At 73.1% G+C, this 57,671-nt stretch carries 48 protein-coding genes, 4 tRNA genes and 1 pseudogene (1 of these 53 running past the window's edge); 42 read left to right on the forward strand and 11 right to left on the reverse strand.

What is annotated here, in order from left to right; all coding sequences use genetic code 11:
• Window positions 1-43: 43 nt before the first annotated feature.
• From ACFWIC_RS22860 to ACFWIC_RS22870, 3 genes are all read right to left on the reverse strand, one after another.
• On the reverse strand, window positions 44-466 hold the full coding sequence (locus ACFWIC_RS22860; RefSeq protein WP_329881598.1) for a DUF742 domain-containing protein: 423 nt from the start codon (window positions 464-466) through the stop codon (window positions 44-46).
• Window positions 467-628: 162 nt separating this feature from the next.
• A complete protein-coding gene (locus ACFWIC_RS22865; RefSeq protein ID WP_043468791.1) occupies window positions 629-1,042 on the reverse strand; it encodes a roadblock/LC7 domain-containing protein in 414 nt (137 codons plus the stop codon).
• A gap of 10 nt (window positions 1,043-1,052) precedes the next feature.
• Entirely contained in the window at window positions 1,053-5,060 is a 4,008-nt protein-coding gene (locus tag ACFWIC_RS22870; protein ID WP_380519895.1) for a nitrate- and nitrite sensing domain-containing protein, read from the reverse strand.
• Between the two features lie 569 nt (window positions 5,061-5,629).
• On the opposite strand from ACFWIC_RS22870, the gene ACFWIC_RS22875 reads away from it, so the two are divergent.
• From ACFWIC_RS22875 to ACFWIC_RS22905, 7 genes are all read left to right on the forward strand, one after another.
• Entirely contained in the window at window positions 5,630-5,851 is a 222-nt protein-coding gene (locus tag ACFWIC_RS22875; RefSeq protein ID WP_329882844.1) for a hypothetical protein, read from the forward strand.
• A 243-nt stretch (window positions 5,852-6,094) separates the two neighbouring features.
• Window positions 6,095-6,895 carry a fumarylacetoacetate hydrolase family protein gene (locus ACFWIC_RS22880; RefSeq protein WP_329951659.1) on the forward strand — a complete coding sequence of 267 codons (801 nt, stop codon included), beginning with the start codon at window positions 6,095-6,097 and terminating at the stop codon, window positions 6,893-6,895.
• Complete coding sequence (gene gltX, locus ACFWIC_RS22885; protein ID WP_329951660.1) at window positions 6,888-8,387, forward strand: glutamate--tRNA ligase; 1,500 nt, start codon at window positions 6,888-6,890, stop codon at window positions 8,385-8,387. Before ACFWIC_RS22880 ends, gltX begins: the two co-directional genes overlap by 8 nt.
• Window positions 8,388-8,656: 269 nt before the next feature.
• Window positions 8,657-8,728: transfer RNA gene (locus ACFWIC_RS22890), tRNA-Gln, on the forward strand.
• A gap of 42 nt (window positions 8,729-8,770) precedes the next feature.
• A tRNA-Glu gene (locus ACFWIC_RS22895) sits at window positions 8,771-8,843 on the forward strand.
• Between the two features lie 26 nt (window positions 8,844-8,869).
• Window positions 8,870-8,945, forward strand: a tRNA-Glu gene (locus ACFWIC_RS22900).
• Window positions 8,946-8,990: 45 nt separating this feature from the next.
• Window positions 8,991-9,065: transfer RNA gene (locus ACFWIC_RS22905), tRNA-Gln, on the forward strand.
• Window positions 9,066-9,253: 188 nt separating this feature from the next.
• Here the strand turns inward: ACFWIC_RS22905 and ACFWIC_RS22910 are convergent.
• Entirely contained in the window at window positions 9,254-9,967 is a 714-nt protein-coding gene (locus tag ACFWIC_RS22910) for an IclR family transcriptional regulator (protein WP_329882847.1), read from the reverse strand.
• Window positions 9,968-10,198: 231 nt separating this feature from the next.
• On the opposite strand from ACFWIC_RS22910, the gene leuC reads away from it, so the two are divergent.
• From leuC to ACFWIC_RS22930, 4 genes are all read left to right on the forward strand, one after another.
• Window positions 10,199-11,638 carry a 3-isopropylmalate dehydratase large subunit gene (leuC, locus tag ACFWIC_RS22915; protein WP_329882848.1) on the forward strand — a complete coding sequence of 480 codons (1,440 nt, stop codon included), beginning with the start codon at window positions 10,199-10,201 and terminating at the stop codon, window positions 11,636-11,638.
• A 5-nt stretch (window positions 11,639-11,643) separates the two neighbouring features.
• Window positions 11,644-12,240, forward strand: coding sequence for a 3-isopropylmalate dehydratase small subunit (gene leuD / locus ACFWIC_RS22920; protein ID WP_329882849.1), 597 nt, complete (start codon window positions 11,644-11,646; stop codon window positions 12,238-12,240).
• Window positions 12,241-12,423: 183 nt separating this feature from the next.
• Window positions 12,424-12,771, forward strand: a complete 348-nt coding sequence (locus tag ACFWIC_RS22925; protein WP_380356926.1) for a hypothetical protein — start codon at window positions 12,424-12,426, stop codon at window positions 12,769-12,771.
• Between the two features lie 133 nt (window positions 12,772-12,904).
• A complete protein-coding gene (locus ACFWIC_RS22930; protein WP_329882850.1) occupies window positions 12,905-13,627 on the forward strand; it encodes an HU family DNA-binding protein in 723 nt (240 codons plus the stop codon).
• A gap of 434 nt (window positions 13,628-14,061) precedes the next feature.
• Here ACFWIC_RS22930 and cofC read toward each other — a convergent pair.
• A pseudogene (gene cofC, locus ACFWIC_RS22935) lies at window positions 14,062-14,733 on the reverse strand (2-phospho-L-lactate guanylyltransferase); the annotation flags it as partial.
• 214 nt (window positions 14,734-14,947) lie between these two features.
• Between cofC and ACFWIC_RS22940 the strand changes: the two are divergent.
• The 3 genes from ACFWIC_RS22940 (at window position 14,948) to ACFWIC_RS22950 (ending at window position 17,980) form a co-directional block, all read left to right on the forward strand.
• The gene (locus tag ACFWIC_RS22940) at window positions 14,948-15,778 is read left to right on the forward strand and encodes a lysophospholipid acyltransferase family protein (protein WP_329882851.1); all 831 of its coding nucleotides are present in this window, start codon (window positions 14,948-14,950) and stop codon (window positions 15,776-15,778) included.
• Entirely contained in the window at window positions 15,775-16,776 is a 1,002-nt protein-coding gene (locus tag ACFWIC_RS22945; RefSeq protein ID WP_329951661.1) for an NAD(P)H-dependent glycerol-3-phosphate dehydrogenase, read from the forward strand. Before ACFWIC_RS22940 ends, ACFWIC_RS22945 begins: the two co-directional genes overlap by 4 nt.
• Window positions 16,777-16,837: 61 nt before the next feature.
• A complete protein-coding gene (locus tag ACFWIC_RS22950) occupies window positions 16,838-17,980 on the forward strand; it encodes a D-alanine--D-alanine ligase family protein (RefSeq protein ID WP_329882853.1) in 1,143 nt (380 codons plus the stop codon).
• Window positions 17,981-18,055: 75 nt separating this feature from the next.
• On the opposite strand, the gene ACFWIC_RS22955 is transcribed toward ACFWIC_RS22950, so the two are convergent.
• On the reverse strand, window positions 18,056-18,568 hold the full coding sequence (locus ACFWIC_RS22955) for a DUF3515 family protein (RefSeq protein ID WP_380519896.1): 513 nt from the start codon (window positions 18,566-18,568) through the stop codon (window positions 18,056-18,058).
• 20 nt (window positions 18,569-18,588) lie between these two features.
• Entirely contained in the window at window positions 18,589-18,822 is a 234-nt protein-coding gene (locus ACFWIC_RS22960; RefSeq protein WP_329882855.1) for an Lrp/AsnC ligand binding domain-containing protein, read from the reverse strand.
• Window positions 18,823-19,041: 219 nt separating this feature from the next.
• On the opposite strand from ACFWIC_RS22960, the gene ACFWIC_RS22965 reads away from it, so the two are divergent.
• The 3 genes from ACFWIC_RS22965 (at window position 19,042) to thiD (ending at window position 22,225) form a co-directional block, all read left to right on the forward strand.
• The gene (locus ACFWIC_RS22965; RefSeq protein ID WP_329882856.1) at window positions 19,042-20,007 is read left to right on the forward strand and encodes a thiamine-phosphate kinase; all 966 of its coding nucleotides are present in this window, start codon (window positions 19,042-19,044) and stop codon (window positions 20,005-20,007) included.
• A gap of 319 nt (window positions 20,008-20,326) precedes the next feature.
• Window positions 20,327-21,352 carry a 6-phosphofructokinase gene (locus ACFWIC_RS22970; protein WP_329951663.1) on the forward strand — a complete coding sequence of 342 codons (1,026 nt, stop codon included), beginning with the start codon at window positions 20,327-20,329 and terminating at the stop codon, window positions 21,350-21,352.
• A 24-nt stretch (window positions 21,353-21,376) separates the two neighbouring features.
• Window positions 21,377-22,225 (forward strand): bifunctional hydroxymethylpyrimidine kinase/phosphomethylpyrimidine kinase, encoded by an 849-nt coding sequence (gene thiD, locus ACFWIC_RS22975; protein WP_380519897.1) that lies wholly within the window; start codon window positions 21,377-21,379, stop codon window positions 22,223-22,225.
• Window positions 22,226-22,364: 139 nt separating this feature from the next.
• On the opposite strand, the gene rpmB is transcribed toward thiD, so the two are convergent.
• Entirely contained in the window at window positions 22,365-22,550 is a 186-nt protein-coding gene (rpmB, locus tag ACFWIC_RS22980; protein ID WP_014138233.1) for a 50S ribosomal protein L28, read from the reverse strand.
• Window positions 22,551-22,833: 283 nt separating this feature from the next.
• Here rpmB and ACFWIC_RS22985 point away from each other — a divergent pair, with 283 nt between their 5' ends.
• From ACFWIC_RS22985 to mutM, 10 genes are all read left to right on the forward strand, one after another.
• Window positions 22,834-24,465 carry a DAK2 domain-containing protein gene (locus tag ACFWIC_RS22985; RefSeq protein WP_329951665.1) on the forward strand — a complete coding sequence of 544 codons (1,632 nt, stop codon included), beginning with the start codon at window positions 22,834-22,836 and terminating at the stop codon, window positions 24,463-24,465.
• A 108-nt stretch (window positions 24,466-24,573) separates the two neighbouring features.
• Window positions 24,574-26,814 carry an ATP-dependent DNA helicase RecG gene (gene recG / locus ACFWIC_RS22990; protein WP_329882860.1) on the forward strand — a complete coding sequence of 747 codons (2,241 nt, stop codon included), beginning with the start codon at window positions 24,574-24,576 and terminating at the stop codon, window positions 26,812-26,814.
• A gap of 104 nt (window positions 26,815-26,918) precedes the next feature.
• Window positions 26,919-27,443, forward strand: a complete 525-nt coding sequence (locus ACFWIC_RS22995; protein WP_329882861.1) for a hypothetical protein — start codon at window positions 26,919-26,921, stop codon at window positions 27,441-27,443.
• Window positions 27,444-27,596: 153 nt separating this feature from the next.
• Entirely contained in the window at window positions 27,597-28,181 is a 585-nt protein-coding gene (rsmD, locus tag ACFWIC_RS23000) for a 16S rRNA (guanine(966)-N(2))-methyltransferase RsmD (RefSeq protein ID WP_329882862.1), read from the forward strand.
• Window positions 28,182-28,232: 51 nt separating this feature from the next.
• Window positions 28,233-28,724 carry a pantetheine-phosphate adenylyltransferase gene (gene coaD / locus ACFWIC_RS23005; protein WP_329882863.1) on the forward strand — a complete coding sequence of 164 codons (492 nt, stop codon included), beginning with the start codon at window positions 28,233-28,235 and terminating at the stop codon, window positions 28,722-28,724.
• 227 nt (window positions 28,725-28,951) lie between these two features.
• A complete protein-coding gene (locus tag ACFWIC_RS23010; protein WP_329951667.1) occupies window positions 28,952-30,190 on the forward strand; it encodes a cell division initiation protein in 1,239 nt (412 codons plus the stop codon).
• A 141-nt stretch (window positions 30,191-30,331) separates the two neighbouring features.
• Window positions 30,332-30,976, forward strand: a complete 645-nt coding sequence (locus ACFWIC_RS23015) for a DUF177 domain-containing protein (protein ID WP_329882865.1) — start codon at window positions 30,332-30,334, stop codon at window positions 30,974-30,976.
• Window positions 30,977-30,978: 2 nt separating this feature from the next.
• The gene (gene rpmF, locus ACFWIC_RS23020; RefSeq protein ID WP_030056747.1) at window positions 30,979-31,152 is read left to right on the forward strand and encodes a 50S ribosomal protein L32; all 174 of its coding nucleotides are present in this window, start codon (window positions 30,979-30,981) and stop codon (window positions 31,150-31,152) included.
• A 20-nt stretch (window positions 31,153-31,172) separates the two neighbouring features.
• Window positions 31,173-31,961, forward strand: a complete 789-nt coding sequence (gene rnc / locus ACFWIC_RS23025; RefSeq protein WP_329882866.1) for a ribonuclease III — start codon at window positions 31,173-31,175, stop codon at window positions 31,959-31,961.
• Window positions 31,962-32,018: 57 nt separating this feature from the next.
• Window positions 32,019-32,897: a bifunctional DNA-formamidopyrimidine glycosylase/DNA-(apurinic or apyrimidinic site) lyase gene (gene mutM, locus ACFWIC_RS23030; RefSeq protein WP_380519898.1), complete on the forward strand. Its 879-nt coding sequence runs from the start codon at window positions 32,019-32,021 to the stop codon at window positions 32,895-32,897.
• A gap of 6 nt (window positions 32,898-32,903) precedes the next feature.
• Here the strand turns inward: mutM and ACFWIC_RS23035 are convergent, their stop codons facing one another.
• Window positions 32,904-33,824, reverse strand: coding sequence for a hypothetical protein (locus ACFWIC_RS23035; protein ID WP_380356909.1), 921 nt, complete (start codon window positions 33,822-33,824; stop codon window positions 32,904-32,906).
• Window positions 33,825-34,156: 332 nt separating this feature from the next.
• Here ACFWIC_RS23035 and ACFWIC_RS23040 point away from each other — a divergent pair, with 332 nt between their 5' ends.
• From ACFWIC_RS23040 to ftsY, 6 genes are all read left to right on the forward strand, one after another.
• A complete protein-coding gene (locus ACFWIC_RS23040) occupies window positions 34,157-35,542 on the forward strand; it encodes a hypothetical protein (protein ID WP_329951669.1) in 1,386 nt (461 codons plus the stop codon).
• Window positions 35,543-35,734: 192 nt separating this feature from the next.
• Complete coding sequence (locus tag ACFWIC_RS23045) at window positions 35,735-36,241, forward strand: helix-turn-helix domain-containing protein (RefSeq protein ID WP_329951670.1); 507 nt, start codon at window positions 35,735-35,737, stop codon at window positions 36,239-36,241.
• A gap of 35 nt (window positions 36,242-36,276) precedes the next feature.
• The gene (locus ACFWIC_RS23050; RefSeq protein ID WP_329951671.1) at window positions 36,277-36,576 is read left to right on the forward strand and encodes an acylphosphatase; all 300 of its coding nucleotides are present in this window, start codon (window positions 36,277-36,279) and stop codon (window positions 36,574-36,576) included.
• Between the two features lie 422 nt (window positions 36,577-36,998).
• Complete coding sequence (locus tag ACFWIC_RS23055; RefSeq protein ID WP_327681011.1) at window positions 36,999-37,202, forward strand: hypothetical protein; 204 nt, start codon at window positions 36,999-37,001, stop codon at window positions 37,200-37,202.
• Window positions 37,203-37,486: 284 nt separating this feature from the next.
• Entirely contained in the window at window positions 37,487-41,101 is a 3,615-nt protein-coding gene (gene smc, locus ACFWIC_RS23060; protein WP_380519899.1) for a chromosome segregation protein SMC, read from the forward strand.
• Window positions 41,102-41,147: 46 nt separating this feature from the next.
• Entirely contained in the window at window positions 41,148-42,353 is a 1,206-nt protein-coding gene (ftsY, locus tag ACFWIC_RS23065) for a signal recognition particle-docking protein FtsY (protein WP_380519900.1), read from the forward strand.
• A 179-nt stretch (window positions 42,354-42,532) separates the two neighbouring features.
• Here ftsY and ACFWIC_RS23070 read toward each other — a convergent pair whose 3' ends face one another.
• The gene (locus ACFWIC_RS23070; RefSeq protein ID WP_329882874.1) at window positions 42,533-43,207 is read right to left on the reverse strand and encodes a bifunctional DNA primase/polymerase; all 675 of its coding nucleotides are present in this window, start codon (window positions 43,205-43,207) and stop codon (window positions 42,533-42,535) included.
• Between the two features lie 579 nt (window positions 43,208-43,786).
• Between ACFWIC_RS23070 and ACFWIC_RS23075 the strand changes: the two genes are divergently transcribed.
• The 7 genes from ACFWIC_RS23075 to ftsH all read left to right on the forward strand — a co-directional run bounded on the left by ACFWIC_RS23075 (window position 43,787) and on the right by ftsH (window position 54,296).
• Complete coding sequence (locus ACFWIC_RS23075; protein ID WP_329882875.1) at window positions 43,787-45,241, forward strand: hypothetical protein; 1,455 nt, start codon at window positions 43,787-43,789, stop codon at window positions 45,239-45,241.
• Window positions 45,242-45,529: 288 nt separating this feature from the next.
• Window positions 45,530-46,912: an ammonium transporter gene (locus ACFWIC_RS23080; RefSeq protein ID WP_329951673.1), complete on the forward strand. Its 1,383-nt coding sequence runs from the start codon at window positions 45,530-45,532 to the stop codon at window positions 46,910-46,912.
• Complete coding sequence (locus ACFWIC_RS23085) at window positions 46,912-47,250, forward strand: P-II family nitrogen regulator (protein WP_327681022.1); 339 nt, start codon at window positions 46,912-46,914, stop codon at window positions 47,248-47,250. Before ACFWIC_RS23080 ends, ACFWIC_RS23085 begins: the two co-directional genes overlap by 1 nt.
• A gap of 120 nt (window positions 47,251-47,370) precedes the next feature.
• Window positions 47,371-49,872 carry a [protein-PII] uridylyltransferase gene (locus tag ACFWIC_RS23090; protein ID WP_380356896.1) on the forward strand — a complete coding sequence of 834 codons (2,502 nt, stop codon included), beginning with the start codon at window positions 47,371-47,373 and terminating at the stop codon, window positions 49,870-49,872.
• A gap of 198 nt (window positions 49,873-50,070) precedes the next feature.
• Window positions 50,071-51,636 (forward strand): signal recognition particle protein, encoded by a 1,566-nt coding sequence (gene ffh / locus ACFWIC_RS23095; protein WP_329951698.1) that lies wholly within the window; start codon window positions 50,071-50,073, stop codon window positions 51,634-51,636.
• 78 nt (window positions 51,637-51,714) lie between these two features.
• Window positions 51,715-52,245, forward strand: coding sequence for a GNAT family protein (locus ACFWIC_RS23100; RefSeq protein WP_329882878.1), 531 nt, complete (start codon window positions 51,715-51,717; stop codon window positions 52,243-52,245).
• Window positions 52,246-52,382: 137 nt separating this feature from the next.
• Complete coding sequence (ftsH, locus tag ACFWIC_RS23105; protein ID WP_380361207.1) at window positions 52,383-54,296, forward strand: ATP-dependent zinc metalloprotease FtsH; 1,914 nt, start codon at window positions 52,383-52,385, stop codon at window positions 54,294-54,296.
• Window positions 54,297-54,527: 231 nt separating this feature from the next.
• On the opposite strand, the gene ACFWIC_RS23110 is transcribed toward ftsH, so the two are convergent.
• A complete protein-coding gene (locus tag ACFWIC_RS23110) occupies window positions 54,528-55,355 on the reverse strand; it encodes a class I SAM-dependent methyltransferase (protein WP_380519901.1) in 828 nt (275 codons plus the stop codon).
• Window positions 55,356-55,550: 195 nt separating this feature from the next.
• Here ACFWIC_RS23110 and proS point away from each other — a divergent pair, with 195 nt between their 5' ends.
• Both proS and ACFWIC_RS23120 read left to right on the forward strand, forming a co-directional pair.
• Entirely contained in the window at window positions 55,551-56,963 is a 1,413-nt protein-coding gene (gene proS / locus ACFWIC_RS23115) for a proline--tRNA ligase (protein ID WP_380361206.1), read from the forward strand.
• Between the two features lie 514 nt (window positions 56,964-57,477).
• Window positions 57,478-57,671 carry the 5' end (the start) of a hypothetical protein gene (locus tag ACFWIC_RS23120; protein ID WP_327681034.1) on the forward strand. It continues 385 nt past the right edge of the window, so the window shows 194 of its 579 coding nt (coding positions 1-194); the start codon lies at window positions 57,478-57,480; its stop codon lies off the right edge, out of view.

Consider the following 57,671-nt stretch of genomic DNA (forward strand, 5'->3'; position numbering starts at 1 on the left):
GACGATCTTCGCGGAGGTGGTGGCGCGGGTGGGGGCGGCCGCGTTAGAGCTTGCGAAGTCCACTGAGGACCCTTTCGAGCAGCGTGACGTCGGGCGTTCCGCCCGACTCGCCCGCGGCGGCGGGCTGGTGGATGGCGACGAGGCCGGCCTCGGCCAGGTCGGCGACGAGGATGCGGGCGACACCGAGCGGGACGCCGGCCAGTGCGGAGATCTCCGCGATGGACTTGACCTCACGGCAGAGGTTCACGATCCGGGCGTGCTCGGGCAGCAGGCCGCCGGTGCGCTCGGCGGAGCCCGTCGTCGAGATCAGCGCCTCGATCGCGAGCTGGTACCGGGGCCGGGTGCGGCCTCCGGTCATCGCGTACGGGCGGACCAGCGGCTGCTGCTCGTAGCCGTCGGACTGCCCGCCGTAGCCGCTGCCGTACCCGCTGCCGTACGAGCCGGCGGGTGTCGAAGGCGGGGTCATGGGTCCTCCTTGTGCTGCAGCCTGGGGCAGCCGGTTCCAGCTGGGGTGGTTGCCAGCTGAGGCGAAATCAGCTGCCTGAGGGTAGCTGAGGGTGGAACGCCGGGTCCGGTCGGGTCGGACCCGGCGGGGAGGTGGGACGGGTGGGGTACCCGCTCAGTGCACTCAGTGCAGGAGACTGCCCTGGAGTTCTGCGCGGAGTGCGGGGGTGAGGACGGCGCCGGCCCGGTCGACGAGCAGGGCCATCTCGTATCCGACGAGACCGATGTCGGAGTCGGGGGCGGCCAGGACGGCGAGTGCCGAGCCGTCGCTGACGGCCATCAGGAAGAGGAAGCCCCGTTCCATCTCGACGACGGTCTGGTTGACCTCGCCGCCCTCGAAGATCCGGCTGGCGCCGGTGGTGAGGGAGGTGAGGCCGGAGGCGACGGCGGCGAGCTGGTCGGCGCGGTCGCGGGGGAACCCTTCGGACATGCACAGCAGGAGGCCGTCCGCGGAGACCACCACCGTGTGCGACACCCCGGGGGTGTTGTCCACGAAATTGGTGATCAGCCAGTTCAGGTTCTGTGCGGCCTGGCTCATCTGATTCAACTCAACGCTCCTGATGATCTGCGGCGTTGCCGTCGGTCCGGCCCCCGAAACTATCGAACCCGGGCTGCTGGGCACCATGGCGGAATCCGGCCTGATTGCCCTGGCCCTGGGCCTGGCCCTGAGGCTGGCCCGGGCCCTGGCCGGCGGCCTGCTCGGCGCCGACCCGGCGGCCCTGCTGGATACCGCGGCGAAGGTTGGTCAGACGGCCCCGCACCTCCTCGGGAGCGCGGGACACCTGAGGACCGGTCAGCGGGGACGACTCGGCGGTCCCGGAGACCAGGTTGGCCTGCGGGGTCCGCCGGGGGAGGCCCGACATGGTGACGCCGCTGGTCGAGGGCTCGCGGACCTGCTCGGCCCGCCGCCAGCGCTCGTCGTTGGCGGACGGACGCCACGGGGCGTCGTCGAGACCGTCCTGCGGACCCTGCGGAGCCTGGGCCTGAGCGTGCTGGGCCTGGGCGTGCTGGGCCTGGGCCTGCGGAGCAGGGCCCTGGGGAGCCTGGCCCTGCGGGGCCTCGGCGCGCGGCTGCGGCTGCTGCTGCTGGGCCTGGGCGGCCCGACGGGCCTGCGGAGCCGGGCGACCCGGTGCCTCGTCGAAGCCCGGCGCGGTGGTCCCGGGACGGCGCGGCTGGTACCCCCGCGGCCGGGACCCCGGCTGGCCCGGGCGGGCCTCCTCGCCGTACCGGGCCTGCTCGGCCGGGGCGCCGCCGTCGGACGGACCGGTGGGCAGGGCCATCGGCTCCGGACGGGCCGGCGGCTGCTGGGGCTGCTGCTGGGCGGCCTGCTCCGGACGGACCGGCTCCGGGAGTGCCGGGTTGGGCACGCTCGGAAGGACCGGCTCGACCAGGCCGAGGCCCAGCGGGTCGCGCGGGTCGATGTCACTGGCCTCGAACCGGGGGCGGGCGAACTGCTGGGTGCTCTCCAGCGACGCGGACTCGGCCGACGGCAGCGGCTGGGCGGCCTGCTGCTGCTGGATCTGCTGCGGCTGCTGGCGGGGCTGGCCCTGCTGCGGCGGGAGCTGCGGCTGGCGGCCCTGCGGCGGCGCACCCGCTCCGGGGCGCTGCGGACGACCCTGACCCGGGCCCTGCGGCCCCTGGGGACCCTGCGGACCCGGCCGGCCGGGGGCCTGTCGGCCCTGGCCCGGCTGGTTCTGGCCCTGCGGAGCCTGGCCCTGCGGGCCCTGACCCTGTCCCTGGCCCGGCCGCTGGCGCTGCGGGAGCCCGTCCTGCGGACGGTTGCCCGGGCGGGTGCCCTGCGGCGCACCGCCGGGTCGGCCGGGCTGGTCGGCCCAGCCGTGCTGCGGCTGTTCGGCGGTCCGGGCGGCCGGGCCGCCCTCGGCCCGCGGCCGCTCCTGACCGGGGCGCCGACCGGCACCGGGGCCGGCCTGCGGACCACCGGCCTGCGGAGCGCCGGCCTGCGGACCACCGGTCTGCTGGCCGCGGCGGGGCAGACCACCGGGGCCGCCCTGCGGCGCACCGCCGGGGCCGCCCTGGGCCGGGCCCTGCCGGCCCGGGGTGCGCTGCGGCAGGCCGCCCTGCTGGCCGGCGGCGGGCCGACCACCCTGCGGGTTCTGCGGGTTCTGCTGGCTCTGGGCGCCGGCCCGGCCGGCCGGGGCCGCCGGGGTCTCGCGCAGTGCCTGGCCGACCTGCCGGGTCGGCAGGCCGCCCTGACCGCCGGGACCGCCCTGACCGGCGGGGGTGTTCGGTCCGCCGGGACCGCCCTGGCCGAGCTGCGGCCGGTTCTGCGGGGTGCCGCCCGGCGCGCCCTGGCCGAGTGCGGCCGGGGCACCGCCCGGGCCGCCGGGCATCTGACGCTGCTGGCGCGGCGTCGGGGCGACCCCGCGCTGCTGCTTGGCCTGCGCCGGGCCGGGCCGGCCGGCGCCGCGGCGGTCGGCGGAGTTGGTGACGTCCACCGGGAGCATGACCAGCGCGGTGGTGCCGCCGGAGTCGCTGGGGCGGAGCTGGATCCGGATGCCGTGCCGCAGGGACAGGCGACCGACCACGAAGAGGCCCATGCGGCGGGAGACGGAGACGTCCACCGTCGGCGGGTTGGCGAGGCGCTCGTTGATCTCGGCGAGGTCGTCCGGGCTGAGGCCGATACCGGTGTCGTGGATCTCGACCAGCACCCGGCCGTCCGGCAGCGCGTGGCCGGTGACCCGGACGCGGGTCTGCGGGCTGGAGAACGAGGTGGCGTTCTCCAGCAGCTCGGCGAGCAGGTGGACGAGGTCGTTGACGACGCGGCCGGCGACCTCGGCGGACGGCACGGAGGCCAGTTCGATGCGCTCGTACTGCTCCACCTCGGAGGCGGCGGCGCGGAGCACGTCGACCAGCGGGACGGGGCGGGTCCAGCGGCGGCCCGGGTCCTCACCGGCGAGGACGAGGAGGTTTTCGCCGTTGCGGCGCATACGGGTCGCGAGGTGGTCCAGCTTGAAGAGGTTGGCCAGCTGGTCCGGGTCGGCCTCGCGGCTCTCCAGCTCGGAGATGAGCGACAGCTGGCGCTGGATGAGGCCCTGGCTGCGGCGCGACAGGTTGGTGAACATCGCGTTGATGTTGCCGCGGAGGAGGGCCTGCTCGGCGGCGAGGCGGACGGCCTCGCTGTGCACCATGTCGAAGGCGTGGGCCACGTGGCCGATCTCGTCCGCGGAGTCGACGGCGACCGGTTCGACGGTGACGTCGACGTCGTGCGGGTCGCTCTCGGAGAGCGTCTTGACCAGCTCCGGGAGCCGCCGCTCGGCGACGTCCTCGGCCGCGGCCTGCAGACGGGTCAGCGAGCGCACCATCGAGCGGGCGATCAGACCGGCGCCACCGAGGGCGACGAGCAGCACGAGCGCGACGGCGGCACCGATGATCAGGGCCTCGGTGTCGGCCTGGGACTGCAGCTCCTGGGCCTTGCCGTCGAGGTCCTCGATGAGCTTGGACTCGATGCGGCGCTCGGCGGAGATCTTGGCGGTGGACTGCTCGTACCAGTCCTTGAAGCTGACGGTCTCGCTCTGGTGGATACCGCTCTGCTGGAGGATCGAGCGCGCGTAGCGGTCGGCCGCGGCGACCACCGAGTTGTAGCTCAGCTGGCCGCGCAGGTTGTCCAGGTCGTGCGAGGTGTAGATGTTGTTGAAGCCGGTGAGCGCGTTGTCGTAGGACGAGCGCAGCCGGATACCGAAGGACTCGTCGCTCAGGCTGAGGTTGGGGCCGTCGGGGTTGGCGAGCGCGGCGCTGATCAGCGCACGCTGCTGCGACGTGGAGTTCTTGGCCAGCGAGAACTGCTGCAGGGCGCGGGTCGAGCGGACCAGCTCGCGGTTGTTGGAGGCGAGCGCGATGTCCTGGGTGATCGACAGCAGGTCGCGGATGATCACGTCGTAGGCGGTGATCGTGGCCTGGATGTTCTGGTTGTTCTGGTACGGCGTGCCACGGGCGTCGGAGACCGAGTTCAGGTCCTTGCGGATCTGGAAGAGCAGCGCCTTCCCGCCGGAGAGTTCGAGGTTCTCGAACTTGTCCGAGGACGCGGTGAAGGTGCGGCTGAGGTCGTCGGTGACCTTGCGGGCGGCGACGATGTCGTCGTCCAGCGGTGCGTTCGGCTTGGCGGTGATCGGGCCGGCGCTGATGTCCCGCTCGTTCTGCAGCGCGTTGGCGAGGTCGGTCGCCTTCTTGGCCAGATCGGAGAGGTTGGCCATCTGGGCCAGCTGCTGCGAGGTTTCGAGCGAGGTCTGGATGCGCAGGCCACCGAGGACCAGCGCGACCATGACCGGCAGCGCGAGCAGGGCGATCAGCTTGCTCCGGATTCGCCAGTTGCGCATGGCGAGCCGGCTCACGCCCTTGGCCCGTCGGCGGGTCAGCGTGGTGCGGAGCTTGTCCCGGGTCGACTTCCGGTCCGCCCCGTCCTCCTCCGGCCGGCCGATCACCTCGGGCGCCGGTTCGGCCGGGCCGCCGGGCGTTGCCGCCTGCTGGGGGGCTGTCGTGGGCTCACGCGACTCCGGGTCACCCGCGGCGCCGCTACCCCTTTTGAAACGTCCCTGCACTGGCGTCGCAACCTCTGGACCGGGCGTCCCGCCGCGTCGCCGCAGCCTGGACGGTGTGGAGTTTCCATCCGCACCCCGGCCGGTCCGGGAGAGCGGGTCACCGGGGTGGACTACTCCCTACCCACGGTCCGTGGCATTCCAGCACAGCCGGGGAATCCCAACAAGGGCCGCCAGGGCACACCGGGCGGTGCTACCCACTGCGCGCGGGTTCTCACTGACTGTGCGCCAACCGGACCGGAATACCGCCTTTTTCGGACACTCGTCAGATGCATGCCAAGCGGGTCCGAGATCAACAAGAGTCGTAGAGCTTCGGATATGCCCGATATATCCGGTATGCCGGTAAAAGCTGATGCGGCGATATGTCGGATATAAGAGAATTGCTTCTCAATTTGTGAGCAAAATCACAGGTGTATGTGTAGCTTTGGTCACGGTCGCTGTGGAAAGAGATCCGTAACCTGGCTGTCTCCGGAGCGCGGCCCCGAATCAGCCTGCCCGGAATCTCCCCGAACCACTCAGGCCGGTGCCGATCCCCGGGGATCGCCCGGCCACGACCTTGAGGTGCTGACGCGATGTCCCAGGCGAAGAACGCCACCCAGTCCACGCTCTCCAGCGGTTCCACGGCGAACCCGCGCCGGACGACGCTGGCCTCGGTCGAGGACTTCGGCAAGGTCCCGGGCGCCCGCAGGGCCGAGGACGTCGCGACCTACGCCACCGAGCTGCCGTCCTCCACCGCCAACCCGCGTCGCACCGTGCTGATGGTCGCGCCGCTGGTGAACGTCCCGCAGAGCTGAGCCGTTCCGCGGGACCGTGCTGTCCCGCGGGTGGCGAAGGGCGCCGCGACCGACCCCTCCGGGCGGTCGCGGCGCCCTTCGCCGTGCCGGGGCGCAACGTCTCCGAACAGGGGCAAAGCGGGCAGCGGGGGGCCCACGCGATAGCCTGGGCAGCGATCGAGCGGGTCCGGGCCCAGACGGGTTCGGCGCCCACCAGCGCCCGGGCGCGCCCGGGCGGCCGTCGAAGCGAGGGGTAGCCCAGCCGTGCGCATTGCCAGGTTTTCCGTCCGGGAAGGGAGCCCTGCCGCCGGCAGCGTCTCCTTCGGCGTGGTCGAGGGGGACCCGGCCCGGCCCGAGTCGCTGGTCGTCCACGCCCTGGCCGGCCACCCGTTCGGGCAGCCCCAGCCGACGGGCGAGAGCTACCGCTTCCAGGACGTCCGGCTGCTCAGCCCGATGCTGCCCAACAAGATCGTCGCGGTCGGCCGCAACTACGCCGCGCACGCCGCCGAACTGGGCAACGACGTCCCGGACGTCCCGCTGACCTTCTTCAAGCCGTCGACCGCGGTGATCGGCCCGACCGAGGCGATCGCCTACCCGCCGTTCTCCTCGGACGTCCAGTACGAGGCCGAACTCGCCGTGGTGATCGGCCGGATGTGCCGTGAGGTGCCGCTGGACCGGGTGCCCGAGGTGATCCTCGGCTACACCTGTGCCAACGACGTCACCGCGCGCGACGTCCAGCAGCGCGAGGGCCAGTGGGCCCGGGCCAAGGGCTTCGACACCTCCTGCCCGCTCGGCCCGTGGATCGAGACCGACCTCGACCCGGCCGACCTCGCCGTCACCTGCACCGTCAACGGCGAGCTGCGGCAGACCGGCCGCACCTCCCGGATGGTCCGCTCGGTCGCCGAGCTGATCGTCCACATCTCCGAGGCCATGACGCTGCTTCCCGGCGACGTCATCCTCACCGGCACACCCGCTGGGGTGGGCCCGCTCAACGTCGGCGACGAGGTCGCCGTCTCCATCGAAGGCATCGGCACTCTCACCAACAAGGTGATCAAGCGTGGCTAACACCGACCCCACCGTCCGGGTCCGCTTCTGTCCGTCCCCGACCGGCAACCCCCACGTGGGCCTGGTCCGCACCGCCCTCTTCAACTGGGCCTTCGCCCGCCACAACGGCGGCACGATGGTCTTCCGGATCGAGGACACCGACGCGGCCCGCGACTCCGAGGAGTCGTACGAGCAGCTCCTCGACGCCATGAAGTGGCTCGGTTTCGACTGGGACGAGGGCCCCGAGATCGGCGGCCCGCACGCGCCGTACCGCCAGTCGCAGCGGATGGACGTCTACGCCGATGTCGCCCGCCGCCTCCACGAGGCCGGTCACGCCTACTCCTGCTACTGCTCGACCGAGGAGCTGGACGCCCGCCGCGAGGCCGCCCGCGCGGCCGGCAAGCCGTCGGGCTACGACGGCCACTGCCGCGACCTGACGGACGACCAGGTCGCCGTCTACAAGCTGGAGAAGCGCGAGCCGATCCTGCGGTTCCGGATGCCGGACACCACCATCGTGTTCGACGACCTGGTCCGCGGCACGCTGAGCTTCGAGCCGGAGAACGTGCCCGACTACGGCATCGTCCGGGCCAACGGCGCACCGCTCTACACCCTGGTCAACCCGGTGGACGACGCGCTGATGGAGATCACCCACGTGCTCCGCGGCGAGGACCTGCTCTCCTCCACCCCGCGCCAGGTCGCGCTCTACGCGGCGCTCGCGGACATCGGCGTCGGCAACGGCACCACCCCGCGCTTCGGCCACCTGCCGTACGTGATGGGCGAGGGCAACAAGAAGCTCTCCAAGCGTGACCCGCAGGCCTCGCTCAACCTCTACCGCGAGCGCGGCTTCATCCCCGAGGGCCTGCTCAACTACCTGTCGCTGCTGGGCTGGTCGCTCTCCGCGGACGACGACATCTTCTCGGTCGAGCAGCTGGTCGAGGCGTTCGACGTCGCCGACGTCAACGCCAACCCGGCCCGCTTCGACCTCAAGAAGTGCGAGCACATCAACGCCGAGCACCTGCGCAGGCTCGCGCCGGAGGACTTCGTCCGCCGCCTCGTGCCGTACCTGCAGGCCCCGGGCCTGCTGCCGGCCGAGCCGACCGCCGAGCAGCTGGAGCTGCTGGCCAAGGTGGCGCCGCTCACCCAGGAGCGGATGGTCGTCCTCGGCGAGATCGTCACGATGGCCGGCTTCCTGTTCGTCGCCCCGGACGACTTCGCGGTCGACCCGGACGACGCGGCCAAGGTGCTGACCGCGGACGCCCGCCCGGTGCTGGAGGCCAGCGTCAAGGCGCTGGAGGCGCTGGAGGACTTCACGCCGGAGCCGATCCAGGCCGCGCTGCGCGAGGCGCTGGTGGAGGGCCTGGGCATCAAGCCCAAGTTCGCCTTCACCCCGCTGCGGGTCGCGGTCACCGGCCGGCGGGTCTCGCCGCCGCTCTTCGAGTCGATGGAGCTGCTCGGCCGGCCCGAGACGCTGCGCCGCCTGAACGCCGCTCTGGCCGCCGCCCCGGCGGCCTGACCGGGGCTCCGACCAGGACGCCGAGCAGGGCCCGCCCGGGTCCTGCTCGGCTCGCGGGCCGGGCCCGGCGCCGGGCCCGCGGCGCCCCCGGGCGTCACCGGGCGGCCTCCCGGCCGCCGCCTGGGGTTATCGATTTTGGAGCCAGGCCAGACGTCGGGTAATGTTCTTTCTGCGCCGCCCGGGAGGGAACGGACGGGGGAGTGAAACCCCGTCGGGAACCGAACGAGGGGCGCAACGCCCGAGAAGGCCCCGCAAGGGTCCAACTCTGGTGGGGTATGGTGTAATTGGCAGCACGAGTGATTCTGGTTCATTTAGTCTAGGTTCGAGTCCTGGTACCCCAGCGCAGTACAGCTCCACCGCAGTACCGTACAACAAGAGATCAAGCCCCCGTTGTGTAGCGGCCTAGCACGCTGCCCTCTCACGGCAGTAGCGCCGGTTCGAATCCGGTCGGGGGTACTGGTTCCGCAAGGGACCGCCAGGAAGCCCCCGTTGTGTAGCGGCCTAGCACGCTGCCCTCTCACGGCAGTAGCGCCGGTTCGAATCCGGTCGGGGGTACCAGAGCAGGAAGGCCGATGGGCTCACCCATCGGCTGAATTGCTTTGTTGGGGTATGGTGTAATTGGCAGCACGAGTGATTCTGGTTCATTTAGTCTAGGTTCGAGTCCTGGTACCCCAGCCAGAAAGTACGGCCCCGGTTCACGCCGGGGCTTTTCGCATTTCCGGCGGTCGTGCGGAATTGCGACGCCGGCCATTTCGAAGGGCCCGCTCACCAGGTGAGCGGGCCCTTTCGGATTCGTGGGGGATTTTCTGCGGGGGGCGGATACGGGGACGGGCGCGTGGGGGTGGGGGAGGGCCTGCGGGGGAGTTTCAGCTGCGGCGCAGCGCCTCGGTGAGGCGGTTGGCGGCTTCGATGATGGCCTGGGCGTGCAGTCGGCCCGGGTGGCGGGTCAGGCGCTCGATGGGGCCGGAGACCGAGACGGAGGCCACCACGCGATTGGAGGGGCCGCGGACCGGGGCGGAGACCGAGGCCACGCCGGGCTCCCGCTCGCCGATCGACTGGGCCCAGCCGCGCCGCCGCACGCCGCTGAGCGCGGTGGCGGTGAAGCGGGCGCCCTGGAGGCCGCGGTGGAGCCGCTCGGGCTCCTCCCAGGCGAGCAGGACCTGGGCGGCCGAGCCGGCCTTCATCGGCAGGGTGCTGCCGACCGGGACGGTGTCCCGCAGACCGGAGAGCCGCTCGGCGGCGGCGACGCAGATCCGCATCTCGCCCTGCCGACGGTAGAGCTGTGCGCTCTCGCCGGTGACGTCGCGCAGGTGGGTCAGGACCGGGCCCGCGGTGGCGAGCAGCCGGTCCTCGCCCGCCGCGGCGGAGAGTTCGGAGAGTCGGGGGCCGAGGATGAAGCGGCCCTGCATGTCCCTGGTGACCAGGCGGTGGTGTTCGAGTGCGACGGCGAGTCGGTGGGCCGTGGGGCGCGCCAGACCGGTGGCGGCGACCAGCCCCGCCAACGTGGCGGGGCCCGACTCCAGTGCGCTCAGCACCAGAGCGGCCTTGTCGAGAACGCCGACGCCGCTAGAGTTGTCCATGCCCTAAGACTGCAGTCTCAGTCCGCGAGACGCAAGTTCAATCTTCCGGGAAAAGCGCCACTCTGGATGCAGCAGCCCGGGAGACATCCAGGATGCGGCCCCGACCAGGTGTCCGCATGGTGGACAACGATCCGGTGTGCAGGTCGCGCGACGCGAGCCTCACAGGGCGGCGAAAGCTTCGACCTCGACGACACGAGAAGGCCGGCAACGCGGCCGGCTGGAGGGAACCCGATGGGACGGACACTCGCAGAGAAGGTCTGGGACGACCACGTCGTGCGGCGCGCGGAGGGCGAACCCGACCTGCTCTACATCGACCTTCACCTGCTGCACGAGGTGACCAGCCCGCAGGCCTTCGACGGCCTCCGGCTGGCCGGACGCACGGTCCGCCGCACCGACCTCACGATCGCGACCGAGGACCACAACACCCCGACCCTCGACATCGACAAGCCGATCGCCGACCCGGTCTCCCGGATCCAGCTGGAGACGCTGCGGCGCAACGCCGCCGAGTTCGGGGTCCGGATCCACTCGCTCGGCGACGTCGAGCAGGGCGTCGTGCACGTCGTCGGCCCTCAGCTGGGCCTGACCCAGCCCGGTACGACCGTGGTCTGTGGCGATTCCCACACCTCCACCCACGGCGCCTTCGGCGCACTGGCGTTCGGTATCGGCACCAGCCAGGTCGAGCACGTGCTGGCCACCCAGACGCTGCCGCTGGCCCCGTTCCGGACCATGGCCATCACCGTGGAGGGCGAACTCCCCGACGGAGTGACCGCCAAGGACCTGATCCTGGCGATCATCACGAAGATCGGCACCGGCGGCGGTCAGGGCTACGTCCTGGAGTACCGCGGTTCGGCGATCCGCAGCCTCTCCATGGAGGCCCGGATGACCATCTGCAACATGTCCATCGAGGCGGGCGCCCGGGCCGGCATGATCGCGCCTGACCAGATCACCTTCGACTACCTCGAAGGCCGCCCGCACGCCCCGAAGGGCGAGGACTGGGACGCCGCCGTCGCTTACTGGAAGACCCTGGGCACCGACGAGGACGCGGTCTTCGACCACGAGATCTTCATCGACGCCGCCGAGCTGACCCCCTTCGTCACCTGGGGCACCAACCCCGGTCAGGGCGCCCCGCTCGGTGCGAACGTCCCGCACCCCGAGTCGTTCGCCGACCCGCAGGAGCGGACCGCCGCCGAGAACGCCCTCGCGTACATGGGCCTGGTGGCCGGTACGCCGCTGCGCGAGGTCGCGGTCGACGCGGTCTTCGTCGGCTCCTGCACCAACGGCCGGATCGAGGACCTGCGCGCCGCCGCGGCCATCCTGGAGGGCCGCCGGGTCGCCGACGGCGTGCGGATGCTGGTCGTCCCCGGTTCCGTCCGGGTCGCCCTTCAGGCCGTCGAGGAGGGCCTGGACAAGGTGTTCACCGCGGCGGGTGCCGAGTGGCGCCACGCCGGCTGCTCGATGTGCCTGGGCATGAACCCCGACCAGCTGGCCCCCGGCGAGCGCTGCGCCTCGACCTCGAACCGCAACTTCGAGGGCCGCCAGGGCAAGGGCGGACGCACCCACCTGGTCTCCCCGCAGGTCGCCGCCGCGACCGCCGTCCTGGGCCGGCTGGCGGCCCCCGCCGATCTGAGCGCCGCCGACCTGGCGGACCCCAACGCCGCTGTGGAGGTCTGAGCAGCATGGACAAGTTCACCACCCACACCGGTCGGGCCGTCCCGCTGCGCCGCAGCAACGTCGACACCGACCAGATCATCCCGGCCCACTGGCTCAAGAAGGTCACCCGTTCCGGTTTCGAGGGCGGTCTGTTCGAGGCCTGGCGCAAGGACGAGTCGTTCATCCTCAACCGGCCCGAGCGGGAAGGGGCCACCGTCCTGGTGGCCGGCCCCGAGTTCGGCACCGGCTCCTCCCGTGAGCACGCCGTCTGGGCGCTCCAGAACTACGGTTTCCACGCGGTCGTCTCCTCGCGCTTCGCCGACATCTTCCGCGGCAACTCGCTGAAGAACGGCCTGCTCACCGTGGTGCTGCCGCAGGAGACCGTGGAGCGGCTCTGGGAGCTCACCGAGGCCGACCCGACCGCGGAGATCACCGTCGACCTGGAGGCCCGCGAGGTGCGCGCCGAGGGCATCACCGCGTCCTTCGAACTGGACGACAACGTTCGGTGGCGGCTGCTGAACGGGCTGGACGACATCAGCATCACCCTGCAGAACGAGGCCGACATCTCGGCGTTCGAGGAGACCCGTCCCTCGTTCAAGCCGCGTACTCTGCCGGTCGCCTGAGATCCCCTTCTGAACAAGCATTCTGACGATCCGCCGGATGGCCCGCTCCCCCCTCGGGGGGGCGGGCCGTCCGCCGTTCCGGAGCGGGAGTTGTGCGGCCCGGCCGCCCCCCGATTGCCCTTTCGGTAATGCGGCGGAGGGCCCCGCGCATGCACAACTCCGGGTAGATGGCACAATCAGTGCATGCACCGGCACCATGAACCTCCGTACGCGGGCGGCGAACCCGCGTCACCGGAGTCCACGGGCCGGGGATCCGAACGCCGAATTGACGATCGGCCGGACGCCGCCACCTCACCTGCTGAGGGGCCGGACGACCCGGAAGTCGCAGCGCTCTTCGCGCTTGTGGCCGAGCGGTTGAAGCAAGCTCACGACCGCGTGCATGCGCTGAACGTGTCTGCCGATGCAAAGACCGCTCTCGCCCGTCAACTGCTGATCGTCACGGAGACCGCCAAGCGCGATCTTCCCGGGGCGGCGCGGCGGTTGAGTCGCTTTGTGCAGGACCTCGACGAGGGGCGCCCGCCCGTCGACTGAGGTCGCCGACGCGCAAATCCATTGCGACACTAGGGTGATTCGCGCGTTTGGTAATTGAAAGTCCGCAGATACATACCTAACGTGCGAAATGAACGGATGGAATCATCCGGCGCCCGTTTCCGAAGGGGAAGACGTGAACAAGGCTCAGCTTGTCGAAGCGGTGGCCGAGCAGCTGGGCGGTCGCAAGGCTGCCGCAGAGGCCGTCGACGCAGTGCTCGACACCATGGTCCGCGCCGTTGTGGCCGGTGACCGGGTGTCGGTCACCGGTTTTGGCACCTTTGAGAAGGTGGAGCGCTCCGCGCGCTTCGCCCGCAACCCGCAGACCGGCGAGAAGGTCAAGGTCAAGAAGACCTCGGTGCCCCGCTTCCGTCCCGGCCAGGGCTTCAAGGACCTGGTCAGCGGCAGCAAGAAGCTGCCGAAGGAAGGCCCCTCGGTGAAGAAGGCGCCCAAGGGCTCCCTCACCCCGGGCAAGAGCGGTGTCGCCGCGACTCCGGCCGCCAAGCGCGCCGCCACCAAGCGTGCCGCCACGGCTGCCGCTGCCGCCGCCCCGGCGAAGAAGGCCGCGGCGAAGAAGACCGCCACCACCACCGCCGCCGCCGCGAAGAAGACCACCGCGACCGCTGCCAAGAAGGCGCCCGCCGCCAAGAAGGCCACCACCACCGCCGCCGCGAAGAAGACCACCGCGACCGCGACCAAGAAGACGGCGGCCGCCGCGAAGAAGACGGCCACCACCGCCGCCGCCAAGAAGACCACCGCGACCGCCGCCAAGAAGGCGACCGCGACGGCCAAGAAGACGGCTCCGGCGAAGAAGACCGCCACCCGTAAGACCACCGCGCGCAAGACCTCCGCGAAGTAGTCGACGGACGGCCTTCGAGAGCCGTGGCGCAGCACTCCACCCGGTTTTCCGGGCGGGGCCGGCGCCACGGCTCTCCGGTTTTCCGGGCCTCCGGCGCCGTACGGACGCGGTCAGCCCGCGCTCGGGTCCGCGGCCGGGTCCGGGAAGGTCTGCAGCGTCAGGAAGACCACCCGGCGGGCCTCCGCGGCGCCCTCGGTGCGGATCCGGACCCGCTGGCCGGGACGGAGCAGCCGCAGGCCGCCGGCGTCGAAGGCGGCGGCGTCGAACGGCACCGGGGTCCCGTCGTCGAGCAGCACGGAGCCGGCCCGGGTGGCGGGGTCGAAAGTGAACGCGGTGGCCTGCATGTCAGCAGCATAGCGAGCACCACCGACAGTCCCGGGTGACGTGCGGGCCGGGGCCCGGCGCGGTCCGGAGGACCGGTCCGGCAGGTACCCGAGCCGGACCGCCAGGGCCCGGGTGTGCGGGCCCACGCCGAGGGCCAGCGCCGCCGCCAGGTCCTCGCCGGTGTCGACGTCCCGGCGGACCGACTCCACGCCGGTCAGCCGCAGTTCGCGGGCGCCGCCGGCCGCGTGCCGGGCCCGTGAACCGTCCCCGAAGGCGGGGGAGAGCGGGCTGCCCGGGGCGCAGGCGAGCAGGGTGGTGCCCAGGCCGGGTGCGTCGGGCAGGAAGGCCCGGCCGGTGACCGGGACGGCGGTCAGCACCCGGCCCAGTTCGGCCGGGCGCAGGGCCGGCAGGTCCGCCGAGAGAGCGGCCAACGGGGCGCGCGGGGCGAGCGCCAGCGCGACCGCCGCGCCGTGCGCCAGTGCGTCGTTGAGTCCGCCCCCCGGTTCGTCGTCGACGACCAGGGCGCCGAGCGCGGCGAGCAGCTCGCCGGCCTCCGCGTCCCGGGTCACCACCAGGACGCGACCGACCTCGGAGGCGGCCAGCGCGGCGGTGACGGTGTCCAGGGCGAAGGAGAGCGCCAGGTCCGGGCGGTGCGGGCCGGCGAACGGCGCCAGCCGTGACTTGGCCCGGGCGAGCTGCTTGAGCGGCAGTACCAGCGACCAGCCGGCAGTGGGTGCGGCGGGCGCGACGGGCCCGCTGGGGCGTACGGTGTCCTGGGTCATCGGCGTCATTGTGACGCCGGTCCCGGAACCCTCGCCAGGCCGTCCGAACTGTGCGGACGTGCGTTTGATCACGCCCGCCCGACGTGCTGGCGCGGTTGCTCGACAGCCAATGAGCGGTCGGGTGAGACTGTTCCGCGCCCGGGCCCCGAAGCGGGGTCGCGGCAACGTGACTGACGCGGCACCCGACGTGCCGCACGGATGAGGAGGATCTGGGGTGGCCCGCCGCTCGTACGCCAGCTTCGGCAACGCCGACTACGGCATCTGGTACCGCTTCGCGGCCGTGCTGGTGAAGCCGGTGACGACCGCCCTGGTCAAGCCCGACTGGCGGGGCTGGGAGCACCTTCCGAAGAAGGGCGGCTTCATCACCGCGGTCAACCACAACTCGGTCATCGACCCGGTGATCTACGCGCACTGGCAGTACAACAGCGGACGGCCGCCGCGGATCCTCGGCAAGTCCTCGCTGTTCTCCGTGCCGTTCATCGGCTTCATGCTCCGCAAGACGGGCCAGATCCCGGTGTTCCGCGAGTCGACCGACGCGGCGCAGGCGTTCCGGGCCGCCATCGACGCGGTCAACGGCGGCCAGTGCGTGCAGTTCTACCCGGAGGGCACCCTCACCCGGGACCCGGACCTCTGGCCGATGACCGGCAAGAGCGGGGTGGCCCGGGTCGCGCTGATGACCGGCGCCCCGGTCATCCCGGTGGCGCACTGGGGCGCGCACGAGATCATCCCGCCGTACGGCAGGGGCGGCGCCGGGAAGAGCAAGTTCAACCTCTTCCCGCGCCACCGGGTGACGGTCGCGGCCGGGCCGGCCGTCGACCTGAGCAAGTACCGCGGCCAGGAGCTGACCGCCCAGGTGCTCAGGGACGCCACCGAGGACATCATGACGGCGATCACCGCCGTGCTGGCCGAGATCCGCGAGACCGAGCCGCCCGCCGAGCGGTACGACATGCGGGAGGCGGCCCGGAACCGGGGCGCCGCCGCGGCGGCCCGCCGGCAGAAGGCGGCCGGCCGGGCCGCCGACGAGGACGAGGAGGCCGGCAAGTGACCCGATGTGCCGTGTTCGGAACGGGCTCCTGGGGCACCGCGTTCGCGATGATCCTCGCGGACGCCGGCTGCGAGGTGACCCTCTGGGGCCGCCGGCAGGAGCTGGCGGACGCCGTCAACGCCACCCACGTCAACCCGGACTACCTCCCCGGGGTCCGGCTGCCCTCCTCGGTCCGGGCCACCACCGACCCCGCCGAGGCGCTGGCCGGCGCCGACTTCGCGGTGCTGGTGGTGCCCTCCCAGACGCTCCGCGAGAACCTGGCGGCCTGGGCGCCGCTGCTGGAGCCGCAGACCGTCCTGGTCAGCCTGATGAAGGGCATCGAGCTCGGCACCGCCAAGCGGATGAGCGAGGTCATCGGCGAGGTCGCCGGTGTCGGTCCGGAGCGGATCGCCGTGGTCAGCGGCCCCAACCTGGCCCGCGAGATCGCCAACCGGCAGCCCGCCGCGAGCGTCGTCGCGTGCACCGACGAGTCGGTCGCCAAGCGGCTCCAGGCGGCCTGCCACACGCCGTACTTCCGGCCGTACACCAACACCGACGTGATCGGCTGCGAGCTGGGCGGCGCGGTGAAGAACGTGATCGGCCTCGCGGTCGGCATGGCCAACGGCATGGGGCTCGGCGACAACACCAAGGCGACGCTGATCACCCGCGGGCTGGCCGAGACCACCCGGCTGGGACTGGCACTCGGCGCGGACGCGCACACCTTCGCCGGACTCGCCGGGATGGGCGACCTGGTGGCGACCTGCTCCTCACCGCTCTCCCGCAACAACACCTTCGGCACCAACCTGGGCCGGGGCATGTCGCTGGCGGAGACCATCGCGGCCACCCGCCAGACCGCGGAGGGCGTGAAGTCCTGCGAGTCGGTGCTCGACCTGGCCCGGCGCTGCGGCGTCGACATGCCGATCGTCGAGGCCGTGGTGGACGTGGTGCACAACGGCCGGCCCACCCAGGAGGTCCTTCAGGCGCTGATGTCCCGCTCGGCCAAGCCCGAGCGGCGGTGAACGTCCGCCCCAGGGTGGCTCACCTGTCCGAAACAGGCCGCACGGTACTCTCGGTCGCGATATGAGCATCGAACAGACCTCCCAGAACCCGTCCGTGAAGCCTCGTGTCGCCATCGTCTTCGGCGGCCGCAGCTCCGAGCACGCCATCTCGGTCTCCACCGCGGGCAGCGTGCTGAGGGCGATCGACCGCGACAAGTACGAGGTGCTGCCGATCGGCATCACCCACGAGGGCCGCTGGGCGCTGGTCAGCGACGAACCGGCCCGGATGACCATCACCGACGGCCGGCTGCCGGACGTCGACCAGGTCGCCGAGTCCGTCGAGGGCCAGGTCGCGCTGCCGCTCGGCCCGGGCAGCCGCGAGGTGGTCTGGAGCGAGCCCGGTGCGGCCCCCAAGGCGCTCGGCGAGGTCGACGTGGTCTTCCCGCTGCTGCACGGCCCCTGGGGCGAGGACGGCACGCTGCAGGGCCTGCTGGAGCTCTCCGGGGTGCCGTACGTCGGCAACGGCGTGCTCTCCAGCGCGGTCGGCATGGACAAGGAGTTCACCAAGCGCCTGCTGGCCTCGCACGGCCTGGGCGTCGGCCGCTACACCGTGGTCCGCCCGCGCGAGTGGGAGACCGAGGAGGGCCGCGCGGCCGTCCGCGAGCGGGCCGCCGAGCTCGGTCTGCCGCTGTTCGTGAAGCCCTGCCGGGCCGGCTCCAGCATGGGCATCACCAAGGTCAAGGACCTCTCCGACCTCGACCGCGCGATCGACGAGGCCCGCCGGCACGACCCCAAGCTGATCATCGAGGCAGGCGTCTCCGGCCGCGAGATCGAGTGCGCCGTGCTGGAGTTCGAGGACGGCCCGCGGGCCAGCGTCCCGGCCGAGGTGCTGGTCGGCGGCGACTACGAGTTCTACGACTTCGAGGCCAAGTACATCGACTCCTCGGAGGTGCGGATCCCGGCCGAGCTGTCCGGCGAGGAGACCGCCGAGATCCGCCGCCAGGCGGTGGCCGCGTTCGAGGCGCTCGGCTGCGAGGGCCTGGCCCGGGTGGACTTCTTCCTCCTGGAGGACGGCAGCTGGATGGTCAACGAGATCAACACCATGCCCGGCTTCACCCCGATCTCGGCCTACCCGAAGATGTGGGAGGCCAGCGGGCTGTCCTACCCGGAGCTGATCGACCGGCTGCTGCAGGCGGCGCTGCGCCGCTCCACCGGCCTGCGGTAGCCGCGCGGACCGCACCGCGGACGACGCGCGAGGGCGGGCCCGGGTTCCCCCGGGCCCGCCCTCGCGCGTGCGGCACTACGGGATGGTGGCCCTCACCGCGTCGGAGAGCGCGGCGGCGGCGTCGAGCGGGTTGGCGAGGGCCCCGCCGGGGACGGTCACCTCGACGAACACGGCCCGCTGGGTGGCGGTGAGCCGGTAGCCGCCGTCCTTCAGCGGCTCCGGCCACCAGGTGACGTCGTTGATCGTCGGCGAGATCTCCTTCTGCCTCTCGTCGACCAGCCCCTCCGGGTGCGGCACGCCGCAGCGCAGCACGACGCGCGGCGACGAGGCCCAGGCGGCGGTGTACGGGGAGGCGGGCCCGGGGTCCTTGCGCGGGTGCCCGATCAGGTCCTGCGGCAGCGCGGCGTCCAGGGCCCGGCAGTACGCGGCGGCCCTGGGGGCGGGCGTGGGGGCGTCGACCTTCTCGGGCGCGCCCCAGTTGCCGACCAGCACCACGATGGTGCAGGTCAGCGCGAGCGGCACCGCCAGCCAACGGACCGGGGCCGGCAGTGCCGCGAGGAGGCGGGGGGCACGGAATTCTCGGGTCACCCGCCGATGGTATGCGCGGCTTACAGGTGAACCACCGGACAGGTCAGGGTCCGGGTGATTCCCTCGACCTGCTGAACCTTCGCGACGACGAGGCGGCCGAGGTCGTCGACCGTGTCGGCCTCCGCGCGGACGATCACGTCGTAGGGCCCGGTCACGTCCTCGGCCTGGAGGACACCGGGGATCTTGGAGATCGACTCGGCCACGGAGCTGGCCTTGCCGACCTCGGTCTGAATCAGGATGTAGGCCTGTACCACGGGGACCTCCCGGCGGCTGGGTACGGGGATCGCCGCCGTGATCGCCCGGTCAGGCGTCGGGGGTGGGGCACGGGCTCACCGGCAGTCTGATCACCACGCTACCGCGCAGCGGGGCAGGGAGGGGAGACCTGTGCGCCGTCGGAGGGCGTACGCTGCGCGCGGAAGCGACTTGGACGTACGACGCAGGTGCGCACGTGATGGAGACCGAGAGGACGGCAGATGCAGGGGACCGTGGGCGAGCTGGGCGAGTTCGGACTCATCAGGGAGCTGACCGCCCGGGTACCGCTCACCGACGCGGTCGACCTCGGCCCGGGTGACGACGCCGCGGTGGTGAAGGCGCCGGACGGCCGGGTGGTGGCCACCACGGACGTGCTGATCGAGAACCGGCACTTCCGCCGGGACTGGTCCACCGCCTACGACGTGGGCCGCAAGGCCGCCGCGCAGAACCTCGCCGACGTGGCCGCGATGGGCGCGGTGCCGACCGCGATCCTGCTGGGTCTGGTCGCGCCCGCCGATCTGCCCACCACCTGGGCGACCGAGCTGATGGACGGCCTGCGCGACGAGTGCCAGGTGGCCGGCGCGACCGTGGTCGGCGGCGACGTGGTGCGCGGGGACACCATCACGCTGGCCATCACGGCGCTCGGAGATCTGCAGGGGCGTGCGCCCGTGACGCGCGCCGGTGCTCAGGTGGGTGACGTGGTGGCGGTCACCGGCTGGCTGGGCTGGTCGGCGGCCGGACTGACCGTGCTGCAGCGCGGCTTCCGCTCCCCGAGGGCCTTCGTCGAGGCGCACCGCCGCCCCGAGCCGCCGTACCACGCCGGTCCGGCCGGCTCCGAGTTGGGCGCCACCTCGATGATCGACGTGAGCGACGGGCTGGTCGCCGACCTGGGCCACGTCGCCAAGGCCAGCGCGGTGGACATCGACCTGCGGGCCGCCGACTTCGACGTCCCGGTCCAGATGGCGGACATCGGGCAGGCGGTCGGGGTGGACCCGCTGGTCTGGGTGCTCTCCGGCGGCGAGGACCACGCGATCGTGGCGACCTTCCCGCGCGGGGTCCAACTGCCCGCCCGCTGGCGGGTGGTCGGTGAGGTCGTGGGGCGGGCCCGGGCGGCGCGCGGCGGCCGGGTGACGGTGGACGGCGAGGCCTGGGACCGGGTCGGCGGCTGGGACCACTTCTCGGAGTGACGGCGGTCGGCCACCTGCGGCCGGCCGTTGCGGGACCGGCCGTTCCGGGACCGGCCGTTCAAGGGTCGGTCGTTCCGTGGGTCGGCCGGCCCGGCGGCCGACGGACGTGCGGGGCCGGTGGGTTGACGCCCCGCCGGGGGCGGGAACGGGGGCGGGAACGGGGCGCGGCCGAGGGCGCGCGACGCTCCGGGTACGTCCCGCGATCCGGCTCCGGACGGGCCGAGCGCGTAGGCTTGCCGCATCCGGACCGCCCGTCTTCGGCGTGAGTGGTCTGAACCACTGTGGTCTGAACCACTTCGGAGCGGGAGAGCACACCACCATGCGTATCGGTGTCCTGACCAGCGGCGGCGACTGCCCCGGCCTGAACGCGGTGATCCGTTCCGTGGTGCACCGGGGAACCGATGTGCACGGCGACGAGATCGTCGGCATCGAGGACGGCTTCCTCGGCCTGATCGAGGGCCGCACCCGCCCGGTCTCCCACGACGACGTCACCGGCCTGCTGACCCTCGGCGGCACCATCCTCGGCTCGGCCCGGGTGCAGCGCGACCGGATCGCCTGGGCGGTGGAGAACGCCAAGGCCCTCGCCCGCGACATCGGCATCGACGCGCTGATCGCGATCGGCGGCGAGGGCACGCTCACCGCCGCCAAGATGTTCAGCGACGCCGGACTCCCCGTGGTCGGGGTGCCCAAGACCATCGACAACGACATCGACGCCACCGACGTCACCTTCGGCTTCGACACCGCGGTGCACGTCGCGACCGAGGCGATCGACCGGCTGAAGACCACCGCCGAATCCCACCAGCGCGTCATGGTGGTCGAGTTGATGGGCCGGCACACCGGCTGGATCACCCTCACCGCCGGCATGGCGGGCGGCGCGCACGGCATCCTCATCCCGGAGAAGCCGTTCGACATCGAGGGGGTGGCCCGGATGGTCGAGGACCGCTTCGCCCGCGGCAAGAAGTTCGCCATCATCGCCGTCGCCGAGGGCGCCGCACCGATGCCCGGCACCATGCGCTTCGACCACGGCGAGGTCGACCGGTTCGGGCACCGCACCTTCGGCGGGATCGGCAACCGGCTCGCCCACGAGCTGGAGAACCTGCTCGGCAAGGAGGCCCGCCCGGTCATCCTCGGCCACACCCAGCGAGGCGGCACCCCGACCGCCCGGGACCGGGTGCTCGCCACCCGGTTCGGCTGGCACGCGGTCGAGGCCGTCCACCAGGGCGCGTTCGGCCACTTCACCGCGCTGCGCCGGGGCGAGATCCGCCTGGTGCCGGTCGCCGAGGCCGTCACCCGGCTCAAGACCGTGCCGGAGGACCGCTGGGCGGAGTCGGAGGCGGTGCTCTGAACCGGCGCCGGTAGGTTGGAGGGCATGTCGCTCCCGTCCTCCACTCCCGCCCCCGGCGGCCGCCCGTCGCCGGGCGGCCCCTCCGCCGCACCTCCCCGCGTCCTCACGGTGGCCGGCTCCGACTCCGGCGGCGGCGCCGGCATCCAGGCCGACCTCAAGGCGATGCTCGCCCTCGGCGTCCACGGCATGAGCGTGATCACGGCCGTCACCGCGCAGAACTCGCTCGGCGTCCAGGGCTACTGGGAACTCCCCGCCGAGGCCGTCCGCGCCCAGTTCCGCAGCGTGGTGGACGACATCGGCGTCCAGGCCGTGAAGACCGGCATGCTCGCCTCCGTCGAACTGGTGGAGACCGTCGCCGGACTGCTGGTCGACGTCGACGTGCCCGTCGTGGTCGACCCGGTCGGCGTCTCCAAGCACGGCGACGCGCTGCTCGCCGCCGAGGCCGTCGCGACCGTCCGCGAGAAGCTGCTGCCGGTCGCCACCCTCGCCACGCCCAACCTGCACGAGGTGACGCAGCTCACCGGGCGCACCGTGGAGAACGAGGCGCAGATGGCGGACGCGGCCAAGGCGCTGCTCGACCTCGGGCCGCGCTGGGTGCTGGTCAAGGGCGGCCACCTGGAGGGCGACGCGGCCGACCTGCTCCACGGCGGCGCGGGGGAGGAGTACTGGTTCCGGGCACCGCGCCACGACAACCGGCACACCCACGGCACGGGCTGCACGCTGGCCAGCGCGATCGCCTCCGGACTGGCCAAGGGCGAGCCGCTGCCGGAGGCCGTGGCCTCCGCGAAGGAGTACATCACCGGCGCGATCGCCGGCGGGTTCGCGCTGGGAGGCGGGATCGGGCCGGTCGACCACGCCTGGCGTTGGCGCTGAACCGACCGGAAAGACCGATGGGCGGGCCCGGGGGCCCGCCCATCGGCGGAAGGGTCGGCGGGGTTCGCCGGGCAAACAGGAAGCCGGCTCATCCGAGGATGAACCGGCTTGCTGGAGGACCGGCGTACCGGTCTGCGCGTCAGCGCGAGACCTTACCGGCCTTGATGCACGAGGTGCAGACGTTGAGCCGCTTCGGCGTCCGCCCAATCACAGCGCGCACCGTCTGAATGTTGGGGTTCCAACGACGGGGGGTACGGCGGTGAGAGTGGGAGATGCTGTTGCCGAAGCCCGGCCCCTTGCCGCAGACGTCGCAGTTGGCAGCCACAGGAGTCACTCCAAGACTTCAGATCATTTACGTTCGAAAACCCCGCTGGACCAGCGGAGCACTCGCGTGAACCGGACCGGGCCGAAGGGTGAGCCTGAACCTGTTCCAGGCAACCGGAAGAGCATACAACGCTTGCTTCCGTTCAACGAAACTACCACGACCGGCCGAGTGATCGCTCTGCCCGCCGCTCCGGGCACCGTCCTGCGGCCCCCGATAACCTGCCGGTATCACCCCTCGCCGTTCACCCTCAGGCCATCACGGCGTCCCATCCGGAGGAGACCTGGTGCTGCACACGCTCGACGCCCCGGCCGTGCGCAGCTGGTGCCAGCTGGCCCTGCGCGCGCTCGGCCAGGCCCGTGAGGAGATCGACGCACTCAACGTCTATCCCGTCCCGGACGGCGACACCGGCACCAACCTGTACCTGACCGTCGAGTCGGCCGCCGCGGCGGTGGAGAGCCGGTTCGCCGACCCGGGACCGGGCGGGGTGCCGGGGCTCGCCGAGACCGCCCGGGCGATGGCCCGCGGCGCGCTGGTCGGCGCCCGCGGCAACTCCGGGGTGATCCTCGCCCAGTGGCTGCGCGGCACCGCCGAGATGCTCGCCGAGGGCGGCGGCGCCGACCAGCTGCGGGCCGCCCTCCAACGGGCCGCCGACTCCGCCTACCAGGCCGTCGCCGAGCCGGTCGAGGGCACCCTGCTCACCGTCGCCCGGGTCGCCGCCCGGGAGGCGGGCCGGGCCGGTGCGGGGCTCGGCCAGGTCGCCGACACCGCGTACCGGGCCGCCCGGGACGCGCTGCGGCGCACCCCCGAACAGCTCGCCGTGCTCGCCGAGAACGGGGTGGTGGACGCCGGGGGCCGGGGCCTGGTCGCCGTCCTCGGCGCGCTCGCCGACGCGGTGGCCGGGCACCAGCCGATGGGCCCGGTCGCCCTGCGCGGGGACCTCCACGTGGTGGAGAGCTGCTCCGGACACGTCCGCCCGCCCGGGCCGGGCCACCCCGCGTTCGAGGTCATCTACCTGCTGGACGCCCCCGACGAGGCCCTGCCGGCGCTGCGCGAACGGCTGGCGGGTCTCGGCGACTCGCTGGTGGTCGGCGGCGGCGACGGACTCTGGAACGTGCACGTCCACGTGGACGACGCGGGCGCCGCCGTCGAGGCCGGGGTCGGGGCCGGGCGTCCGCACCAGATCCGGATCACCCACTTCGCCGAGGCCGCCGCCCGGGCCGGCACCGCCGCCGACCGCGGCGAGGCCGAGCGGCGCACCCGCGCGGTGCTCTCGGTGGTCTCGGGCGCGGGCCTGGCCGAACTCTGCGAGCAGGCCGGCGCGGTCGTGCTGCACGCCGAGCCCGGCCGCCCGCCGGCCAGCGCCGAACTCACCGCCGCCGTCCGCCGGTCCGCCGCCCGCGAGGTCGTGCTGCTGCTCAACGACCCGGAGCTGCGGGCCGCCGCGGGCGCCGCCGCCGACCAGCTGCGCGAGGAGGGCGTCCGGATCGCCGTCCTGCCCACCCGGTCGCCGGTCCAGGGCCTGGCCGCGCTCGCCGTGCACGAGTCCGCCCGGCGCTTCGACGAGGACGTGGTCGCCATGACCTCCGCGGCCGGCGCCACCCGGTACGCCGAACTGGCGGTCGCCGAGGGGGAGTCCTGGACCATGGCCGGGGTCTGCCAGGCCGGCGACGTGCTCGGCCTGATCGACGGGGACGTCGCGGTGATCGGCACCGGGCTGGCCGAGGTCGGCACGAGCGTGCTGGACCGGATGCTCGGCGCCGGCGGCGAACTGGTCACCCTGATCCTCGGCGAGGGCGCGCCCGAGGGGCTGGCCGAGCGGATGGTCGCGCACGCCCGGCACCGGCGGCCCGAGGTGGACGCGGTGGTCTTCCACGGCGGCCAGGAGTCGGCGCCGCTGCTCATCGGCGTGGAGTGAGGCGGCTCCGCGGGCGGCTCCGCGGGCCGCGCCGGACCGGGGCGGCCGGAGGGCGCGTCGGCGGAGTGAGGGCCGGTCTGTCGGTCCCGTGGTGTAAACAAGGCCCTGATGGGCGCTCTCGATGAACCACTGACCAAGCTCGTCGGCGACCGGACCGCCAAGGTGCTCGCCGACAGCCTCAAGCTGCGCACGGTCGGGGACCTGCTGCACCACTACCCGCGCCGCTACGTCGAACGCGGCCAGCTCACCAGCCTGGACGAGCTGGAGATCGACGAGCACGTCACCGTGCTGGCCAGGGTCGAGAAGGTCACCCTGATCCCGTTCCGCGGGCGCAAGGGCGACCGGCTGGAGGTCGTCGTCACCGACGGCCGCAGCCGGCTCTCGCTGGTCTTCTTCAACCAGGGCTGGCGGCAGAAGGAGCTGAAGGGCGGCTCCCAGGGCCTGTTCGCGGGCAAGGTGGGCGTCTTCAACCGCACCCGCCAGCTGGTCTCGCCGGACTACCAGCTGCTCGACGCGGACGCGGACGCCGGCGCCGCCCAGCAGTTCGCCGGCCGGCTCATCCCCGTGTACGGCGCCAGCGCCCAGATGCCCAGCTGGAAGCTCTCGCTCTGCGTCGAGACGGCGCTCACCAAGCACCTGTCCGACGTCGGCGAGCCGCTCCCCGCCGAACTGCGCGAGCGGCACGACCTGATCCCGCTGCCCGAGGCGCTCGAACTGATCCACCGCCCGCGCAACCAGGCCGACCGCGAACGCGCCCAGGAACGGCTCCGCTGGGACGAGGCGTTCGTCCTCCAGGTCGCCCTCGCGCAGCGCCGGGCCGCCGACTCCGCCCTGCCCGCCAAGCCGCGCAGGGCCCGGGAGGGCGGCCTGCTCGACGCCTTCGACGCCCGGCTGCCGTTCACCCTCACGGAGGGCCAGCAGAAGGTCTCCGCGGAGATCGCCGCCGACCTGGCGGGCGAACACCCGATGCACCGCCTGCTCCAGGGCGAGGTCGGCTCCGGCAAGACCCTGGTCGCGCTGCGCGCCATGCTCGCCGTGGTGGACGCCGGCGGACAGGCGGTGCTGCTCGCGCCCACCGAGGTCCTGGCCCAGCAGCACCACCGCTCGATCGTCGAGATGATGGGCGACCTGGCCGAGGGCGGTCTGCTCGGCGGCTCCGACCTGGGCACCCGGGTGGCGCTGCTCACCGGCTCGATGGGCGTCCCGGCCCGCCGCCAGGTGCTGCTCGACATGGCCTGCGGGGACGCCGGCATCGCGATCGGCACCCACGCGCTGATCGAGGACAAGGTGCAGTTCCAGGACCTCGGCCTGGTCGTGGTCGACGAGCAGCACCGCTTCGGCGTCGAGCAGCGCGACGCGCTGCGCGCCAAGGGCGACCAGCCGCCGCACCTGCTGGTGATGACCGCCACCCCGATCCCGCGCACCGTCGCGATGACCGTCTTCGGGGACTTGGAGACCTCCGTGCTGGACCAGCTTCCGGCCGGCCGCTCGCCCATCTCCACCCACGTCGTCCCGGCCGTCGAGAAGCCCAACTTCCTGGCGCGGGCCTGGGAGCGGGTCCGCGAGGAGGTGACCCGGGGCCACCAGGCGTACGTGGTCTGCCCCCGGATCGGGGACGAGGAGCCCGCCGACCCGAAGGCCGCGAAGGGCGCGAAGAAGCGGCGCCGGGCCGAGGACGAGCTGGAGGACCTCACCGACGACGCACCGGACGAGGGCGCCGCGAGCGACGAGCGGCGGCCCCCGCTCTCCGTCGTGGAGACCGCCGCGAAGCTGGTCGGGGGCCCGCTGGCCGGGCTGCGGGTGGAGATCCTGCACGGCCGGCTGACGCCCGAGGCCAAGGACGACGTGATGCGCCGGTTCACGGCCGGCGCGGTGGACGTGCTGGTCGCGACCACGGTGATCGAGGTCGGCGTCAACGTCCCGAACTCCACCGTGATGGTGATCATGGACGCGGACCGGTTCGGCGTCTCCCAGCTCCACCAGCTCCGCGGCCGGGTCGGGCGCGGCTCCGCCGCCGGGCTCTGCCTGCTGGTCAGCGACATGCCCGCGGGCAGCGCCGCCCGGGCCCGGCTGGACGCGGTGGCCGGCACGCTGGACGGCTTCCAGCTGTCCCGGATCGACCTCGAACAGCGCCGCGAGGGCGACGTCCTGGGCCAGGCGCAGTCGGGTGTGAAGTCCTCGCTCAAGGTGCTCTCGGTGCTGGAGGACGAGGAGGTCATCGTGACCGCCCGCACCGAGGCCACCCGGCTGGTCGCCGAGGACCCCGGGCTGACCGCCCACCCGGAGCTGCGCACCGCGCTGGCGAGCCTGCTCGACGAGGACCGTGCGGAGTATCTGGAGAAGGGCTGAGGCCCGCTCGGCAGAGCCCGATTGTCAGACCCCCGGGAGAGAATGAAGGTGTTCAGGACGCACCCCCAAGGTGCGTTCCTGGCGCGACACTTGGGGGTTTTGCCATGGCATTCCGTCATCTCAACGAGCTCCCGCTGGGCGACAAGGTCTTCCGGATCGAACTCGCCAGCGACGACGACCGCGAGGTCACCCTCACCCTCACCGGCTGGCGCGAGGGGGAAGCGGCCGCGCCGCTCGCCTCCGGACGGCTGCGGCTGCCGGTCGAGGACGTCGCCTCGCTCCGGATCGCGCTCAACCGGGCGCTCCGGGCCCTGGCGATCGTCGCCGACGTCTCCGAGCCCATCCCCGACCGTGACGTGCTGCGCGAGCTCTACCCCGGACACGGCGCCCCCTGGGTGCCGCAGCACGAGGAGGAACTGGTCCGGCGGTTCCACGAGAACGAGACCGTCGCCCGGATCGCCGCCCGCTTCGGCCGTACGCCCGACTCCGTCCGCACCAAGCTGCGGGAGCTCGGCCACGACCCGCGCCGCCCCGAGTACTGCCCGCCCGACGGCTGCCTCTCCTGGTCCCGCTACGCCTCGCCGACGCTGCTCGGCGCGGCCGTCCCGGCCCAGGCGGCGGGGGAGTAGCCGGCATCCGGTCCGTGGGTGCGACGGGGGCGCGACGGGGGCGCGGCGTCCGCGGTGACGAGCTGAAGTGAGGGGGAGGGCCCCGCCGGTCGGACCGGCGGGGCCCGGCCCGTATAGCGTGGTCGGGCAGCGACGAAAGGACCTCCCACCACCATGACCCGCGTGATCGCCGGGGCGGCCGGCGGCCGCCGACTGGCCGTACCGCCCGGTCGGGGCACCCGCCCGACCTCCGACAAGGCCCGCGAGGCGATGTTCTCCACCCTGGAGGCGCTGCGCGGCACCCTGCACGGCATCCGGATGCTGGACCTGTTCGGCGGGTCCGGCGCGGTCGGCCTGGAGGCGCTGTCGCGCGGCGCCGAGCACGTGCTGCTGGTCGAGGCCGACGCCCAGGCGGCCCGGGTGATCCGGGAGAACGTCCGGACGATCGGACTGCCGGGCGCGCTGGTGAAGGCCGCCAGGGCGGAGAAGGTGATCGCCGGGCCGGCTCCGGAGGCTCCGTACGACCTCGTCTTCCTCGACCCGCCGTACGTCGTCACCGACGACGAGGTGCGCGAGATGCTGATCACACTGTCGGCCGGGGGCTGGCTCGCGGCCGACGCACTCGTCACCGTGGAGCGCAGCACCCGGGGCGGCGAGTTCGGCTGGCCGGAGGGCTTCGAGGTACTGCGCTCGCGCCGGTACGGCGAGGGCACCCTCTGGTACGGTCGCGCCGCCGCCGAGACCCGTCGCCACCCGTAGCGGGCCGAGGCCCGAAGCAGTCTCGTCACCCCATGAGGGAGCACCAACGCCATGCGCCGTGCCGTCTGCCCCGGATCGTTCGACCCGATCACCAACGGTCACCTCGACATCATCGAGCGGGCCTCGAAGCTGTACGACGTGGTGCACGTCGCGGTGTTGATCAACCGCAACAAGGAGGGCATGTTCAGCGTCGAGGAGCGGATCGCGCTGATCGAGGAGACCACCGCGCAGTACGGGAACGTCGTGGTCGAGTCGCACCTCGGCCTGCTGGTGGACTTCTGCCGGGAGCGGGACATCCCGGCGATCATCAAGGGCCTGCGCGCCGTCAGCGACTTCGACTACGAGCTGCAGATGGCCCAGATGAACCACGGGCTGACCGGCGTCGAGACGCTCTTCGTGCCGACGTCGCCGACGTACAGCTTCCTCTCCTCGACGCTGGTCAAGGAGGTGGCCTCGTACGGCGGCGACGTCTCGCACCTGCTGCCGGAGACGGTGCACGGCCGCCTGGTCGAGCGGATCGCCGAGCGGCGCGCCGGGCGGTAGCGCGCGACGGGGCGGCCGGCCCGCGGGGTGGGCCCGGTGGTGACCTCCGGTCCGTTTCTGCCGGTTCGTCACGGTATGTCGGTCAGGTGGGTGGTCGGCCCCGTCCGGACGTTGTGACCTCGCCCCGCCGTGGCCGTACAGTCTGTATTCCTGCCCTGCGGTGAGGTGCACCGCGCCGGGCGCTGCCTCCGCCGGACCGTCGGCGGCACACGGAAAGACGAAGCCCCGTGGACGTGCAGAACAAGGTCGACGAGATCGTGGCCGCCGTCGAGAACGCCCGCTCGATGCCCATGTCGGCCTCCTGCGTGGTGAACCGGGCCGAGCTGGTCGGCCTGCTCCAGGACCTGCGCTCGGCACTGCCCGCCGAGTTGGCCCAGGCCCAGTCGGTGATGGCCGACCACGAGTCGGTGGTCGCGGACGCCCAGTCCGAGGCCGACCGGATCATCCAGGGGGCGCACGCCGAACGGGGCTCGCTGATCTCCGACACCGAGGTGGTCCGCCGCGCCCAGGCCGAGGCCGACCGGATCCTCGTCGAGGCCCGCGCCGAGGTCGACACCAAGCGCGCCGAGGCCGACGACTACGTGGACAGCAAGCTGGCCAACTTCGAGGTCGTGCTCACCAAGACGCTCGGCGCCGTCGGCCGCGGCCGGACCAAGCTGCGCGGCGACGCGAGCGTCTTCGAGAACGACTTCGACGGCGAGAGCGACGGCGAGGAGTTCCGGCCGCAGCGGACCAGCCCGAGCCCCGAGGTCGACGAGTACGTCGATGTGAAGCTCGCCACCCTGGAGAACGTGCTCAGCGCGACCCTGGAGGCGGTCGGCAAGGGCCGCGACAAGCTGCTCGGCAAGCGGCCGATCGACGAGCTGGGCGCCTACCTGGCCGCCGCCGACCAGGCGCAGCAGGCCAAGGAGCGGGCCGAGGCGGTCGCCGCGGGCTTCGCCGGGGACGCCGACGGTGCCGACATCGCGTGGTACCGCGAGGAGGTTCCGCAGCAGCAGAGCTGGCCGGAGCAGGCCCCGGCGGCGGCGGGCTGGCAGTCCCCGGGGGCCGACCAGTACGCGGCCGCGCAGCAGGGCGGCGGCCAGTACGCGGAGGTGTACGGCGGCGGCTTCGACCCGGCGATCGGCCAGGGGGGCGACCCGTACGCCGGCCAGTACGGCTACGGCCAGCAGGTCCCGCAGATCCAGCACGCGCAGCAGGTCCAGCACGTGCAGCAACCCGGCTACCCGGAGGGCCGGCAGGGCCAGCAGGGCGGGTACGACTACCCGCCCCAGCACCAGGGGTACGCCGCCCAGCAGTACGACGCCTGGGGCAACCCCCAGCCCGAGGCCGGGGCCGGCTACCCGCAGCCGCCGGCCAACCCGCCGGCCCTTCCGCAGCAGGCGCAGCCCGGCCTGGACGAGACCAGCTTCTTCGACACCAGCATGATCGACATGACCCGGCTCCGGGAGCTCGGCGGGAGGTAGTGGCCGGGAGCGAAGTTGGGCCTGGCCGGAGACTCCGGTAGTCTGACCACTCCGGCCTCTCCGTGTCGGGCCGTCGGTCTGCCCGCGCATCCATTCGATGAGTGGCGCCGCACATCAGTTTTCTCAGGAAGTCAGGACACCTTGAACCGCCTCGACCACCGCGACCCCCTCGTGTTCGACACGCACGAGCTGGGCCGTCGTCCGGGTGCGCTGCGCAAGGTGAGCCGGACCCTGGAGGCCCCCGAGGGCCTGGGGATCATCGACGTGATCGGTGTTCCCGAGAAGAGTGAGATGGTTCTGGAGCTCCGCCTGGAGTCCGTGGTCGAGGGCGTGCTGGTGACCGGCACCGCCGAGACCGTGGTCGAGGGCGAGTGTGTACGGTGCCTGGAGCCGGTCGAGTTCGACCTCGACGTGGACTTCCAGGAGCTGTACTACTACCCGGAGTCCGACGAGCGCCATCGCGCCCGGACCGCCGGGACCGAGGACCTCGAAGAGGACTCGGAAGAAGAGACTTACCGTCTGGAGGGCGACTACTTCGACCTCCGGCCGGTGCTGCGTGACGCGGTGGTGCTCGCACTGCCGCTGCAGCCGGTGTGCCAGGAAGACTGCCTGGGCCTGTGCTCCGAGTGCGGAGCGCGCCTGAGCGACGACCCGGCGCACCACCACGACGCCGCCGACCCCCGGTGGGCGGCTCTGCAGGGACTCTCCGCCGCCCCTGGCGACGAGGGTGACGGAATCAAGTACAGCGACACCCGTGAGGGTCTCGCCGAGAACCAGGAGAAGTAGCCGTGGCTGTTCCGAAGCGGAAGATGTCGCGCAGCAACACGCGCCACCGTCGGTCCAACTGGAAGGCCGTTGTCCCGGCCCTCGTGGCGTGCGACCGCTGCCACGAGCCGAAGCTGGGTCACATCGCGTGCCCGAGCTGCGGCACGTACAACCGTCGCCAGGTCCTCTCGGTCTGATCGGCGGGGTGCACGGATCGATGTCGGACGGTAACTCTTCCCGCAAGGCGACCACCGCAACGAAGGCTCCTTCGGGTGGCGGAAAGGCCGGCGGGCCGGCTTCGACCGAATACGACGTCCTGGAAGGGCGCCTCGGGTACACGCTCGAGCGCGCCCTTCTGGTGCGTGCCCTGACCCACCGCTCGTACGCGTACGAGAACGGCGGGCTGCCCACCAACGAGCGCCTGGAGTTCCTCGGCGACTCGGTGCTGGGCCTGGTGGTGACCGACACCCTCTACCGCGTCCACCCGGACGTCCCGGAGGGCACGCTCGCCAAGCTGCGCGCCGCGGTGGTCAACTCGCGCGCGCTCGCCGACGTCGGACGCGGCCTGGAGCTCGGCACGTTCATCCGGCTCGGCAAGGGCGAGGAGGGCACCGGAGGCCGCGACAAGTCGTCGATCCTCGCCGACACCGTCGAGGCCGTGATCGGCGCCGTCTACCTGGACCAGGGCCTGGACGCGGCCACCGAGTTCGTCCACCGGCTGTTCGACCCGCTGATCGAGGAATCCTCTCAGCTGGGCGCGGGCCTGGACTGGAAGACCAGCCTCCAGGAGCTCACCGCCTCGGTGGGCATCGGAGTGCCGGAGTACGTGGTCGAGGAATCCGGTCCGGACCACGAGAAGACCTTCACCGCGGCGGCCCGGGTGGCCGGCGAGGACTTCGGCAGCGGCGTCGGCCGCTCGAAGAAGGAAGCCGAGCAGAAGGCCGCGGAGAGCGCCTGGCGGGCGATCAAGGAGAAGTACGCCGACCGCCTGCCCGGCGGCGCCTGAGCACGCAGTAGCCTTCCTCCAGCAGACGCAGTTCCCCGTCGCAGGAGGCTTGTTCCCGTGCCCGAACTTCCCGAGGTCGAGGTCGTCCGCCGCGGTCTGGCGAACTGGGTCGCCGGACGGACCGTGGCCGGGGTCGAGGTGCTGCACCCGCGTGCGGTGCGGCGCCAGCAGGCCGGCGCGGCCGACTTCACCGCCCGGCTCACCGGCACCACCCTCGGCACCGTGCAGCGGCGGGGCAAGTACCTGTGGGTGCCGCTCGCCGGCACCGGGACCGGGTTCGCGCTGATCGGCCACCTCGGGATGAGCGGCCAGCTGCTCGTCCAGGACCCGTCCGCGCCGGACGAGAAGCACCTGCGGGTCCGGCTGCGGTTCGGCGACGGCGGGCGCGAGCTGCGCTTCGTCGACCAGCGGACCTTCGGCGGGCTGGCGGTCGAGGAGGCCGAGGACGGCGACCCGGAGGGCACCCCGGTCTCCATCGCGCACATCGCCCGCGACCCGCTCGACCCGCGCTTCGACGACGCCGCCTTCGTGACCGCGCTGCGCCTCAGGCGCACCACCGTCAAGCGCGCGCTGCTGGACCAGACGCTGATCAGCGGGGTCGGCAACATCTACGCGGACGAGGCGCTCTGGCGCACCCGGCTGCACTACGACCGCCCGACCGGGTCCCTCACCCGCCCGCAGGCGCTGCTGCTGCTGGCCAACGCCCGGGACGTGATGTCCGCGGCGCTGGCCGTCGGTGGCACCAGTTTCGACAGCCTGTACGTCAACGTGAACGGCGAGAGCGGCTACTTCTCCCGGGACCTGGACGCCTACGGCCGCGAGCAGGAGCCGTGCCGGCGCTGCGGGACGCCGATCCGGCGGGCCGCCTGGATGAACCGGTCCAGCTACTTCTGCCCCCGCTGCCAGCGGGTGCCGCGGGTCCGCAGCGGGGGCTGAGCGGCCTCAGTGCTTGGCGAGTTCGGGCTGCGGCCGTTCGGATTCGGGCGCGCCGTGGGTGTCCTGGCCGAAGTAGGCGACGCCGACCGCCGCGACCACCGAGAGCAGGAAGCCGGCCACGCCGAGCCAGCCGAGCCCGGCCTTCGAGGAGTCGCCGAGCCAGAGCACGCCGACCGCGCCGGGCAGCACCGTCTCACCGACGACCAGGGCCGCGGTGGCCCCGTTCACCGAGCCGATCTGCAGCGCCACGGTGTGCACGTACATGCCGCCGATGCCGCCGACGAGGATCGCGTACAGGGCCGGGTCGGAGAGCAGCGCGCCGAGCTCGAACGGCTCGATCCCGTTGAGGATGCGCACGCCGACGCCGAGCGCGCCGAAGCCCAGACCGGAGAGCAGGCCGGCGACGATCGCGCCGTTGGCCCCCATCCGGCGGACCAGCAGGCCACCGCCGACCAGCAGCACGGTGGTGATCGCCAGCAGCCCCCAGTGGAAGGCCATCGCGGCGTGGTGGCCGCCCTCCGGTCCGGCCGAGACCGCCAGCAGCACCAGCGCCGAGCAGAGCACGCCGATCGACACCCACTCCAGCTGCTTGAGCCGGATCCCGAGCAGCTTGATCGACAGCACCGCGGTGATCACCAGGTTGGCGCTGATGATGGTCTGGGAGAGGAACAGCGGCAGCAGCCGGGCGGCCAGCGCGCCGAGGCCGAAGCCGATGAAGTCCAGCACCGTGCCGAGGATGAACTCCCAGGTCACGGCCGCCTTGGCGGTGGAGGAGAGGCTCGGCCCGCCGTGCGCGGTGGTCCCGGCGGCGGAGGCGCCCTTGGCGGCCTCCTCCCGGGCGGAGCGGCGTGATCCGACGGCCTGCAGGACCGAGCCGATGCCGTAGCAGGCGGAGGCCGCCACGGCGGTGACGAGGCCGATCAACACGCTGTGCTCCGATCGAGAGGAATGCGGGAGGAGAGGAGTGCGGGAGGAATGGTCAAGAGAAGGTCATGAACGGGCCGTACGGCCACCACTATGCCCGGTCGCGGAGTACGGTCGGACCGCCCCCCGGTGGTCGTCGCGAGCTGCGGTGACCCGCCGGAACGTACGTCCGGGCAGGTGGCCGGGTTCCCGCCGCCCGCCCGGCTCAGGGACCCGCCCGGGTAGAGATCATCCCCGGGGAGGGGACGCACCCCGGCGGACGGTGGGGGTCACCCGGCAGGCCGTACCCGACGGGTATGCCGTGCCGGAGGGCCCGGAGAGGTAGCGTCGATGGCATGAGAACCCTTGCTCGACGACGTTCCCGGGCCGCCGGGCCGCCGGCCCTGGTGGCGGCGCTGCTCGGGCTGCTGCTCGGCTTGCTGCTCCTGGTGACGCCGGCGGCCTCGGCGGCGGGCGGGCTGGACGACGCGGCCGCCACGCTCAAGCAGGGCCGGGTGTACGTCGACCCGGCCATGGCCGGCCGGTTCGACCAGGGGCAGGCCGACGCGCTGACCGAGAAGATCCGCAAGACCGACAAGCCGATCTTCGTCGCGGTGGTCCCGGCCGCGGCTCCCTACGGCGCCCAGACGGTCTTCGACGACCTGCGGACCAAGGTCGGCATCACCGGTACCTACGCCGTCTGGCGCGGCGACCAGTTCCAGGCCCGCTCGGACCGGGCCGCGCTGGCCAGCGAGAGCGCCGAACGGATCGCGGGCGCCTCCTTCCGCTCGCACCCCGGCGACATCGGCGCCACCCTCGACGACTTCGTCGACACCGCCGCCCCGCAGGTCAAGGGGAACGGTGTGAACAGCGGTGCGGGCGGCGCCTCGACCGCCGCGATCGTGGTCCCGCTGGCCCTGCTCGCACTGGCCGGTACCGGCGTCTTCCTGCTCTTCCGCCGCGCGAAGCGGCGCAAGGAGGAGCAGCGCCGGGCCGAACTCGCACAGCTGCGACGGGTCGTCGACGAGGACATCACGGCCTACGGCGAGGAGCTCGACCGGCTCGACTTCGACCCGGGTGCCGCGGACGCGGACGACGTGCAGCGCGGCGACTACACCCACGCCCTGGACTCCTATGACCGGGCCAAGCGTCTGATGGACGAGGCCAGGGGACCGCACGACGTGAAGCCGGTCACCGAGGCGCTGGAGGACGGCCGGTTCGCGCTGGCCACCCTGGAGGCCCGGCGGGAGAGCAGGCCGCTGCCGGAGCGGCGTCCGCCGTGCTTCTTCGACCCGCGGCACGGCCCGTCGGTGCAGGACGCCGACTGGGCCCCGGCGGACGGCGCGGCGCGCACCGTCCCGGTCTGCCGCGCCGACGCGGAGCGGCTGGCGGCCGGGCAGGCCCCGGACATCCGGACCGTCCCGACCGAGCACGGGCCGCAGCCGTACTGGAACGCCGGACCGGCGTACGGGCCCTGGGCGGGCGGCTACTTCGGCGGCTTCGGCGGCGGCGGGCTGCTGCCGGGCCTGCTGGTCGGCACGATGCTCGGTTCGATGATGGCCACCCCGGCCTACGCGGCCGGCGCGGGCGACGCCGGTTCCGGCTACGAGGGCGGCGACGTCTCCGGGGCCGACTACAACTCCTCCGACTTCGACGGCGGGTTCGGCGGCGGCGACTACGGGGGCGGTGGCGGCGGCGACTTCGGTGGCGGTGGCGGCGGCGACTTCGGCGGAGGGTTCTGACTCCGTCGTTCGGCTCCGGCCGGTGCGACGACCGGCCCGCGGCCCCGCCGGACGACCGGCGGGGCCGCGGCGTCCGTCCGGGGAGTGGCCCGGACGGCGCCGGATCCGACCCGCTGATCGATGTCCGGCGTGGCTCCGGAGCCCCGGCCGTACGGGTTTGAGAAGGCAACCCGGTATGGGAAGGTGGAGGACGTGACGCCCCGCACCCCTTCAGCCGTTCCCGCCGCGCCCGCCCTGCCGGGGCGGCCCTGCTCGATCGCCGCCGCGCTGCACGTGGTGGGGGAGAAGTGGGCGCTGCTCGCCGTGCGGGAGCTGTTCTACGGCAACCACCGGTTCGACCGGATCGCCCGGAACACCGGGGCGCCCCGCGACCGGCTCACCGCCCGGCTGCGCGCGCTGGAAGAGGCCGGCGTGGTCGAACGGCGCGCGTACAGCGAACGCCCGCCCCGGTACGAGTACCACCTGACGGAGGCGGGCCGCGACCTCGCGCCCCTCAGCCAGGCCCTGCTCGGCTGGGGCGACCGGTGGCTGATGCCGGAGCCCCCGGTCGGCCTGGAGCACGACCCGCAGGGGCACGAACCGCACCCGTACGACCCGGCCTGGGTGTGCCGCACCTGCGGCGAGCAGGGGCGCCGCGCGGACCTGCGGATCGAGGTCCACAGCCCGGGCTGGACGACGGAGGGCCCGACGGCGCCGTGACGCGGGCCGTCGCCCCGCCGGATAGGGTCGGGGGCATGCACGGTCGCGACGCCCACAGTGACGAGCCGGTCCGGGTCACCGCCTGGGTGCGGGGCAAGGTCCAGCAGGTCGGCTTCCGCTGGTGGACCAGGGCGCGGGCGCTGGAGATCGGCCTCACCGGCTACGCGAGCAACCTCGGCGACGGCCGGGTGCAGGTGGTGGCCGAGGGCGTCGCCGTCGACTGCGAACAGCTGCTCGCCCTGCTCAGGGGCGCCGGCACACCGGGCCGGGTCGCCGGGGTGACCGAGATCTGGACCGCCGTCGGCACGGGTTACGAGGGCTTCGAGATCCGCTGAGCCGGACCCGGTCCGGTTCCGGCCCTGGCCGGGTCCGGAACCCGTGCGAAAGGATCGGCAACTGGCGGTGTCGTACGGTTGCCATCCGGGCAGACTCGTGGTTGACTCCGCATCGGACGATGATCCACGAGCTCGTGGTGGACCTCCCCGCGACCGCCCGGCGTGACCACACCGCCAGGCAGGTGACAGGGGCGCGGTAGCGTGCGGTGATCGTGTTGACCCGTACCGTCTTTGGTGAGACGCTGGAAACCCGCGCACACGACCGCGTTATCCCGGCAGGCGCATGCCCTCGTGAGCCCAGCTCACGGCGGTTGTGCCGTAGTGCCCAGCCAGCACTGCCGGGGCGCGACGCGCGTGCGTCCCCCTTCCCCCTAGACCTGTTCCGTTCCGGTTCGGTCACTCAGCGTGGAGGACCATTCATCATGGCAAAGGCGCTTCTCGGGTACGTCGGCGGCCCCGACCCGCGAATGCTCTCCGAGATGCGACGGCTGCAGCAGCGCGTTCAGGATCTTGAATCCGAGCTCATTCGGATGCAGGCCGAGAACGACGCTCTCACCGCTGTCGCTGACGAGCACTCGCTGCTCAGCAGCATCGATCTGGACCAGCGGGAGCCGGCTCTCACCTGAGTCCCGCCCGATCCCTCGATCGACGTCGTTGTGCACTGAGCCGCCCCGAAAGGGACGCAGCTTGCAAGGGACGCCCCGCGTGGCGTCCCTTCGTCGTGTCCGGAGCGTTTCGGGACGGCGCCCGGTGGGCCGGGGACCGGCGCCGCGCCCGGCGCGGTGTGGTGGCGGTCCGGTGGCCGGGGCCGGACCGGCCGGCCCGACCGGTGTGTCCGGGCACGATCGCCGCAGGTGCGGGCGGATACAGTCGCCGCAGAGCCCGGTGAGCGATGTGAGGAGACCGGCGCGTGCACCTGAAGAGCCTGACGCTGCGCGGGTTCAAGTCCTTCGCCTCCGCCACCACCCTGCGGTTCGAACCCGGCATCACCTGCGTGGTCGGGCCCAACGGCTCCGGCAAGTCCAACGTCGTCGACGCGCTCTCCTGGGTGATGGGCGAGCAGGGTGCCAAGTCGCTGCGCGGCGGCAAGATGGAGGACGTCATCTTCGCCGGGACCAGCGGGCGCGCCCCGCTCGGCCGCGCCGAGGTCAGCCTCACCATCGACAACTCCGACGGCGCCCTGCCGATCGAGTACGCCGAGGTGACCATCACCCGGACGATGTTCCGCAACGGCGGCAGCGAGTACGCGCTCAACGGCGACACCTGCCGGCTGCTCGACATCCAGGAACTCCTCTCCGACTCCGGCATCGGCCGCGAGATGCACGTCATCGTCGGCCAGGGTCAGCTCGACTCCGTCCTGCACGCCGACCCGATGGGCCGCCGCGCCTTCATCGAGGAGGCGGCCGGCGTCCTCAAGCACCGCAAGCGCAAGGAGAAGGCGCTCCGGAAGCTGGACGCGATGCAGGTCAACCTCAACCGCGTCCAGGACCTGGTGGCCGAACTCCGCCGCCAGCTCGGCCCGCTCGGCCGGCAGGCCCGGATCGCCCGGCGCGCCGCCGGCATCCAGGCCGACCTGCGCGACGCCCGGCTCCGGCTGCTCGCCGACGACCTGCTCGCCCTGCGCCGGGCGGTCGAGGCCGAGATCGCCGACGAACTCGCGCTGCGCCTGCGCCGCTCCACCGTCGAACAGGAACTGGGCCGGGCGATCGGCCGCGAGGCCGTGCTGGAGGCCCAGGTCCAGCAGCTCGGACCGGGCCTGGAGGCGGCCCGGCAGACCTGGTACCTGCTCTCCGCGCTGGCCGAGCGGACCCGCGGCACCATCGGGCTGGCCGAGGCCCGGGCCCGGCACGCGGTGGCCGGCGGACGGACCGAGGAACGGCGCGGACGGGACCCGGAGGAGTCGGAGCAGGAGGCCGAACGGGTCCGCGAGGAGGAGGCCGCGCTGGCCGGGGCGCTGGAGGAGGCCCGGTACGCGCTGGCCGAGGCGGTCGAGACCAAGGGCGAGCTGGAGCGCGACCTCGCCGCCGAGGAACGGCGGCTCAAGGACGCCGCCCGGGCGATCGCCGACCGCCGGGAGGGGCTGGCCCGGCTGCAGGGGCAGGCCGCCGCCGCGCGTTCCAGGGCCGCCGCCGCCGAGGCCGAGACCGGCCGGCTCGCCGAGGCCCGGGACGAGGCGCTGCAGCGTGCCGAGGCCGCCCGGTGCGAGCACGAGGAGCTGGCGTCCCGGGTCGACACCTCGGCCGAGGACGAACGGGCCGACACCGCGCACGAGACCGCCCGGGAGCGGCTCGCCGCCGTCGAGCGGGACCTCGTGGCCGCGCGCGAGGCGGCCGGCGCCGCCGAACGCGAGCGGGCCGGACTGACCGCCCGGCACGAGGCGCTGGCGCTCGGCCTGCGCCGCAAGGACGGCAGCGGCGCGCTGCTGGCCGCGGGCGACCGGCTGGCCGGGCTGCTCGGCCCGGCGGCCGCGCTGCTGCGGATCGCCCCCGGCCACGAGACCGCCCTCGCCGCCGCGTTCGGCGCGGCGGCGGACGCGGTGGCCGTCGACTCGCCCGCCGCGGCGGCCGGCGCGCTCCGGCTGCTGCGCACGGAGGACGCCGGCCGGGCCGCCCTGCTGATCGCCGGCGCGCCCGAACCCGACCGCCCGGTCGGGGAGTTGCCGCCCGGTGCCCGCTGGGCCGCCGAACTCGTCGACGGACCGGCCGGGTTGCTGCCCGCCGTGGGCGAACTGCTCTCCGGCGTCGCGGTGGTCGACTCGCTGGACGACGCCGTCCGCCTGGTCGCCGCGCACCCCGGGGTGGCCGCCGTCACCGCACAGGGCGACCGGCTCGGCGCGGGCTTCGCGCACGGCGGCTCCGGCGGCGCGCCCAGCCTGCTGGAGACCCGGGCGGCGGTGGACGAGACGGCCCGCGCGCTCGGCGAACTCGCCGTCCGCTGCGCCGAGTCGGCCGAACGTCTGGCCGAACTGACCGAGCAGCGGAGCGAGTCGGCGGCCGAACTCGACCGACTCGCCCTCCGGCAGCGGCAGCGGGAACGCGACCGGGCCGAGGTCGCGGGCACACTCGGCCGGCTCGGCGGCCAGGCCCGGGCGGCCGTCGGCGAGGCCGAGCGGCTCACGGCCGCCGCCGTCCGCGCCGAGGACGGGCTCGACCGGCTGCTCGCCACCGCCGAGGAACTGGCCGAACGTCTCGCCGCGGCCGAGGAGTCGGCCGCCGCGGGGGAGGACGAGCCCGATCCCGCCGAGCAGCAGCGGCTGGCAGCCGGCGCGACCGCCGCCCGGCAGGCCGAACTGGAGGCCCGGCTCGCGGTCCGCACCCACGAGGAGCGGGTCCGCGCCCTGGCGGGCCGGGCCGATCAGCTGGAACGGGCCGCCCGCGCCGAGCGCGAGGCGCGCGCCCGGGCGGCCGAGCGCCGCCGACGGGCCGCGCACGACGAGGGCGTCGCGAACGCCGTCGCGGCGGGCGCCCGGCAGCTGGCGGCCTGCCTGGAGGTGTCGCTGGCCCGCGCGGACGCCGGCCGGGCCGCGGTCGAGCAGGCGCGCGCCTCGCGTGAGGCGGAGCTGAGGGAGCACCGCGAACTCGGGCGCGAACTCAAGGACGAGCTGGACAAGTTGGTCGACGCGGGCCACCGGGACGAGGTGCTGCGGGCCGAGAAGCGGCTGCGGATCGAGCAGCTGGAGTCCCGCGCGCTGGAGGAGTTCGGCATCGAGGGGGGCGAACTGCTGGCCTCCTACGGGCCGGACCGGCTCGTCCCGCCGTCCACGCCCGAGGAGGGGCAGGAGCCGGGGGAGGCGCGTCCGTACGTCCGGTCCGAGCAGGAGAAGCGGCTGCGGGCGGCGGAAAAGGCGTACCAGCAGCTCGGCAAGGTCAACCCGCTGGCGCTGGAGGAGTTCGCCGCCCTGGAGGAGCGCCACACCTTCCTCGGCGAGCAGCTCGACGACCTCAAGCGGAGCCGGCGCGACCTGCTCGACATCGTCAAGGACGTCGACCAACGGGTGGAGCAGCTGTTCACCTCCGCCTACCACGACACCGCGGCGCAGTTCGAAGGCGTCTTCTCCCGGCTCTTCCCCGGCGGGGAGGGCCGGCTCGTGCTCACCGACCCCGACTCCATGCTGACCACCGGCGTCGAGGTGGAGGCCCGTCCGCCCGGCAAGAGGGTCAAGCGGCTCTCGCTGCTCTCCGGCGGGGAGCGCTCGCTGACCGCGGTGGCGCTGCTGGTCTCGATCTTCAAGGCCCGGCCCAGCCCGTTCTACGTGATGGACGAGGTGGAGGCCGCGCTGGACGAGAGCAACCTGCGCCGGCTGATCGGGATCATGGAGGAGCTCAGGGAGAGCTCCCAGCTGATCGTGATCACCCACCAGAAGCTGACCATGGAGTCCGCCGACGCCCTGTACGGGGTGACCATGAAGGGGGACGGCATCTCCCAGGTGATCAGCCAGCGCCTGCGCGGGGGGACGACCCCCGGACGCCGGGCCGGCGAAGGGGTCAGGGAACGGCCGGACGCCATCGGTAGCACAACGGTCTAGCCGCCTGCGGTCCGTCCGGGCCCCCGTCACGGATACTGGACGGGTTATGGAATACGTGATTCTTGCCGTAGTCATCGCGGTGGTCGCCGTCGGAGCGATCGCCGGACTCGTCGTTTCCGGCAGACGACGCCAGCAGCTGCCCCCGAAGTCGCAGGCGCCGGTCATCACGGCGCCCCCGACCCCGCGCGAGCCCGCCGTCGGCGAGGAGGCCGCGCCGCCGACCGAGGAGCCCCGTCGCACCGTCGAGGAGGTGGAGCTCCCCGAGGCCGAGGCCGAGGCCGTCCCCGGACCGTCCGTGGCCGAGGAGGTTTCGGCCCTCGACGTCCCCGAGCCCACCGCCGGCCGGCTGGTCCGGCTGCGCTCCCGGCTCTCCCGTTCGCAGAACTCGCTCGGCAAGGGCCTGCTCTCGCTGCTCTCGCGCGAGCACCTCGACGAGGACACCTGGGAGGAGATCGAGGAGACCCTGCTGATCGCCGACGTCGGCGTCGCCCCCACGCAGGAGCTGGTCGAGCGGCTGCGCACCCGGGTGAAGGTGCTCGGCACCCGCACCCCGGACGAGCTGCGCGGGCTGCTCCGCGAGGAGCTGGTCGAGCTGATCGGCAAGGACGCCGACCGCACGGTCCACTCCACCAGGCACGAGGAGGGTCCGGCCGTCGTCCTGGTGGTCGGCGTCAACGGCGTCGGCAAGACCACCACCACCGGCAAGCTGGCCCGGGTGCTGGTCGCCGACGGCCGCACGGTGGTGCTCGGCGCGGCCGACACCTTCCGCGCCGCCGCCGCAGACCAGCTGCAGACCTGGGGCGAGCGGGTCGGCGCGCGCACCGTGCGCGGGCCCGAGGGCGGCGACCCGGCCTCGATCGCGTTCGACGCGGTCAAGGAGGGCATCGCCGAGGGCGTCGACACCGTGCTCGTGGACACCGCGGGCCGGCTGCACACCAAGACCGGCCTGATGGACGAGCTGGGCAAGGTCAAGCGGGTGATCGAGAAGCACGGTCCGGTGGACGAGGTGCTGCTCGTCCTGGACGCCACCACCGGTCAGAACGGGCTCGTCCAGGCCCGTGTCTTCGCCGAGGTGGTCGACATCACCGGCATCGTGCTGACCAAGCTGGACGGCACCGCCAAGGGCGGCATCGTGGTCGCGGTCCAGCGCGAGCTGGGCGTCCCGGTGAAGCTGATCGGGCTCGGCGAGGGTGCGGACGACCTGGCGCCGTTCGAGCCGGGTGCGTTCGTGGACGCGCTGATCGGGGACTGACTCCGGCCCGCCCGGTCCTTCCGAGAAGGGTCCGCTCCGTGAGGGGCGGGCCCTTCGGCGTGTCCGGGTCGTGTCCGGTGACCCCGCTCGCCGCTCCGGCCTGCCGACCGTGGTCCGGGCCGACCGTGGTCCGTGCCGGGCCGGGCCGGCACGTGGTCCGTGCCGGGGCCGGCGGACGATCAGCCGGCCATCCAGGCGGGTTCGGCGGTGCGCTCCCGGCCGCGGTGGCAGGCGTAGGCGAGGGTGCCGAGCAGCAGTCGGGCCTCGGGCGGGCAGCCGGCGTTGTCCCGGGTGGGGCGGCGCAGCCAGCGGACCGGGCCGAGGGCGCCCAGCACGGTGGGCGGGGCGGCGACGAAGCTGCCCTCGCCGTGGCAGGTGAGGTCGAGCGCGGCGTCGTCCCAGCCCATCCGGTACAGCAGGTCCGGCAGCCGGCGGGCGGTGCCGGCCGCGACCAGGAACTGCAGCCGACCGGTGGGTGCGGCGAGGACCGGGCCCACCTGGGTGCCCATCCGTTCCAGCCGGACCAGCGCCTGCAGCCCGGCCTGCTCGGGGACGTCCAGCACGTCGAAGGCGCGGCCGGTGGGGAACAGGACGGAGACGTCCGGGCCGGGGCGGGCGGAGGGTCCGCCGCCGGGTACGGGGTGCAGACCGGGAGCGGCGCAACGCGGGGTGCCGCAGTGGCAGTCGGCCGGGGTGGTGGCTGCGCGGGCCGGCTCGCCGACGACGACGGCCCAGCCCCACCGGCCGGTGTACTCCGCGGCCGCCTGGCCCGCGGTGACGCGGGTGCGGCGGCGCACGCCCAGCGGTGCCAGCCGAAGGTGCCCCAGTCGAAGTTCGCCGAACAGGTTGTCCATGCCTCCCCCAACAGGTTCTCGTCGCCGATGGTTACGGGACGGTGACTTTGTGTTGATTGTCTGGTGCGTGGTGCGTGGTGCGGTGGCGGCGCGCAGCGCGCGGAGTGCGCCTGTTGCGGTGGTGTGCCTCGGGCGCCGCCTTGTGGCGGGCGGCACCGATGCCGGATCGTCGTGCGAGCGGGGTGGGCGTCGATCGGCGCGCACGGCAAACTCGCCTGTGGCTGGGGCGCATTGTCGTGAAGGGCCGGGTGCCGGTGGGGACTTGGCGGCCCGCATATGCCGGACCGTCGGGACTACCTAGTCAAGCGCGTGCCGACTCGGTTCGGTTCACTCCTGGGGGTGGCGAAAGGTGGCGTTTCGCCAGGGCCGCTCCCCCGGACGGTACGCGGGGCATTACGTTCAGCACACGGACCTCGTCGGGGAGTCCGCTCCGGGCGCTGGGGAGCCGGGAGTTGGGGAGCTGACGGTGGGTCCGGCGGCGGTGGCGCCGCAGGTTCGGCACCGGTAAGAGCCCGCAACCGTCGGGCGGTCACGATCGGGGGCCCCGCAGCAGGGGCCGGGCGGGATGGGGACGTTCCCATGGCAGAGAAGCAACCCAACGAGAAGCTGACCACGTGGTTCGCCCGGAGCGGTTGGTCCAAGGGCGAGTTGGCGCGTCAGGTCAACCGACGGGCTCGCCAGATCGGCGCCCACCACGTCTCCACCGACACCTCGCGGGTGCGCCGCTGGCTCGACGGCGAGCAGCCCCGCGAGCCGATCCCGAAGATCATGTCGGAACTGTTCTCCGAGCGCTTCGGCTCCGTGGTCTCCATCGAGGACCTCGGCCTGCGCGCGGCCATCCCGGTCTCCACCGTCGGCGGCGGCGTCGACCTGCCCTGGAGCGCCCCCCAGACCGTCCAGCTGATCAGCGACTACTCGCGCAGCGACCTCATGCTCAACCGGCGGGGCTTCCTGGGCACCTCGCTCGCCCTGACCGCCGGTGCCGCGCTGATCGAGCCGATGCAGCGCTGGCTCGCCCCCGGCCCGAACGGCACGCCCACCCCGATCCTCACCGCCGCCAACGGCGGCGAGCCCTTCACCGGCCGGCTCTCCGAGCCCGAGCTGGAACTGCTGGAGCAGACCACGGTCATGTTCCGGCAGTGGGACGCGCAGAACGGCGGCGGACTGCGCCGCAAGGCCGTGGTCGGCCAGCTCCACGAGGTCACCGACCTGCTCCAGGAGACCTACCCCGAACAGACCACCCGGCGGCTGTTCCGGCTCACCGCCGAGCTGGCCCACCTGGCCGGCTGGATGTCCTACGACGTCGGCATGCACCCCAGCGCGCAGAAGTACTACGTGCTGGCGCTGCACGCCGCGAAGGAGGCCGGCGACCGCCCGTTCGGCGCGCTGATCCTCACCGACATGAGCCGCCAGATGATCCACCTCAACCGGGGCGAGGACGCGCTGGAGCTGATCCACCTCGCCCAGTACGGCAGCCGTGACACCGCCACCCCGCGCCAGCAGTCGCTGCTGTACGCGATGGAGGCGCGCGCCTACGCGACCATCGGCGAGGTGAACCGCTGCGCCCGGGCGGTCCGGCTGGCCGAGGACACCTTCACCGACATCCGCGAGGGCGACGGCGACCCGGACTGGCTGAAGTTCTTCTCGCCGGCCGAGCTGAACGCGGAGAACGCGCACTCCTTCCGCGACCTCGCCTACCACTCCGACCAGTCCGAGCTGTACGCCTCCATGTCCGCGCCCGTGATGGAGCGGGCGGTCGACCTGTTCCGGCAGGACGGCGACCACGTCCGCTCGTACGCCTTCAACCTGATCGGCATGGCCAGCGTGCACCTGCTGCAGAAGGAGCCGGAGCAGGCCGCCGTCTTCGCCGAGCAGGCGGTCGACATCGCCACCAAGGTCCGCTCCGAGCGGCTGAACTCCCGGGTCCGCAAGACCACCGAGGCCGCCGCCGTCCGGTTCCAGGGCGTCGACGCGGTCAGCCGGCTCCAGGAGCGGGTGGTTCAGGACATTCCCGAGTACGTCTCGGTGGTCTGACCCGCCGCTCCCGTCACGCTCCGCCGACCGTACCGGCCGCCGCCGGTACGGTCGGTGGCGTATCCGGCACGCCCCGTGCGGAGCGGCCGTACGGTAACCCGTCCGGCGGTCCGGCGTGGCCGGGGTTCACGCGGGCGTAACCCCGGTGTCGCCCTCGTCACCGCCGCGAAACAACCGGCCGCATCGGCCGAAACCAGCCTTCGGCACTCTCCTTCTCATCGCCGACGCCCCGGGTACACGGGACAGGAAACCCGGGTGCGGAGCGGCTTCCACTCAGAGGAGACGCCGATGCCGGACGGCTTCAGCGCGGGCGACACCGCCTTCGTGCTCATCAGTGCGGCCCTGGTCATGGTGATGACCCCGGGGCTGGCCTTCTTCTACGGAGGGATGGTCCGGGCCAAGAGCACCCTCAACATGCTGGCGATGAGCTTCCTCTCGCTCGGCATCGTCAGCGTGCTCTGGGTCCTCTACGGGTACTCGCTCAGTTTCGGCCCCGACGCGGGCGCCGGACTGATCGGCAACCTGGACTTCCTCGGGATGCGCGGCATCGGCGTCACCGATCTCGCCGGAACGATCCCGGTCACCGCCTTCTCGTCCTTCCAGCTGATGTTCGCCATCATCACCCCGGCCCTGATCAGCGGGGCGATCGCGGACCGCGCCCGGTTCGCGGCCTGGGGCCTGTTCGTCGGACTCTGGGTGACCGTCGTCTACTTCCCGGTCGCGCACTGGGTGTTCTTCTTCGACGGCGGCAACGGCGGCTGGCTCGGCGACCGCAACGGCGTGATCGACTTCGCCGGCGGCACCGCCGTCCACATCAACGCCGGCGTCGCGGGCCTGGCGCTCTGCCTGGTGCTCGGCAAGCGGGTCGGCTTCCGCAAGGACCCGATGCGCCCGCACAGCCTGCCGCTGGTGATGCTCGGCTCCGGGCTGCTCTGGTTCGGCTGGTTCGGCTTCAACGCGGGCTCGGCCCTGGCCGCCAACGGCGTCGCGGCGATGGCCCTGATCAACACCCAGGTCGCCACGGCCGCCGCGCTGGTCGGCTGGCTGATCTACGAGAAGCTGCGGCACGGCGCGTTCACCACGCTGGGCGCCGCCTCCGGCGCGGTGGCCGGTCTGGTCGCCATCACCCCCGCCTGCGGTTCGGTCTCCCCGCTCGGCGCGGTGGCGATCGGCCTGATCGCCGGTGCGGCCTGCGCCGCCGCGATCAGCCTCAAGTACCGCTTCGGCTTCGACGACTCGCTCGACGTGGTCGGTGTGCACGCCGTCGGCGGGGCGATCGGCTCGCTGCTGGTCGGCCTCTTCGCCACCGGCACCGTCGGCCAGACCGCCAAGGGCCTGTTCTACGGCGGCGGGCTGGAGCAGCTCGGCAAGCAGGCGATGGGCGTGGCCGTGGTCGGCGCGTACTCCTTCGTGCTCTCCTGGCTGCTCGCCAAGGCGATCGACCGCACCATCGGCTTCCGGGTCGCCGAGGAGGTCGAGGTCGCCGGCATCGACCAGGCCGAGCACGCCGAGTCCGCGTACGACTTCAGCGCCCTGGGCGCCGGCCTCGCCCGGACCGCGCACGCCCCGGCCGCCTCGGTCGTCGCCGCCGCCCCCGCCGCCGGTGCTCCTGCCGGTGCCGCCCCCGCCGTCGCTCCGAAGAGCACCGAGAAGACCGAGGTCGACGCCTGATGAAGCTCATCACCGCCGTCATCAAGCCCTACCGCCTGGACGAGGTGAAGGCCGCACTGCAGGCCTTCGGCGTGCACGGCCTGACCGTCACCGAGGCCAGCGGCTACGGCCGCCAGCGCGGCCACACCGAGGTCTACCGTGGTGCGGAGTACACCGTGGACCTGGTGCCCAAGGTCAGAATCGAGGTCCTGGTGGAGGACGACGACGCCGACCAGCTGATCGACGTCCTGGTGAAGGCCGCCCGGACCGGCAAGATCGGCGACGGCAAGGTCTGGGCGGTCCCCGTCGACACCGCCGTCCGGGTCCGGACCGGTGAACGCGGCCCCGACGCCCTCTAGGAACGTCCTAGCATTCGGATGATCACGTAGGCGGGCCTGCGACCACCCCCGGTCGCAGGTCCGCTGACGGCGTATCGGCGCCGCTCGCTCCACCCGCACGACCACGGACGGGGACTTCGCATGGCTACCGGAACCGACGACCTCCGCGACGACTCCCACGACGACTCCGGCGGTGGCACCCTCGACCACGTCGCCGCCCGGGCCCGGCTGCTGGCCGCTCCCGGTCCCGGCGGCCGGGACCGGCGCGCCGCGCTGTCCGCGCTCACCGACGACTGGCTGGCCGGCCTGCTGGAGGCGGCCGGAGCCCCCGGCGGCGTCGCCCTGGTCGCGGTCGGCGGCTACGGGCGCGGCGAACTCTCCCCGCGCAGCGACCTCGACGTCCTGCTGCTGCACGAGGGCCCGCTCGACCCGGCGCTGCCCGAGCGCCTCTGGTACCCGGTCTGGGACGCCGGCGCCGCGCTCGACCACTCCGTCCGCACCCCGGCCGAGGCCCGGTCGGTCGCCGCCGCCGACCTCAAGGCGCAGATCGGCCTGCTGGACGCGCGGCACGTGGCCGGCGACCCGGAACTCACCGCCGCACTGCGCTCCGCCGTCCTCGCCGACTGGCGGGCGAGCGCCCCGAAACGCCTGCCCGAACTGCGCGAACTCGGCCGCGAGCGGGCCGAACGGCACGGCGAGCTGTCCTTCCTGCTGGAGCCGGACCTCAAGGAGGCCCGCGGCGGCCTGCGGGACGTGGTCGCGCTCAACGCCGTCGCCGCGACCTGGCTGGCCGACGCGCCCCGGGACGGTCTGGACGCCGCCGCGCTCCGGCTGGCCGACGTCCGCGACGCCCTGCACCTGGTCACCGGCCGGGCCACCGAACGGCTCAGCCTGCAGGACCAGGACCAGGTCGCCGAGCGGCTCGGCGTCCTGGACGCGGACACCCTGCTGCGCCAGGTCTACGAGGCGGCCCGGACCATCGCCTACGCGGGTGACGTCACCTGGCGGGCGGTGGACCGGGTGCTGGCCGGCCGCTCGGCCCGGGGCCGGCGCCCGCACCGGCTCCCCTTCCCGTTCGCCGGCCCGTTCGGCGGGTCCGGGCGCGGTGCGGGCGCGGTGGCCCGGGGCGCGGTCGACCGCCGGCCGCTCGCCGAGGGCGTGGTCGAGCAGGACGGCGAGGCGGTGCTCGCCCAGGGCGCGCGCCCCGCCGCCGACCCGGTGCTGCCGCTGCGCGCCGCGGCGGCAGCCGCCCAGAACGGCCTGACCGTCTCCTACGCGACCGTGCGCAGGCTGGCCGCCGAATGCCGCCCGCTGCCGGTGCCCTGGCCGGACGAGGCGCGCGAGCAGCTCGTCACCCTGCTCGGTGCGGGCGAGGCCTGCCTGCCGGTCTGGGAGGCGCTGGAGGCCGAGGGGCTGATCACCCGGCTGCTGCCGGACTGGGAGCGGGTCCGGTGCCGTCCGCAACGCAACGCGGTGCACCGCTGGACGGTGGACCGGCACCTGGTGGAGACGGCGGTGCGGGCCGCCGCGATGACCCGCCGGGTGGCCCGGCCCGACCTGCTGCTCGTCGCCGCGCTGCTGCACGACATCGGCAAGGGCTGGCCCGGTGACCACAGCGAGGCCGGCGAGGTGATCGTCCGCGACGTGGCGGCCCGGATGGGCTTCGACCCGGAGTCGGTGGAGACCCTCGCGGTGCTGGTCCGCCACCACCTGACCCTGGTGGACACCGCGACCAGGCGGGACCCGGACGACCCGGCGACCGTCGACGCGATCACCAAGGTGGTCACCACCCTGCCGCAGCTGGAACTCCTGCACGCGCTGACCGAGGCCGACGCACTGGCCACCGGCCCGGCCGCGTGGAGCCGCTGGCGGGCCTCGCTGGTGGACGGCCTGGCCGAGCGGGCCGCCGCCCGGCTCGCCGGGGCCCGTCCTCCCGCGGCCTTCGGCCGCGGGTACACCCACCCCGTCGAGGCCGAGCCGACCGCCGAACAGGAGCGGCTCGCCGTGGAGGCGGCCCTGACCGGCGGCCCGGCGCTCTCGCTGCTCGCCCAGGCCGAGGTGGACGAGACGGGGGCCGAGCCGATGGGCGTGCGGCTGCTGCTGGCCGTTCCGGACCGGCCCGGTCTGCTCGGCACCGTGGCCGGGGTGCTCGCGCTGCACCGGCTGGCCGTCCGCTCGGCCGGACTGCGGGAGCTGGACCCGATCGGCGCCGGGCCGGTGCTGCTGCTCTCCTGGACGGTGGCGGCCGAGTTCGGCGAGCTGCCGGAGGCCGCCCGGCTCCGGGCCGACCTGCGCCGGGCGCTGGACGGTTCGCTGGACGTCTCGCGCCGGCTCGCCGAGCGGGACGCCGCGGCGCCGCGCCGGCGGGGCATCCCCACCCCTCCGCCGCTGGTCGCGGTGGCGCCGCCGGTGGCCTCGTCGACGGCGACGGTGCTGGAGGTGCGCGCGCACGACGCGCCGGGGCTGCTGCACCGGATCGGCCGGGCACTGGACGGTGCCGGGGTACGGGTCCGGACGGCGTACGTGTCCACGCTCGGGGCGGACGCCGTCGACGCCTTCTACCTGACCGACGAGGCGGGCCGTCCGCTCGCCGCGCAGCGGGCCGGCGAGGTGGCGGCGGCCGTCCGGGCGGCGCTGGGCTGAGGCTCGGAGGGGGCTTGTCCGGGGCCCGGGAGGGGCACGGGCGGGGCGTGGACGGGGCCGGTCCGGCGCTGGTCCGGCGCTGGTCCGGGGCTCGGGCGGGGCTCGGCGAGCCCGGGTGGAGACCGCTCCCGGGGCGGCCGGATACCCTTGGGGGCGACGACCGTACTGATACCGATGCCGCAGAGGACCCGCGACGACGTGTTCGACACCCTTTCCGATCGCCTCGCAGCGACGTTCAAGAACCTCCGGGGCAAGGGCCGCCTCAGCGAGGCGGACATCGACGCCACCACCCGCGAGATCCGCATCGCGCTGCTGGAGGCGGACGTCGCGCTGCCGGTCGTCCGGGCCTTCATCAAGCAGATCAAGGAGCGCGCGCTCGGCTCCGAGGTCTCCGGTGCGCTGAACCCGGCCCAGCAGATCATCAAGATCGTCAACGAGGAGCTCATCGCCATCCTCGGTGGCGAGACCCGACGGGTGCGGTTCGCCAAGAACGGCCCGACGGTGATCATGCTGGCGGGCCTCCAGGGCGCCGGCAAGACCACGCTCGCGGGCAAGCTCGGCCACTGGCTGAAGCAGCAGAAGCACACCCCGCTGCTGGTCGCCTGCGACCTCCAGCGCCCCAACGCGGTCAACCAGCTGCAGGTCGTCGCCGAGCGCGCCGGTGTCGCGTTCTACGGCCCGCAGCCGGGCAACGGCGTCGGCGACCCGGTCCAGGTGGCGCGGGACTCGATCGAGTACGCCAAGCAGAAGCAGTTCGACGTGGTCGTCGTCGACACCGCCGGCCGCCTCGGCATCGACGCCGAGCTGATGCAGCAGGCCGCCGACATCCGTGCCGCGGTCGACCCGGACGAGGTCCTGTTCGTCGTCGACGCGATGATCGGCCAGGACGCGGTCACCACCGCGCAGGCCTTCCTCGACGGCGTCGACTTCACCGGTGTCGTGCTCTCCAAGCTCGACGGCGACGCCCGTGGCGGTGCCGCGCTCTCGGTCGCGCACGTCACCGGCCGGCAGATCATGTTCGCCTCCAACGGCGAGAAGGTCGACGACTTCGACGCCTTCCACCCGGACCGGATGGCCTCGCGCATCCTGGGCATGGGTGACGTCCTCTCGCTGATCGAGAAGGCCGAGCAGACCTTCTCGCAGGCCGAGGCCGAGAAGATCGCCTCCAAGCTGCAGGGCGGCGGCAAGGACTTCACGCTCGACGACTTCCTGTCCCAGCTGGAGCAGGTCCGCAAGATGGGCTCGATCTCCAAGCTGCTCGGCATGCTGCCGGGCATGGGCCAGATCCGCGAGCAGATCAACAACATCGACGACAAGGACGTCGACCGGGTCGGCGCGATCATCAAGTCGATGACCCCGGCCGAGCGGACCGACCCGAAGATCATCAACGGTTCGCGGCGCGCCCGTATCGCCAAGGGTTCGGGTGTGCAGGTCGGCGAGGTCAACAACCTGGTCGAGCGGTTCTTCGAGGCCCGCAAGATGATGTCCGCGATGGCCTCCGGCAAGGGCATCCCCGGGATGCCGGGCATCCCGGGGATGGGCGGCGGCGCGAAGAAGTCCGCGAAGAAGGCCCCGGCCGCCAAGGGCAAGCGCAAGAGCGGCAACCCGCTGAAGCGCGCGCAGGAGGAGGCCGCGGCCGCCGAGCGGCGCGCGCTCGGCCCCGGCGCGGGCCAGGCGCCCGCCGAGGGCGGTGCGTTCGGCCTCGGCGCGGGCAAGGGCCCGTCCGACTTCGAGCTGCCCAAGGAGTTCAAGGACCTGCTGTAGGCCCTTGTCGTCCGCTTCGACGGCCCGCCGCCCGGAACCTCAGGGCGGCGGGCCGTTCGCATGCCCGATGATGGTCGGATGCGAGTGACGATCAGGGCCCCGCGGTCCGGTGACGAGGTGGCGTACGCCCAGGCGGTCCGGCGGTCCGCCGACCACATCGGGCGGTGGAACCCGGTCGAGCCGGACGGGCTCCCGGACCTGCTGGAACGCCAGGGGCCGGGTCTGCGGACCTTCCTGGTGGTCGACCGGGAGACCGGTGGGCTGGTCGGCAAGGTCAACGTGGCCAACATCGTGATGGGCCGGTTCTGCAACGGCTCGCTCGGCTACGACTCCTACCTGCCGTTCGCCGGCACCGGGAGGATGACGGAGGGCATGCGGCTGGTGCTGGACCGCTGCTTCGCCCCGCAGACGGAGGACGGTCTCGGCCTGCACCGGCTGGAGATCAACGTGCAGCCGGACAACGGGCGCTCGATCGGGCTGGCCAAGCGGCTGGGCTTCCGGCACGAGGGGTTCACCCCCCGGATGCTGTTCCTCCAGGGCGAGTGGCGGGACCACGAGCGGTTCGCGCTGACGGCGGAGGAATGGCCCGGTCCGGGCTCGGAGGGGTAGCCGGTCCGGGGCGGGCGGGCGGCCGGCCGGGCACGGAGGATCGGCCGGCCGGGCACGGAGGGGCGGCCGTCCGTGCGGCGTGTGCGGCGCGGCGTTGCGGTTGAAGGACCCGAGCAGATGTCCGTATTGTCCGATGGGTGACCGATCCCGTGCCGCCGCGCCAGACCCCCGACCAGCCGTGGCGCTCCGAGGGCGCCCCTCCGCCGCCACCCCCGCGCCGCAAGATGCCGGGCGGCTGGATCGGCCTCGTCCTCACCGCCCTCGTGGTGTTCCTGATCAGCGATCTGCTGCTGTCCTTCTTCGGTCCCGGCGGCGCCACCACGATCTCCTACACCGAGTTCAACAACCAGCTGAACAAGGGCAACATCACCAAGATCTACTCCAAGGGCGACTCGATCGAGGGAACCCTCAAGAACGCCGAGCCCAAGCCGGACGGTGAGAAGGGGACGTACACCGACTTCGACACCCAGCGCCCGGTCTTCGCCGGTGACGACCTCTGGGCCACCCTCCAGCAGCAGGGCGTCGAGGTCACCGCCGAACCGGTCGTCCAGCAGCGCAGCTTCCTCGTCAACCTGCTGTTCTCGCTCGCCCCGATGCTGCTGCTCATCCTGGTCTGGGTGCTGCTCGCCCGGCGGATGGCCGGCGGCCTGGGCGCCGGCCCGCTCGGCCGCAAGACCCCGCCGAAGCCGGTCACCGCGGAGTCCGGCAAGCGCACCACCTTCGCCGACGTGGCCGGTATCGACGAGGTCGAGGCCGAGCTCACCGAAGTGGTCGACTTCCTGAAGAACCCGCAGCAGTACCGCAGGCTCGGCGCCAAGATGCCGCGCGGCGTGCTGCTCAGCGGCGCGCCCGGCACGGGCAAGACCCTGCTCGCCCGGGCCGTCGCGGGCGAGGCCGACGTGCCGTTCTTCTCCGCGTCCGCCTCGGAGTTCATCGAGATGATCGTCGGCGTCGGCGCCAGCCGGGTCCGCGAGCTGTTCGCCGAGGCCCGCAAGGTCGCCCCGGCGATCGTCTTCATCGACGAGATCGACACCATCGGCCGCCAGCGCGGCGGCGGTGGCGGCACGGGCGGCCACGACGAGCGCGAGCAGACGCTCAACCAGATCCTCACCGAGATGGACGGCTTCACCGGCTCCGAGGGCGTCATCGTCATCGCCGCCACCAACCGGGCCGACGTGCTCGACCCGGCCCTGCTGCGCCCCGGCCGGTTCGACAGGCGGATCACCGTCAGCCCGCCGGACCGCGACGGCCGCGCCGCGATCCTGCGCATCCACACCAGGGCCGTCCCGCTGGCCGAGGGCGCCGACCTCAACCGGCTCGCCAAGGTCACCCCGGGCATGACCGGCGCCGAACTGGCCAACCTGGTCAACGAGGCCGCCCTGCTGGCGGTCAAGCGCAGGCAGGACGCGGTCGGGGAGCGCGACCTCTCGGACGCGCTGGAGAAGGTCCAGCTGGGCGCCGTCCGACCGCTGGTCATGCCGCAGGCGGAGCGCGAGCGGACGGCGTACCACGAGAGCGGCCACGCCCTGCTCGGCATGCTCCAGCCGGGCGCGGACCCGGTCCGCAAGATCACCATCGTGCCGCGCGGCCGGGCCCTCGGGGTCACCCTCTCGACCCCGGAGACGGACCGGTACTCCTACACCGAGCCCTACCTGCGCGGCCGGATCATCGGCGCGCTCGGCGGGATGGCCGCCGAGCAGGTCGTCTACGGGGTCATCACCACCGGGGCGGAGAACGACCTGGAGCAGGTCACCAACATCGCCCGCGGCATGGCCGGCCGCTGGGGCATGAGCGAACGGGTCGGCCGGCTCACCGCCGTCCCGTCCGACCCGCAGGGTGCGTACGGGCTCTCCGCCGCGCCGACCACCCTGGACGCGGTGGACGAGGAGGCCCGGCGGATCGTCTCCGAGTGCTACGACGAGGCGGTGCTGCTGCTGACCGAGCAGCGGTCCCGGCTGGACGCGCTGGCGGAGGCCCTGCTGGCGGCGGAGACGTTGAACGAGGAGGAGGCGTACCGGGCGGCGGGGGTGCCGCGGAAGTCGCTGGACTGAGGGGTGGGGGGCGGGGGGCGGGGGCTGCGGCGCGGGTGTGCGCCGGCGAGGTGTGGGGGCCGGCCAGGTCTGCGCCGGCCAGGTGTGCGCCGGCCAGGTGTGCGCCGGTGAGGTGTGCGCGGACAGAGGCACGGGGCGACCGGGGCGTGCGCCGGGTCGTGCGCGCCCCGGTCCGTCGGTTCCGCCGCGGTCCCGCCGCCGTTCCGCTGTCGTTCCGCCGCCGGTGACCCGTCAGCGCGGCCGCTCGGCGACGAGGTAGCGGAACACGTTCTCCATCCGCACCGTGCCGTCCGGCCGCAGGTACGGGTGCAGCGCCTCCTCCAGCTCCTTCGCCACCAGCGGCAGCCCGGAGAACTCCGCGGCCGCGTCGTACAGACCGGTGGAGAGCAGCCCGCGGACCGCGCTGTCCAGGTCCGGGTAGGCGAACGGGCAGCCGACCCGGCCGCCGCCGGCCGGCCGCAGACCGGTTCCGGCCAGCAGGTCCTCCAGCGCTCCGGGCGGACTCAGCTCGAACGGGTCCCGCGCCGTGCTGCGCCGGGCCATCCGGCGCGCCACGTCCAGCACCGCCGCGCTCCCGCAACGCTCCCGCGGCCCCCAGGAGGCCAGCACCACGTGTCCGCCGGGGAGCGTCAGCCGGGCCGCCTCGGCCACCGTCCGGTAGGGATCGGCGGATCCGGGGAGCCCCTCGAAAACAGTGACCAGCGAATAGGCCGAGCGGGCGACGGCCACCGCCGTCCGGGGCCCGCTCCCCACCCGCAGCCGACGGCCGCGGGCCAGCTCGCGCAGCTCGCTCTCCGGCTCCAGGCCGGCGACCTGCGCACCGCGTCCCGCGGCGAGCAGCAGCGCCAGTCCCGACCGGCAGCCCAGCCCCAGCACGCTGGTGGCGGGACCGACCTCCAGACGGTCGTGGACGGCCTCGTAGAGCGGCACCAGCATCCGTTCCTGGATCTCCGCCCAGTCGCGCGCCCGGGCGGCGGCGTGCTCGGCCACCGAGCGCGGGTCGTGCGGTGGTGCGCCCGTGGGTCGTACGGTCGTGCCGGTCACCCGCGCTGAAGGCATCGCGGTCTCCTATCCGGTCCTTCGGTGTGCTGCTCCGGCCCCCCAAAGTCCCGCCCCACTCCAGCGAACAGCGGCTCGGGCGCGGCGTCCAGAGGGGTGCGGGGTGGTGCGCGCGTGTCGGGGTGGTGCGCCCCCGGGTGAGACGCCGCGCTATCGATTCGAAGTCGAAGGCCGGATCGCCGTACCATTCGCCCCATGGCTAAGGCACCCGTTCTCACCCCTCAGGCGGAAGACTTCCCGCGCTGGTACCAGGACCTCATCAGCAAGGCCGAGCTGGCCGACAACGGTCCGGTGCGCGGCACCATGGTCATCCGACCGTACGGCTACGGCCTGTGGGAGCGGATGCAGCAGGAGATGGACGCGCGGATCAAGAAGGCCGGCGCCCAGAACGCCTACTTCCCGATGTTCATCCCGCAGTCCTACCTGACCAAGGAGGCGGAGCACGTCGAGGGCTTCGCCCCCGAGCTCGCCGTGGTGACCCACGGCGGCGGCAAGCAGCTGGAGGAGCCGGTCGTCGTCCGTCCGACCTCCGAGACGATCATCAACGAGTACTTCTCGAAGTGGGTGCAGAGCCACCGCGACCTGCCCCTGCTGATCAACCAGTGGGCCAACGTGGTCCGCTGGGAGCTGCGCCCGCGCGTGTTCCTGCGCACCACCGAGTTCCTCTGGCAGGAGGGCCACACGGCCCACGCGACGTACGAGGACGCCCGCGCGTACGCCTCGATGATCCACACCCAGGTCTACGGCGACTTCATGACCAACGTGCTGGGCATCGACGTCGTGCTCGGCCGCAAGACCGCCAAGGAGCGCTTCGCCGGCGCCATCAACACCCTCACCCTCGAAGGCATGATGGGTGACGGCAAGGCGCTGCAGATGGGCACCAGCCACGAGCTGGGCCAGAACTTCGCCAAGGCGTTCAACACCACGTACCAGCTGCAGGGCGCCGAGCGCGAGTACGTCTGGCAGACCTCCTGGGGCGTCTCGACCCGCATGGTCGGCGGCCTGATCATGTCGCACGGTGACGACAACGGTCTGCGGGTCCCGCCGCGGCTGGCCGCCGTCCAGGCCGTCGTCCTCGCCATCAAGGGCGACGACGCGGTGCTCGCCAAGGTCCGCGAGATCGGTGCCCGGCTGGAGGCCGCCGGCATCCGGGTGGTCGTCGACGACCGCACCGACACCCCGTTCGGCCGCCGCGCCGTGGACTGGGAGCTCAAGGGCGTGCCGCTGCGCATCGAGGTCGGTCCGCGCGACCTGGAGAACGGCACCGCGATGCTGGCCCGCCGGATCCCGGGCGGCAAGGAGCCGGTCGCGATCGACGGCCTGGTGGAGCTGCTCCCGGGCATCCTCGACGAGGACCAGGCGCAGTTGCTGCGCGAGTCGCGCGAGCGCCGCGTGGCCCGCACGGTCGACGTGAAGAACCTCGACGAGGCCGTCGAGGCCGCCGCCACCGGCTGGGGCCGCATCTCCTGGGCCGAGCTCGGCCCGGCGGGCGAGGCCAAGCTGGCGGAGCAGGGCGTCTCGGTGCGCTGCATCGTGGCCGCCGACGGTTCGGTGCCGCAGACGGACGATCAGGACGGCAACATCGCGATTGTCGCGCGCGCCTACTGACGGACGACCACGGAGACGGACGACCACGGACGACTGTGCGCAACCGGCGCGGTACCTCGGTGGCGTTGTCGGCGTGGGTGATGTGTCGTACGGGATGTGTCGTGAGAGATGTCGTAATACGACATCCACTGACGCGGACTGACGGCTGTTGACCGGCGCTGCGGTGAATTCGCGGGGCCGCTGACCGGGCTTGTTCCGCGCATGTCTCACATGTCGGCATCGCTACTGGTCGGTCAACTGCCGGTATTAACGGAATAGCGGTACGGTGTACGGCCCGTGGCCCTGTCAACTCGACAGGTCCGCGGGCCGTACGTCCTGGGGGCGACAGCCCGTCCCCGGACGGAATTGACGAGGCTCGCCGAGCTCGGCGGCCCCAAACCAGCAGGGGGTTGGTCTTGCGTCAGATCCGGAACGCGCATTTCGCGCGGGCTCGCACATTCCTGAGAGTTTCCTGGGAATTCCCGGGGAACGGGAACACGCGGAACATCAGCTCCTACTCCATCGTTGGTCTAGCGTGAGCACGACACAGCCCCTCGTTCTCGCGGCCGAACTGGCCGCCGCCTGGAGTGACATCCAGGCCTACCATCAGGACCTCCCCGACCTCGCCTCTCCCGAGGCGTTGATCGGCGAGTCCTCCTCGGCCTGTGGTACCCGGCTCGGTTTCGAGCGGCTCCTCCACGAGGCTGCCCATGGTCTGGCCGCGGCCCG

This window comes from Kitasatospora sp. NPDC127035, assembly GCF_042726075.1.
GTDB lineage: Bacteria > Actinomycetota > Actinomycetes > Streptomycetales > Streptomycetaceae > Kitasatospora.

Bases quoted from the DNA above. Each gene is read 5' to 3' on its own strand.
- recG (WP_329882860.1), top strand. From the start codon at position 24,574: ATGGGCGCTCTCGATGAACCACTGACCAAGCTCGTCGGCGACCGGACC.
- ACFWIC_RS22910 (WP_329882847.1), bottom strand. From the start codon at position 9,967: ATGGACAACTCTAGCGGCGTCGGCGTTCTCGACAAGGCCGCTCTGGTG.
- ACFWIC_RS22925 (WP_380356926.1), top strand. From the start codon at position 12,424: ATGCACCGGCACCATGAACCTCCGTACGCGGGCGGCGAACCCGCGTCA.
- thiD (WP_380519897.1), top strand. From the start codon at position 21,377: ATGTCGCTCCCGTCCTCCACTCCCGCCCCCGGCGGCCGCCCGTCGCCG.
- ACFWIC_RS23055 (WP_327681011.1), top strand. From the start codon at position 36,999: ATGGCAAAGGCGCTTCTCGGGTACGTCGGCGGCCCCGACCCGCGAATG.
- coaD (WP_329882863.1), top strand. From the start codon at position 28,233: ATGCGCCGTGCCGTCTGCCCCGGATCGTTCGACCCGATCACCAACGGT.
- rnc (WP_329882866.1), top strand. From the start codon at position 31,173: ATGTCGGACGGTAACTCTTCCCGCAAGGCGACCACCGCAACGAAGGCT.
- ACFWIC_RS23075 (WP_329882875.1), top strand. From the start codon at position 43,787: ATGGCAGAGAAGCAACCCAACGAGAAGCTGACCACGTGGTTCGCCCGG.
- ACFWIC_RS23080 (WP_329951673.1), top strand. From the start codon at position 45,530: ATGCCGGACGGCTTCAGCGCGGGCGACACCGCCTTCGTGCTCATCAGT.
- ACFWIC_RS22865 (WP_043468791.1), bottom strand. From the start codon at position 1,042: ATGAGCCAGGCCGCACAGAACCTGAACTGGCTGATCACCAATTTCGTG.
- ACFWIC_RS22875 (WP_329882844.1), top strand. From the start codon at position 5,630: ATGTCCCAGGCGAAGAACGCCACCCAGTCCACGCTCTCCAGCGGTTCC.
- ftsY (WP_380519900.1), top strand. From the start codon at position 41,148: ATGGAATACGTGATTCTTGCCGTAGTCATCGCGGTGGTCGCCGTCGGA.
- ACFWIC_RS23040 (WP_329951669.1), top strand. From the start codon at position 34,157: ATGAGAACCCTTGCTCGACGACGTTCCCGGGCCGCCGGGCCGCCGGCC.
- ACFWIC_RS22970 (WP_329951663.1), top strand. From the start codon at position 20,327: ATGCGTATCGGTGTCCTGACCAGCGGCGGCGACTGCCCCGGCCTGAAC.
- ACFWIC_RS22950 (WP_329882853.1), top strand. From the start codon at position 16,838: ATGAGCATCGAACAGACCTCCCAGAACCCGTCCGTGAAGCCTCGTGTC.
- ACFWIC_RS22995 (WP_329882861.1), top strand. From the start codon at position 26,919: ATGGCATTCCGTCATCTCAACGAGCTCCCGCTGGGCGACAAGGTCTTC.
- ACFWIC_RS23070 (WP_329882874.1), bottom strand. From the start codon at position 43,207: ATGGACAACCTGTTCGGCGAACTTCGACTGGGGCACCTTCGGCTGGCA.
- leuC (WP_329882848.1), top strand. From the start codon at position 10,199: ATGGGACGGACACTCGCAGAGAAGGTCTGGGACGACCACGTCGTGCGG.
- ACFWIC_RS23050 (WP_329951671.1), top strand. From the start codon at position 36,277: ATGCACGGTCGCGACGCCCACAGTGACGAGCCGGTCCGGGTCACCGCC.
- ACFWIC_RS23110 (WP_380519901.1), bottom strand. From the start codon at position 55,355: ATGCCTTCAGCGCGGGTGACCGGCACGACCGTACGACCCACGGGCGCA.
- ACFWIC_RS23085 (WP_327681022.1), top strand. From the start codon at position 46,912: ATGAAGCTCATCACCGCCGTCATCAAGCCCTACCGCCTGGACGAGGTG.
- ACFWIC_RS23090 (WP_380356896.1), top strand. From the start codon at position 47,371: ATGGCTACCGGAACCGACGACCTCCGCGACGACTCCCACGACGACTCC.
- ACFWIC_RS22860 (WP_329881598.1), bottom strand. From the start codon at position 466: ATGACCCCGCCTTCGACACCCGCCGGCTCGTACGGCAGCGGGTACGGC.
- rsmD (WP_329882862.1), top strand. From the start codon at position 27,597: ATGACCCGCGTGATCGCCGGGGCGGCCGGCGGCCGCCGACTGGCCGTA.
- ACFWIC_RS23100 (WP_329882878.1), top strand. From the start codon at position 51,715: ATGCGAGTGACGATCAGGGCCCCGCGGTCCGGTGACGAGGTGGCGTAC.
- proS (WP_380361206.1), top strand. From the start codon at position 55,551: ATGGCTAAGGCACCCGTTCTCACCCCTCAGGCGGAAGACTTCCCGCGC.
- leuD (WP_329882849.1), top strand. From the start codon at position 11,644: ATGGACAAGTTCACCACCCACACCGGTCGGGCCGTCCCGCTGCGCCGC.
- ACFWIC_RS22965 (WP_329882856.1), top strand. From the start codon at position 19,042: ATGCAGGGGACCGTGGGCGAGCTGGGCGAGTTCGGACTCATCAGGGAG.